We start from the raw sequence: 57,287 nt of genomic DNA, 5'->3' as shown, positions 1-57,287 counted from the left end.
TCGACACCGGGCCGTGGCCCGGCACGAACGTGACGTCGTCGCCGAGCGGCCAGAGCTTCTCCTTGATCGAGCGCACGAGGTCCGCATGGTTGCCGCGCGGGAAATCGGTACGGCCGATCGAGCCGGCGAACAGCACATCGCCGACGATCGCGACGCGATGCGCGCGGCTGAAGAACACGACGTGGCCGGGCGTGTGGCCGGGGCAGTGATAGACCTCGAGCGTCTCGTCGCCGAACTGCACGGTGTCGCCGTCGTTCAGCCAGTGGTCCGGCTCGAACGTCTCGGCGGCCGGGAAGCCGAAGCGCTGGCTCTGCATCGGCAGTTGCTCGATCCAGAAGCGCTCGTCTTCCTGCGGCCCCACGATCGGCACGCCGTAGCGCGTCGCGAGCGCCTTCGCGCCCGCGCAGTGATCGACGTGGCCGTGCGTGAGCAGCACCTTCTCGACCTGCACGTTCTGCCGCGCGATCTCCTGTTCGATCCGTTCGAGATCGCCGCCCGGATCGACGATGGCGGCGCGGCCGGTCTTTTCGCAGACGAGCAGCGAGCAGTTCTGCTGGAACGGCGTGACCGGAATGAGCGTGACTTTCATGGAGGCACCGGCGGCTAAAAGGAGCGATTGTACCGGTCGCGCGCGCTGCCTGCCGGCCCTGCGGAGCAGTGTCGGACACGCTTCCGCGGGCAATCCCCGAGCATCCCGATTGTTACCGCCATAGTGAGAATCAATGGTCCGGACGGGGTGCTTTTCGAGATGGGCTTTTGGTTTATGTATAATGCGCTCCATTGCACGTGAATTTCACGCAATTCGCTGGTGTTTCGACCCCGTTGAATGGGGTGTCGGATTCACCGTCAAGCATCGACCGCCGGGGAGTCCGGCGGTGTATCCAGCACCGAGCATTCGGTGCTCACGTCTTGTCCGGCCGGGTGCTGCGCGCCCGTCTGCGGCCCTGCTGCCGCGCCGCCGGATGAGGCCTGTGCCGCCGTTCCTGTGCGTTGGCTGTACGCGACGCGCGCGAACGTGAAAGCCATGTTCGATGGCGGCATGTGGGGTCTGGTCAGGCTGCCGGGGACAGGTTGCGCCAGACGTGAAAACTAATCAGGACGGTTGCGGCAGAGACGAAAGCCGCGCCCATGCTAGCCGCCTGCTCGCGTATCCGAGCGGGGCGTGCACGCATTTGCCGTCCGGGCCGCGTATCTGCGTTGTTGAGCAGCGTTGCGTTGGTGCGGCCCGAACCAGAAGGCGACACGTCGATGAATTTTCGTTTTCCGACTCGATTCGGGACCATTGCATTATTTTTTGCGCTGACGGGCTGTGCGGTGCCACCCAGCCAGACCACCGGCAGTGCCAACCAGAAGAACGCGGTCGGCAAGACGGCCGCGGCCGCGAAAGCGGATGACGATAAGCAGCAACTGAATTTCGATTCCGCGCTGGCATCGATGCCGGCTGCCGACAGCAAGGACGCGAAGAAGTCGTCGCTGGCCGACGCCGAGCCGATCGACGGCAAGGATGTGTCCGACTTCCGCCAGACGGGCCGGGCATCGTGGTATGGCCGGGATTTCCACGGCCGCCGCACCGCGAACGGCGAGCGCTTCAACATGAATGCGCTGACCGCCGCGCACCGCACGCTGCCGCTGTCGTCGTACATCAAGGTGACGAACTCGTCGACCGGCAAGTGGGTCGTCGTGAAGGTCAACGACCGCGGGCCGTACAAGCGCGGCCGCGTGCTCGACCTGTCGTATGCCGCTGCCAGGATGATCGGCCTCGTGCACGCCGGCACGGGCCGCGTGAAGATCGAAGGGCTGTCGCCGCAGGAAGCGCGCGAGGCACGCGACGAAATGTTGGCGTCGGTCTCGGCGAAGTAACGCGGCGGTTCGTCCGCCCATGCAAAAGGGCTGCCTTCGGGCAGCCCTTTTGCGTTTCCGCGGGCCGGGCGGCGGATGCCGCCCGCGCTCGCGCGTCAGCCTTCCTTCAGCGCGAGCGCGCGCGCATACAGCGCGTTGCGCGACGCACCCGTCAGCGCGGCCGCGAGCTTCGCCGCGCTCTTCACCGGCACTTCTTCCAGCAGCAGTTTGAGCAGCGCGTCGTGCGCGGTGTCGTCGGCCTCGCCGCTGTCGGCTGGCGCGCCTTCGACGACCAGCACGAACTCGCCGCGCTGCCGGTTCGCATCGCCGTCGAGCCAGCTCTGTCCTTCGGCCAGGGTGCCCTGGAACAGTTGCTCGTGTAGCTTGGTGAGCTCGCGTGCGATCAGCAGCCGGCGCGCGGGGCCGAACGCGTCGGCGAGTGCCGCGACGGTCTCGGCGATCCGGTGCGGCGCTTCGTAGAACACCAGCGCGTACGGGTGCCGCACGAGCGCCTGCAGCGCGCTCGCGCGCTGCTTCGCCTTCGGCGGCAGGAAGCCCGCGAACGTGAACGCGCCGGCCCAGTCACCCGCCACGCTCAGCGCGGTCACGGCCGCGCTCGCGCCCGGCAGCGGAATCACCGCGAAGCCGGCCGCGCGCACGGCGTCGACGAGCCGCGCGCCGGGGTCCGAGATGCCGGGTGTGCCGGCGTCCGACACGTACGCGACGCGTTCGCCTGCGCGCAGCAGCTCGATCACGCGCAGCGCCGCTTCGCGTTCGTTGTGCTCGTGCACGGCGACGAGCGGTTTCGAGATGCCGTAGCGGGCTAGCAGCTGGCCCGTATTGCGGGTGTCTTCGGCCGCGATGCGGTCGGCGAGGCCGAGCACGTGCAGTGCGCGCAGCGTGATGTCGGCGGTGTTGCCGATCGGCGTCGCGACCACGTAGAGCGCGGCGTCCGGGTAATGCTGCGTTTTCGCGAGTTCGAGGAGGGCAGTCATGGCAGGCAATGCGCGCAATCGCGGCGCAAGCGGAACAAGGACGGCATTGTGCCACGCGGCGCCGGCCGCGCAGGGCAGCGGGCGCGGTTTGCCGCCCGGCGGCGGCAACTTTTCCCGCGCGGCGCGATCCAGATCGGTGGGTGCGACGTTCGAGCAGCGCGCGCGGCAATTCCTGGAGCGCCGCGGCCTCGTATGCGTCGCGGCGAACGTGACGATGCGCGGCGGCGAGCTCGACCTCGTGATGCGCACGCCCGACGGCACGCTCGTGTTCGTCGAGGTGCGCGCGCGGCGCAGCAGCCGGCACGGCGGCGCGGCCGCGAGCGTCGGCTGGCGCAAGCGGCGGCGTCTGGTCGCGGCCGCGCTCCATTTCTGGGTGCGGCACGGCGCGGGCGCCGCGTGCCGTTTCGACGTCGTCGCGTTCGAGGCCGGCCGGCTCGAGTGGCTGCGTGACGCATTTCGTGCCGACGATGCGTAGCCGCGAGCTGTGACGAGATGTAAAGAGTTCTTGCCATACCGCCGGAGAGGATGCCGGAGTGCGGTAAACTCGCCGCACCCATGACGTTGCGCGCGGCGTGCCACGCGCCCAGTTCACCAGGAATCGATGTCAGTCGAACGTATTCAGCAACATTTCCGCGACAGCGCCGCGCTTCACGCCGAAGCGGCCGATGCGCTGTCGCTGCCGATCGCGGCCGCGGTCGACGCGATGTTCGCCGCGCTGGCGAACGGCAACAAGATCGTCGCGTGCGGCGACGGCCCGTCGGCTGCCGCCGCGCACTACCTCGCCGTGTCGCTCGTCGGCGGCTTCGAGCGCGAGCGTCCGGGCCTGCCCGCGATCGCGCTGGCCACCGATGCGTCGCAGGGCGGCCTCATGGGGGCGTTGGCCGCCGACCAGCTGTTCGCGCAGCAGGTGCGCGTGCTCGGGCAGACCGGCGACATCCTGCTGGTGCTCGACGCGAGCGGCGCGTCGCCGCGCGTGCTGGCCGCGATCGACGAGGCGCACGAGCGCGAGATGACCGTCGTCGCGCTGACGGGCGGCAGCGACCACGCCATCGCGGCCGCGCTGTCCGACACCGATATTCCGATCAGCGTGCCCGCCTCGCGTGCGGCGCGCGTCCACGAAGTCCATCTGCTGACCATCCACTGCCTGTGCGACGGCATCGACGCGATGCTGCTGGGTGAGGATTGAACGAAGGAGAGCCGTCGATGAATCAAAGCCGCGTCAAACAGACGCTCGTCAGAACCACCTTGCTCGCCGCGCTGACGGCGGGCCTCGCGCTGTCGCTGCAGGGCTGCGTGCTCGGCGTGCTGGGTGCGGCGGCCGGCGGCGGCGCGCTGATCGCGACCGATCGCCGCACGCTCGGCGCGCAGACCGAGGATCGCGAGATCCAGGTCAAGTCGCTCACGCAGATCAACAACGGGCTGCCGGACCAGTCGCACGTGAACGTCACGGTGTTCAACCGCCGTGTGCTGCTGACGGGCGAAGTGCCGAACAACGCGTCGAAGCAGCGCGCCGAGGAAATCGTGCGCGGCATCAACAACGTGAACGCGATCGTCAACGAGCTGTCGGTCGAGCCGGCATCGTCGCTGTCGTCGCGCGCGAACGACTCGTACCTCGAAGGGCGCGTGAAGTCCGAGCTGATCGCGACGAAGGGGCTGTCGGCGAACTACTACAAGGTCGTCAGCGAGCGCGGCAACATCTACCTGATGGGGCTCGTGACGGTCGACGAAGGCAATCGCGGCGCCGATGCGGCGAGCCAGGTGCCGGGCGTCGAGAAGGTCGTGAAGGTGTTCCAGTACGTCAAGCCGCAGGACGCGCAGGCATTGCAGGCCGCGTCGCCGAGCGATGCGTCCGGTGCGCAGGCCGCGGCCGCCCCCGCGGATGCCGCGACAGTCGGTGCGGTGCCCGATGCGTCGGTCCAGTCCACGCCGCTGCAGCCGCCCGCGCCGATCTCGAATTCGTCGAGCGTGCACCCGGGCAACCCGAAGGCAACGCCGCAATGAAGTCGATGCAGATGAAGATCCGGCAATGGATGGTGCAGGGCGCCGCGGCCGCGGGGCTCGCGGCAGCGGCGCTCGGCACGGCGCATGCGGACGTCGGCGACGGCCTGAAGGTCGCGCGCAGCAACGCCTGCATGGGCTGCCACGCGGTGGACCGCAAGCTCGTCGGCCCGTCGTTCAAGGATATCGCCGCCCGCTACAAGTCCGATCCGCAGGCCGCCGCGAAGCTGTCGAAGAAGGTGAAGGACGGCGGCTCCGGCGTCTGGGGCGCGATTCCGATGCCGGCGCACCCGCGCATGAGCGACGCGGATCTGCGTTCCGTGGTCGAATGGGTGCTGGCCGGCGCGCCGTCGAAGTGACGCATTCGGCGGTGACGGAACCCCTATTGCCAAGCGCGGAAATGCATGTGTATGATGGTGGACTGTTGGGGCGGTAGCTCAGCTGGGAGAGCGTCGCGTTCGCAATGCGAAGGTCGGGAGTTCGATCCTCCTCCGCTCCACCAACAAGATTCCTCGTTGCACCAAAGTTTGACCAGAAAACCCCGCCGGGCTTGGCTCCGCGGGGTTTTTTGTTTTTATCGTCTACAATGTTCTACACGTAGTTACCACCGTTTGGATGGGGTTGCTTTGGTGGTTACTGTCAGATGCCGGAAATATGTTACCCCTGCCATGACAGAAGGAGCCCGGAAATCCTTGTCGGATGAGGCCGTGGACGCGGCCCCCCCGCTCCAAGGCTTAGCGCATGTACGACAGCAAGGGGGGTATCTCGAAATCCATCCGAATGGGGGTAAATAGTGGCGCCTGAAGTTCAGGTTTGAAGGGTGCGAAAAGCGGCTGTCGCTGGGCGTGTTTTCCGAGGTGAAGGTTAGCGAGGCTCGCGAGCGTCGCGACCAGGCGCGCGAACTGCTTGTCGCGGGCGTCGATCCCGGCGAGCTTCGGAAGCAGGAACGCGCAGCCCAGCTTGAACACCGAGTGCGGCGTCCTGCTGCGCTTCACGATCGATAACGATGGAGCACTGTCATTGCGCCTTGGCACTCGCCAGCTTAGTTTGACCGCCGCTGAAACCGCAGAGCTTTGCGCGTTTCTGAACGCGACTCGCACCGTTACACCGAGGGCTTGAACATGGCATTGACGGATTTGACGGTTCGCAACGCAAAACCTATCCCGGAGAAGCAGCAGAAGCTGTTCGACGAGCGCGGCCTATATTTGCTTGTTACCCCCGCTGGGGGGAAGTGGTGGCGGCTGAAGTACCGGTTCGGCGGTAAGGAGAAGAGCCTGTCGATGGGCGTCTATCCAGACATTAGTCTGAAGGAAGCGCGTGAGCGTCGGGATGCTGCCCGTAAGTTGCTCGCGAACGGCGTAGATCCGGGCGTACAGCGCAAGGTTCAAAAAGCTACAGCCAACGAGCGCGCCGCCAATACTTTTGAGGCCGTAGCCCGCGAGTGGTACGCGAAACATGCACCCAGTTGGGCGCCAAGCCACGGCGAGAAGATCATCCGTAGGCTAGAGCGAGATGTTTTTCCATGGATTGGCGCTCGCCCGATTGCCGACGTGAAAGCGCCCGAATTGCTCGGTGTCCTGCGTCGCATTGAGGGGCGCGGCGTACTGGAAACGGCGCACCGTGCGTTGCAGAACAGCGGGCAAGTGTTCCGCTACGCAGTTGCGACAGGGCGGGCTGAGCGCGATCCGTCTGGCGATCTGCGGGGCGCGTTGCCGCCTTGGCAGCCTAAACACTATGCGTCGATCACGGAACCAACCAAGGTGGCAGAAATGCTGCGGGCGTTTGAAGCTTTTAGCGGGACATTCGTCGTGCAATGTGCGCTGCGACTCGCGCCTCTTTTGTTCGTGCGGCCCGGCGAGTTACGCATGGCGAAGTGGGCGGAATTCGATCTGGACCGGGCGGAATGGCGCTACACCGTGACGAAGACAAAGACCGAACACTTGGTGCCGCTCGCGGCTCAGGCCGTTGCGACTTTGCGCGAACTGCACGCCCTCACCGGCAACCGGGAGTATGTGTTCCCCGGTCGCGACCCGAAGAAACCTATGAGCGAGGCGGCAATCAATGCAGGCCTGCGACGCATGGGCTTCGACACGAAAACGGAAATTACCGGCCACGGCTTCCGGGCGATGGCGCGCACGATACTGCATGAGCAATTGCATTTTCCCGCGGAGGTGATCGAACACCAACTGGCACACAAGGTGCCGGATGCGCTTGGGACGGCCTATAACCGGACCAAGTTCATCACCGACCGGACTCGGATGATGCAGGCGTGGGCGGACTATCTCGATTCGCTCAAGGCCGGCGCCACGGTCGTTCCCAGAGAGGAGTTGCATGGTGAGTAGCCAGCGAATCCAACACTCGTGCAAATTTCGCTTTTTTCAAACACGGGAACGGAATGAGGAAGCTGTACAAAGTAAAGCGCACCTATTCTCTTGACGAAGCTGCCGAGCGTTTGTCGCTTACGCTCGATGAGCCTGTCACCCAAGCAGACATTATCCGATTGATGGCCGATGGCGAGCTTGGCATTTTTTGGTGTCTCGAAGATGTGCCGTTGCGGCCGATCACCCCGTACACATTGCTTGGTGACACTCGTGCGGTATGTCTTGACACGGTAGACGGCGCGACAATCAAGTACCTGTCCGGCGTGTTCCGTGTCGACATGCAGGTGAATTCAACAGCCCGCGAATGGGTACGGAAACTCGCAAGCGAGCTGGAATGGAGCGCCAACTGGTCGAAAAGCGCGACGGTGTTGGTTGGTCCGGACGGCTCGATATGGGAGCTAATGAAGCACGATCCTCAGCAAGGACTTTCTGGGCAGGACAATTTTCATTGGGATCCGCGTTTTCCCGAGCTTGCTGAGATTGTGGTTATCGGTGACGAACTGGAGCGGTTCGAGTCACGGTTCTCAAGTCCGGAGCGGCAATTGGCCGGCGGTGAAACTGTCGAACTGTCCAGCAAAGAGCGCGCGACGTTCCAGAAAGTGGCGGGTGTTCTGGCGCTCACGCTGGCGAAACAGGCCAATCGCTATAGGAATGGCGATGCGCCGAACGCCAATCAGATCGCCGCCGCAGTCGGCGAAATTCTTGACGCACTTCCGGACGCTAACCGACACGGGCTGAGTTCATCCAATATTCGAGCCACTATCAAGGCTGGGTTGGAGCTCTTGATCGGTTAGCTGATTTGCCAGTTGGCAGCGGGTTTTGCCAACTGGCGATTTCGCCGCCCCCGCTCATGTGTAATGGCGCCGTGTTCAACGACCTTTTGCGAGGTTTCAAGCATGGCGACCAAAGTAGTCGGCACGCCCTCGAACAGCGGCGCGCATCTTCCCGAATCTGCATCCCTGCCGCTCGACGGTTTTTCGCGTTGGAGCGATATACGCGCCTTTGTTCCGTTCAGCCGCGAGACACTTCGCAAACGTGAACTGGAGGGCCGCTTCCCACGCCGTCAGCATTTCTCACAACGTTGCGCCGCATGGCCCAACCGCGAGCTGCACCGCTGGTTTTCCGATCCTGTGAACTATCGCGCGGAGGAAGTGTAATGGGCTCCCTACATGTGCATGTCGAAGTGCTCTTCGACAATCCGGGCCTCGCCGTAGTGCGGACAAGCACGGTGTCGCAGAAATCTCCGGTATCTATGCTCGTGCGGCTGGATCAGGTGCTTGTCGTGCTGAGCATGCTGGGTGTGCTCCCTGTACCCGAAGATACAGCCCACCGTTCCACGGGGAAGTGCAGCAAGAAGAGGGGGGCGCAATGAAATGTGCTTCTTTTCGCCCCGATTGGTTGCCGCCCGTGACTGCAGTATTGGCACAAATGGGCGCCGAGATTTCCAAGTCGAACGGTTCGGGCTATGCGCAAATTCGTTGCCCCATCCACGGCGAGTGCAACCCGAGCTTGTCGATCCATCTTGAGCGTGGAAACTGGCGCTGCTTCGCCTGTGGCGCGGCCGGCGGCGACGTGCTCGAACTGTTCCGCCGCGCGCGTGGCCTGACCTTCGCGCAGGCGGCTCGCGAACTTGGTGCATGGGAGGGGAGATGAGCACGGCCGAACTGGAGTTGAGCGAGTCCGACTACAAGGGCGCTGCGGGTCGCCTGTTCGAGTTCAAAAAGCGCGAGGGCTTCGAGCCGGTAGCGTTACATTTGTACCGCGCTGCCAATGGGTCAATCCTGTTTGGGCGCGTGCGGATGCACAAGCCGAACGCGAGCGGCGGCCATGAAAAATTCGTCCGCCCGTTCTGGAACGATGGTGCGGACTGGAAATTTGGTGAACCGAGGCAGGACGGTGGAAAGGTGCTGTACGGACTGGCCGATCTATCGTTGGTTCCGAAATCATTAGTGGTACTGACGGAAGGAGAGCAGAAGGCAGATGCACTCACGAAAATGGGCGAAAGCCGATTTATCGGCATCACCTCCGGCGGCGCGTCAAGCGCTGGCGCTGCTGATTGGGGGCCGTTGGCGGGACGTCACGTATTGATTTGGCCGGATCACGATGACCCCGGCGCGAAGTACGCCGAGGAGGCGACCGAGAAGCTGCGCACACTCGGCTGCACCATCGAACGGATTGATGTGGCAGCTATGGGCCTGCCGCACAAGGGCGACGTGATGGATTGGACTGACGCCTTCAAAACGGCGTGCTACCGGATGCCGACGGCTGATGATGTACTTGCATTGCCCCGCATCAAAACGCCCGATGCTGCGCCGCCTGATGAGCCCAGCGATGCGACCGAATGGCCGGAACCTCAACCTCTGACGGCGAGCATTGAGCCAATCGAATACCCAGTCGAGAGCTTGCCGCCATGCATCCGTGCCGCCGTGGACGAAGTATGCGAGTTTGTGCAGGCTCCTTTGCCGCTGGTCGCGTCGTCTGCAATCGCCGCGCTGTCGCTGGCGATTCAACCGCACGCCGACGTGAAGCGCGCCGAACGCCTGACCGGGCCGGTAGGGCTGTTCATGCTTACCATTGCGGACAGTGGCGAGCGAAAGTCGACATGCGACGGATTCTTTATGCGGGCGATTCGCGAATACGAAACGGAGCAGGTTGAGGCGTGCAAGCCGGCACAGAAAGACCATCAAGCCGACATCGCCGCATGGGACGCGAAGTACAACGGCATGAAGGAGAGGATCAAGGGCATTGCGAAGGCTCAGAAGCCTACAGCCGGACTGGAGGCCGAATTGCGCGATCTGGAGCATGAAAAACCGGAACCGCCAAAGATTCCGCGCCTCATCTATGCGGACGTGACACCGGAAGCTCTCGCCTTCTCCCTTGGCAAGCAATGGCCGTCCGGCGGCGTAGTTTCGGCCGAGGCCGGGATCGTGTTCGGGTCGCACGGCATGGGTTCGGATAGCGTGATGCGCAACCTTGCGATGCTCAATCAGCTATGGGATGGCAACACGCTACAGATTGACCGGCGCACGTCGGAATCATTCGCGGTTCGTGGCGCGCGCCTAACGGTTGCTTTGCAGGTGCAGGAGGCAACGATTCGGAACTTCTTCGAGAAGTCCGGAACTCTTGCGCGCGGTATGGGTTTTTGGGCTCGATTCTTGCTCGCATGGCCGAAGTCTACGCAAGGCACACGGCTGTTCAAAGAAGCACCGGAGTCGTGGCCGTACTTGGCGATGTTCAATCAACGGATCGAGGCGATTCTCCGAACGCCGACGCCGATGGATGGTGTTGGACGCCTGCAACCGCAACTTCTGATGCTGTCGCCCGACGCGAAGGCCGAATGGGTCGCTTTTCATGATGCTGTCGAAGTGCAATTGCGCGACGGCGGCGAACTTTTCGACGTGAGGGACGTGGCGAGCAAGGCCGCTGACAACACGGCACGACTGGCCGCGCTGTTTCACGTGTTCTCTGGCACGACGGGACCGATTGACGCCGATTCGTTAAAGCAGGCATCTAGCATCGTCGCTTGGCACTTGTCCGAGGCGAAGCGATTCTTTGCGGAACTTGTGTTGTCCGACGAGGAGATAAACGCGGCACGATTGGATAGCTGGCTGATCGAGCAATGCCGCACTCAGCGCACGAAGACAGTTAATAAGCGCACCGCGCAACAGTTCGGACCGCTACGCGATGGCAATGTCCTGAACGCCGCGTTGAAGGCGCTGGAAGATCTGGATCGTATGCGCGTCAAGAAAATCGGAAAGCAACTCGTAATTCACGCCAATCCGGTACTGATAGATGGGGGCAAAAAATGAGTCTGCGTGACTTGATCTACCCGAACCGGAAACAGCCGCTTGCCACTGCTACACCTGCTACACATGGGGCGGGAAATGGGCGAACTGTAGCAAGAGTAGCAGTAGCAAAGTCTCCGGGAGTCGAGGCCGAGAACGTCTCTCAAGTTGTTCCAGCCGATTGTGTCGGTGCCCTGCAATCCGCAGACGGCGGCTTATATTTGCCTTGGGGACCACGCCTCTCGCCGGAAAACGTGCGGCGGATGCGTACCGAATTGGTGGAGTTGATTGAGGGGTTGGCCGATTGTGAAGGATGGTCTCACGCACGACGTGATGAAGTGTTGGGGCGTGCGATTCGCGGACCGCTGTCCGACCTCCTGTCAAATCTCGCGCATTTCCGAGACCGCGTGATCGTAGTGGCGGCGGAATATCAGGCGAGTGAAGCATTGGTTGATGACGCGCGGCGAGCCGGCGCGAACCTGGTGAATCGAAAGCTCTGATTTGTCGGCGCGGAGAACTCCCCTTGAGAGGGCAGCGTCCCTTAAATTGCCGGAGCTTCAGGGTACGTGCTGTGCAGGGGTAGGGGGAGGGGATCTCTGGGCGGGGGCTCGCGTGACCGTGGGCGGGCCTCGATTTTTATGCCCGCGAATTTAAGGGGGGAGGTATGAAAAAGGCTGCTGATCTGGAAATTCAATATCGACAGGCTGATATCCTGATTCCTTATGCGCGCAATGCACGCACGCATAGCGATGAGCAAATATCGCAAGTCGCTGCAAGCCTTCGGGAGTTCGGATGGACTAATCCCGTGCTGGTCGATGGCGAGAATGGAATTATCGCGGGCCATTGTCGGGTGCTTGCGGCGCGTAAGCTCGGAATGAGTGAAATCCCCGTTATTGAACTGGGGCACCTTAGCGATGCGCAACGGCGCGCATATATTCTTGCAGATAACCGTCTCGCGCTTGATGCGGGATGGGACAACGACTTCCTAGCGCTCGAGATCGCCGACCTTGATTCGATGGATTTCAACCTCGGGCTTACTGGTTTTTCGGATATCGAATTGGCGAAGCTATCGAACAAAGTGACCGCGGGTAAAACGGGTCCCGACGAAGCGCCGGAAGCGCCGGCTGTGGCCGCCTCAATGCTGGGGGACGTTTGGTTGCTCGGACCACACCGTTTGATTTGCGGCGATAGCACGGGCCGTGAGGCAATTCAGGCTGTCGTAGGTGCCGAAGCCGCCGACATGATCTTCACTGATCCGCCCTACGGAATGAGCTACGAGGGCGGCCGTGGAAAGAAGCAATTCGGGACGATTATGAACGACACTGCACAAGGCGAAGCGCTCATATCGCTTGTTCGCGAAGCCTTGTCGTGCGCGAAGGCTCATAGCAAGACCGGGGCCGCGGCGTACGTGTGCTTCCCGTGGCGCACCTATGCCGAATTCGAGCGCGCCGTAGTCTCGGCGGGCTTCCATGTCGCAGCGTGCATCGTATGGGACAAGCAATCCTTCGGACTTGGGCATCAGGACTATCGCCCACAACATGAGTTCATTTTTTACAGCACGGGCGGCGCGTGGTACGGTGACCGCGCGCAGTCCGACGTGTGGGCTTGCAAGCGCGACAGTCATGCGAACTATGTTCACCCAACGCAAAAGCCGGTTGAACTTATTACACGCGCGCTCTGGAACAGCAGCAAACCAGGCGACAAAGTAATTGATTGCTTCGGCGGCTCGGGGTCGACGTTGATAGCGTGTGAGCAGACGGGACGCTCCGCGCGCGTCATCGAACTGGATCCTAAGTATTGCGACGTGATCGTGAATCGATGGCAAGCCTTTACGGGACTCGATGCGACGCACGAAGGCGCTGGACGCACGTTCGATGAAATTGCCGCCGAGCGGCTTGGGGGCAAAAAATGAGAGGACGTAAACCGACGCCGACGGCATTAAAAATTGCACGCGGCAATCCGGGCAAACGCCCGCTACCTGAAAACGAGCCTATGCACACGGGCGAGGCCACCGCACCGGAATGGCTTTCGGCACAAGCGGCGGCGCATTGGCCCATCGTCGCGAAGCAACTTGGCGACGCGGGCGTTTTAACATCGGTCGATACTGCTGCCCTTGCGCTGTACTGTGAAGCGTTCGCCCGTTGGAAGCACGCCAACGATCAGGTCGTTAAGTATGGTCCGGTTATCAAAGCGCCCAGCGGCTTTCCCGTGCAATCGCCATACCTCGCCATCGCGAACAGGGCGCACGAGCAGATGACAAAACTGTTAATCGAATTTGGCATGACGCCATCGAGTCGCTCGCGCGTAACCAAGGTGCCTAGCGACGACATCGGTCTGTATGCAGCTTTTGTAAAGAGGCCGCGCGGGGGCGAGAGCTAACGCATACGTGATCGCTAGTTGTCGTGCATAAGGTAATCGTGTGCGGACGAGGGAGTCCGGATCCCATTCGCGTTATGGTATCGAGAAAAATTTGGTTCGCAAACGTCCTTGAATAGCTGATCGACGTTGAGGCGCTCCCAGCACGATCGAACGTGATCTCGGCCGTAGATCAGACATTCCGCTTCGGGGCGACAGGCCCGATGTGCTTAAATCGTTGCTCGCCCGAGCCCATGCTGCGTTGCAACGTCTGTTACGCGCACATCTGGATCCTGCAACAAGGCTCGGATTTCGTGGATCTGCTTGGCATCCAGCTTGGGCCTTCGCCCGCCTTTCCGGCCGCGCGCGCGGGCTGTCGCCAACCCCGCGCAAGTGCGCTCACGATCAGGTCGCGTTCAAATTTGGCAAGTGCTGCGAATACGGGCAAGATCTGTTTCCCTGCCGCCGTGCTCGTCTCGATCTCGTCATTGATGGACTCGAATGCGACGCCGCGGCCGTTCAGCATCGATACCACGCGAATCAAATCTGACAACGATCGACCGAGGCAATCTAGGCGCCACACGGTCAGCGTGTCACCCTCACAAAGCGTGTTAAGGCAGTGCTCAAATTTCGGACGCGCGGCTCTATGTCCGCCGCCTTGCTCTTCGTAAATCACCGTGCAACCGGCGCGTGCGAGTGCCTCCCGCTGCAAATCAAAATTATGGTCGCTCGTAGACGCGCGTGCATAGTCGATCTTCATTTGACCAATAGATGCAAAGGAGACGTACAAAATGAGACGATTTTTAAGGCAAATTGACCCGAATAGCACGGCAAGTCAAGGCGTAGCCTTCACGTGGTGCGAAAAAGACCGTTAACCAAACGGCTCGCTTGCCGATTGGATGCTTGGCTGAGAAGGTTTCGAATATGGATTCGGCTGGAAAGTCGCGTCGTACAAAGTCAGCGAGGCATAAGTAAAAAATGTTCGATGCTGGTCATCGCGGGTAGAATCACCTGACCACATGCCGCGTGACGGAACATGATAAAGAACGACTTTCTTGACAAACTCCTGACGTTGCAACAGGACGGACAGCAGGCTATCAGCGGACCAGCAAATTGGTTGATGAAGCCAGTGCTTCATGTCCAAACCAGTTTGCACGCAGTTGTTGAAGAACTAGTGTCTGCGGTAGTCCCTGGACCGTCGTCGGGGGGGCGCGGGCGGTGGCACTTCTTTGTCGGCTCACCGGGCAATGGCAAGTCGGCAGGAGCGGGACATCTGGCCCGCTTGTTGCATGAAAAGGGACACTTGATACGTGTGTCAGACACGCAGCAGCCGCTCGATGATTTAGGGCCATCAGACGTGCCTTACCTGCTTGAGGTATGTGAGCCCGGCAACGTCTATCCGTACTTGTTCATCGCACAAGATGCGTCGGTCTTGCCTAATCCATACGACCCTGCCGCCGATCCAGCTACAGCACTCGAGGACTTGTTGATTGATGCCGAGACCAGGGGAGTCTCTGTAGTTGTATGTACGAACAGAGGGGTCGTTGAGCGCATCTTCGCGAAACACTACCGTGAGCCTGATCAGGCGAAATCGAGCTGGTTCAGGGCAATTAAAGTCGCTGTCGGAGCTGATATCTCGGCAGAGGTCGCGGTAGCGACATCGTCAAAGAAGCACGTCTTCGATAGTGTTCAAGTTACGGCTACGTCTCTGGACCGACGTAGCTTGATGCTCGCCGACGATACTCTTGATCGACTGTTACAAGAAGCGACGAAAAGCGAAAATTGGGCAGCCTGTGAAGGTTGCGCTTCAAGCCGTCTTTGCCCATTCAAGGCCAACCGCGACTGGATCGCAGAGCCGGCGCTGCGCAAAAACGTCTTGAATTTGCTTTTGCACGCAGAGCTATACGATGGACAGGTTGTCGTATTGCGAGAAGCGCTCGCTATCGTGTCGTTACTTCTGGCAGGCTGTCCGCACGATTATCAGGCGGGTGGGGCTTGTGATTGGGTACATACTAGAATAGCAAGCGGCGACTTGTTCGCGCTGGCAAGTCGGCGCCTATACATGCTCCTGTTCTCTTCATATTCTCCGTTCGGGATCGAACCAGACGATCGGGATAGGCGCACGCAACTAAAGGCGCTGAAGTCGGTTTATACATCTGCTCGTGCGTCCCACAGTGCGTTGAGCTCGAAGGCAATTCCGACGGTCCTTGAACCTAAGAGATGGCCATCGACGGATGTGGGCGCGCAACGATTGCTCGGAAGGGCACGAACACTCGCAATGTTAGATCCGTTTTCCGATACCCTCCCGGCTGATTTTCTGGAGCGATGGAACGAAACGTGGACCGCGCTGCAGGGTAATGGCCCTTGGATAAGCCAGATCGAACGAGACTGCTATGAATGCTGGCAGGAGATGCAGAAAGCTGCTGCTTCTAGTCCAGAGACGATACCGTCAAGTTATCGCTGGCTGACACGTTGGATAACGGCCTTTACCATCCGTGCGGGCGCACTGGTCGAAGGTGTCACCACGTTTAATGATGACCTGAGCGCTTTAGTGAGCATTCTCGGTATTACCAAGGTACCGACGAAGCAGCAGCTTGAAGTTTTAAAGAAGATAGAGAAGACACTTGCGCAGAGCCTCGATCAAGATGGTCGTGGTATTGCGATTTCGTCGGCGGCGAGCCTTCGAGGCGATTGGAAAGACCACGAGTTAAAGCCTCATCTTGAAAGCGGTCATGCGACAGATGGTACGAACTCGGCGCACTTTCGGTTCGGCAAAACAGCACGCAACCTCATAGCTCTCGAAACGAAGGCGTTTGTATGGCTGAAACGACGAGCAGAACGGGGGATGGCGTCGGCAACTTTTCCGAGCGTATATCTCGAGACGGCTCAAGATGCCATGCTTGGTGTCGCGGTGACCTCAGGATACGACATGAGTGACGATCTGGAGATCTACATCGATACCCCAAATGGTCCCAAGATCAAAATCACAAGATCACATGGAGTTTTGGATGTCGAGTCCTGTTGAAAATAAATTTCCTTCCCTTCTCGACGTAATTACCGTGGAGGATAAGTCTGTTTTCGAGCCGCATGTTCCATCGTTTATAAAGGGATCTCACCTTTTTGTTAGGACCGTCGGCATGCGCGAGGCGCCGGAGCGATTGGTCGTCGAGCTGTTTCGGGAGCTGTGTTTTGAAAGAGTAACGCCTTCAAATGAGAAGGCCTCCCGCGAACTTGAGCCCAGGAATGATCTTATTCCAGAGGAGAGGGCTCTTTTATATGTCGCGCGAGGTCGAGCGAAGCAGAAGAGCAGGAAGTTGCCTGAAAAATCGTATTACGGGCCGCTCTATCCGCTGGTGGCGAGAAATAGCTGGCCGCGGAAACAGGCGGAAAATGTTATAGCGTTTCAGTTCGTTGATGGTCCGCTGGCCGAGCACTTTTGCGGCTCGCGAGAGCGTGCACAATCTTATGCCCGAGAAGTCGTGGACGCCATTTACGGCAAGAAGCGGGGTAACGGTAATGAGCTTGACATATTTCGAGCGTTAGCCGAGAAAATTCAGTTCAATGCCGAAGAGTGCGGTCTGCGCACGAGTGACGAAGCGCTAACTCAACTTGTGGGGCGACTTAGCGTCACCAACGCCGATGGTGCAATCGGATCTGACGACGCACTCGTGAAACGGATAAGTGAGGACTTCCTGAACCTATGTCGTCTCGAGGGAAAGGTACCTCGGCTTTTCTGGTTTGACCTTTTGAAATGCTTCCTTCGCCTCAGCCTGCCCGCCTGGCTACTGGCGCACATGCGAATCACGGTCCATCTGCGAGATTGGACGCTTGCGGCACTGGCCGGTGTTTCGACTCCGGGTGATCAGGTTTCCAAAGCTATCGCGTCCAGAGGGGGCGGGCTCTTTCACCCGACACAGACGGGTTCAAACGAGATCAGCCTACATGTTGAGCGCTACATTAAAGCGCGTGTCGAGCTTAGCCTTGCTGCATATCTAGTTCGATATGTATGCAAGTTCGACCTCAGCAAAGGGATCCTTACGATCCATCCGGGTGGAAAAAATGCGATATCGATTGGTGACTGGCTAGGCCACTGCCTCAAATGCGGTGTCGACGCTAATTTGCCGCGTAATGCCGACGGGGTTAGGGAGATGCTTGTGCCGTGGGCACAAACATTCGGCGCTTGGTTGACCCCGGACAAAAGAGGGCAGGGTAAGAACATCATTGAGTTCCTGCGCATCTTTCTCAGATTATCCGAGTCAATCAATGACGATGGGTATCTCGTCACGGGCCCCGGGAATTTTGAAAGAGGCAAAGTGTTTCCCGGGCCTGCGATGCTACGCACCATGCTTTATCTTACCGCCGCTCGCCGCGAAAACGGGGGGCGCAATCGGGGGAAACTTATATTGTCGGACCTTGAGCAGCATTTCGCTGAATACGGTGTCGATTTCGCTTCTAGCGTAGGTGCGAGACCGAAACTGATCGCGGAGCTTGCTCGTCTTGGGTTGCTGAAAGGAAGCCCCGATGCGGGCGACAGCGCCGAACTGGTGGTACCGGAAGCCTTCTCCGCAACAACAGGTACAAAAGCATAGTCAAATGGAAAACGGACTCGTTCTTACCTTGGCGGCGCTCGCAGAGAAATATTTTAAGGAACTCAAGAGTGGTGGAGTTGAGTGCCGCCTTGTCATCCCGGCGTTGACCGCATCGATCGCAATTGACCTGCAAAGCGCCCTTCTGGACAAAGATTTGCCCTCTTATCTTGTTATCCCAGAGACAGAGTCGCCCGATGCAGCGAAGCGTTGGATACGGGCCGAAGCTGTAACTAGTGTGCGGCAGGGAGACATGGTAGTCGCTGTGTGGCCGGGGGAAATGTCGCGCATTCAGGATTCCGTGATCGGCGTTGGCGGCGCTATGCGGAATTTCGCCTTCGGCGACGAATGGCCTTGGATAGACGGGGGAAATGAGTATTTCCGATTTGATGGCCCGGTTTTAAGTGATCTATTAACGCACTGGTCGATCGACGTTGACGATGAGCTGGGGTTTAAGCACGTCATCGAGATGGCGCGGGCGGAGTGCCGAGATTCGATGATGCGTGGTCAGGTGTTTTTGGATCAGATGCTTGGGGGATATGATCCTCAGCGACCGGCGGAGCTAAAGCCGATTCAACGGCTACTGTTTCATTTTGGTGTTCCTCGATCCACCTCGTTTGATTTTTGCGATAAAGCAGCAGCTAATACATTTTTCAAAAGCGTCCGGAGCACCATAGGTGAGCTCGATCGGCGATTGAAGGAGGTCGGCGGGAAGCCAGAGCTCCTCAACCGCATAGACGAGATCGAGCCGCAACAAGAGCACGCGATGCTGCTAAAGTCGTCGCTGACATCGATCATTGATTTGTTCACTAGACGGGGTGACGACAAGCAGCAGGGAGTTCTTGCTCTCAGAGGCTGCTGGAAGGATCTCGACACTTGGAGGACATGGGACTTGGAGGCGCTTCAACGCCTCTTGGATGTCTCACCTAGCGTGGAGAAAGTCGACGTTAAAGTGGATGTGAGTACCGATGCAGGAGCGATAACAGAGGACGCTAAGACCGTTGTGCTCTTGGACGGCGGGTGTATTAATCTTCGCATTACCTACAAGGGACTCGCCGCTGGGTCGGCTGGGGCAAAGGTCATCGCGCGTGGTCGTGGGCGGGCGGCGCTTTTTGAGCAAGAATGCTCGGCATCAGACGGTGTATGTGAGACGTCAATTTCGTTCGATCAATTGTTTGATTCAGCGGGATCGCCTAAGAAGAGAAGCCTGCGAATTACGGTCGAGCGTGCGGATCGCATCTTGGCTTCAGGACGGGTAAATGTCGTTCCTTGCGGCCCGAATCAGCCTCTTGTCGCGATTGTCGAGCCAGTTGGAAAGATCATTGTGGGGAGAGACTCTCGGCAACCGTCAGACCCGGGCGATGTTGGGGAGACCGTGGAGGTTAATGAACCGGCCACGTTGACCGCAATCTCCTGGGATTCCTTCGCCGACGGCGAATTGGAAATTGACGGTGAAGTCAGTCAGCTTCAATGCGTTGACGACAATCCTAAGGTACTTCGGTCTACAAAGACTTTTGATCCAGCGGCTAACGGTGCTGTGCACACTAGTGTTGCTCTGCGTGCGTCTGGGCTCGCCATCGATTTTGATGTCGAAGCAAAGGAAATTGTTCGCGGCGAATTTACGCTTGAACGCGAGCTAGTCATGCAGTTGGCACGTTTTCAGCGTGACGGTAAGAGCTCGTCCCTACGACGTATTTTAGACGTGTTCAGCGGGAAGGCGACGCAGGGGTATTCAGGTCTTGGAGGTATCGACGAGAGCTCAAAGTCTCGTCGCCGCTTCGCTCAGGTGTTCGAGCGGTCCGGTTCGCAAGGGCGCCCTATCATCGCAAATCTGCTGTCAGAGAATGAGCCCATTCAAATTATCGAGGAAACTCAAATATGTTTTTTCGAGATAGGCGAGCTACCGTATATTCTTAAGGGTGCGACAATTAGTTCGCGCGTTCAAGAGCGAGTAAATGCTTATGTGGAGGAGCGCAATCGGATTTTGAGTGCGATCCGGGCTCACGTCGAAAATGACTCGCAGTGGCCCGATTATGCCTATATCCCAGTCTTTTCTCTACCTAGTCGATTCGAGCTCGAAACGCTTCTTGCGTCGTATCTTGGTGCTTACATTTCCGCCTTGGATTTCGTGAGTCAAAACATCGATGAGCTTTCGTGGCCCGAGTTATTTCGCGTTATCTACAGCGACTGTGTGGTTCATTGGGATGGAGCGAAAGATCCACGGAAGGTCATCCTGCTTGGCCCTTGGCATCCGATCACAATCGCTAAACGTTTCATGGTGCAATCGGCGGTGGTGGCGAGCGCCCGACGGCATGCCAGCGGTACGACCAACGGCAAGTCGCAAATGTTAGCGCTACTTTTAGACCAGGTGAATTCTCTTCGCTGGTTCAGTGGTCTTGCTGACGATGGGAAGACGTTTGAAAATTTCTATGTGTCTGCAACGTCTGACCCAGGCTGGCTAGGAGCGCTATCGCATGGCGTAATTGGCGAAAATCGTTATCTATCCGTCGCCGAATCACTTCGGCATGTTCACGGGTTGGAAATGGGCGTCGTTCCCACATCGCGTGAGCTTGTGGCAAAGGGGTACCTGCAAGACTTCTATAATGCGTTCCCAACACGCCGCGCAATTTCGGTAGTAGCAGATGCTTCTTACGAGCCCTCCAGACTGGTCGAATCCGCGCAAGGCATTCTTTACGACGGAGACGAGCCAAGCGAAATTGGTCGGCAGATTCCGGGCGGAATTCACATCTTAGTCCCTGACGCCAGCACGCTCGAGACGCAAGAATGGAGAGACCCTCCCATATGTGTTTACGAAGGCGCCGAAGAGCTTGTCTCGGAAGGGCGATTCAATGACGTCCACCTTATCTCTCCCGGTAAAGCTACAACTGCTCGCGACACTGGAGGCGATGCCACGATGCCGCGAGGCAGCGGCCTCCTTGCGGCGTTCTGCGCGCCGGTCAAAGAGGTTGGCGTCTCTGCCAGTGGAAGCCTTCAATCGCGGGCTTTCGAGAGAGACCGGTCTATAGCGAGCGGAGCTACTCTGGGTGAACGCTTTGCCCAAGCTTGTCGGATTTTGGGCGATCTCCCGCGCGAGGAGCGCGTGGTAAGTTGGGAAGCAGATCTCCCCGGGTCCTTAGATCACCTTTGGACCGTCATTCCGGGCAACCACGTTGACCCGGCGGTCTTCGTAAAATATGTCACGACCGCGGCACGTAATGGCAGTAATGCCGCTCTGTGGGACTACAGAATGAGTCTCACGGGAGCGCTCAACAGCTATTTCGTGCTATCGCACATTCCTAATAGTGTGTCGCATGAACTGAATAAAAGCCCGGTGCTGCAAGGTAACCCTTTGGCGCCCGATGTTCTCGCCGAGCTGGGGCGTGTGGGCATGGCGTTAGGTGGTGAGAGTCTGCGATCGGGAAGTCGGGCACTGGGCGTTATTGGCGTCGTTGCCGCCGTTCGTCTCTTTTTCCCTTCGGGAGGGGCGCTTTCGCCGCTCAAAAACGACGGCCCACTTAGAGGTTTCCTCTTGCCCGTAGACTCGTTCCAGGAAATTCTTGATGGGTCATTTGATGGCGCCGATTTCGGTCCTCGACAGCGTGCCGATTTAGTGGCAGTTCAATTGGCGGTGCTAGAAGGCGACATGCTAGGCCTGTCTTTTAGTGCCATTGAATGTAAGTACACGAGCAACGGCTTTACCAAGGATCAGTTCGAGGTTGCACGGCAACAAGCCGACGCCACACTGCGGCGATTGAATATTTTGATCGATGCGGCACTAACCCCAGATGGGATTCCAGAAAGACTCGCATTTTTGGCATTGTTAACGTTCGGATTGCGTCTCTCGAAGGAACTTGTGGATGGCAGCAAAGCGGAACAGGCAACTCTCGAGGCTAAGATTCTACAACTCGTCCTCAATGGCCGAATTAAGTTAGTACCACCCGTGGCGGGTAGTATTGTTGTCGTTACTGACTGTATGGCGAGTGAAGCTTCCTATGCCCTCGGTCAAGGTCTCTCAATCAGTCTCGCGCCGGGGCACTGGCCGGGCATCTCTGAAAGCTCGGCTCTGCTGGAAGTCCGGGATAAACTATCAAAAAACTTTTCCGCGCTTTTCCGTGCAGCAAATTCCGTCAGTCCGTTTGCTAGCGAGGACGCGGGCCAGTACGGCGCGACTGACGACGGGGCTGGCGACCGTACGGAACCACCTCATTCTCAGGAATGCTCTGGGGGGCAAGGTTCAATGGTGGAAGCAGCTTCTGCCACGCAAATCGACTCGGCCGTTTCAACCGGGAGCGGCTCCGCGGATAATGCGAACATAGGTCGATTGAGTACGTCAGTTGGTGCATTGAAACCAATTCTTCTTGGGACTGCTGGTGCGAGCGGCTATTTTTATGCTCCCCAGAATTCAGAGCGGCCGTTAGACAACTACAATGTAATGGTTACGGGCTCGTCTGGGAAAGGGAAAACTCAACTAATTAAGACGCTTGTTTGTCGCTTGCGAGAACAAGGCAGAAATGTGCTCTTGTTGGATTTTAAGAACGATTTCGCAAGTGACCAGCATTTTCTGGAAACAGCGAAGTTGCACGCCCAATACGTGTCTTTTGATGGGCTTCCGTTTAATCCACTGATCCCGGTGCCGCTCAAGCGCCCGAATTCGGAATCTGAGTATTTGCCGGTGTCTGAGCACATAAATGGGCTGGTGGATATACTCCGGGGCACTTTCAATCTCGGCGATCAGCAAGAGGTTGCAGTTAAAAACGCGATACGAGAGTCCTTTGAGGGCCGAGGCATTCCCTCGCGAGGGGCGGTGAGCGTAACTCCTGGATTGGATTTTCCGGATTTCAACGAGGTTGGCGATAAATTGGAGTCTCTGAATCAAAATGCATATAATCGCCTGGACCCGCTCTTCGATCTGGGTATTTTTCCGGTGGAATCGAGACTCAGACGATTCGATGCAATGCTTGACGATTCCTATGTGGTAGATTTAAGTAAAATTCAGAGTGATCGCATTAAAAACGCGGTGGCGAAGATTCTTGTTATGTCAGCACACCGATTCTATAATGCGCGCGAACACTCTGGCACACTCCGTCAATTTTTTGTTTTTGACGAGGCGCACCGTGTCTTGGATTCTGAATTTGTACTGCAATTTGTCCGTGAATGCCGCGCGTATGGCGTAGGAGTGGTTCTGTCTTCACAATATCCGACAGATTTTCCTGCAGATATATCGGCGTCACTCAATACGAAGTTTTTGCACGGAAACGGTGCAGATAAAGGGCGTGTTCGAGACATCGAAAAGCTTGTGGGTGGCTCGTTGCCTGAAGAGCAAGTTGAGCGCTTATCAATGTTTCAGGCAATTCTGACAAATTCGCAGTATGAGCCGGTGATAATAAGGACGATCGGGTATCCGATGATGTTGGTTCTTGATGCTATTACTAAGGCAGGTGTGATAAAGCGTCAAGATTTGGCGGTGCCAGGCGTAAATGCGGATCGGTTAAATCTGGAATACCTCGTTTCAGCCCTGATGGAAATGGGGGTAGTGGAGGAAACAGGCGCAGGATTGCGCGCATTGGAAGGATGATTTAAAGGGAGTGGGCAAGGCTGTCGCCGGTCCGCGGATCCGTCATCGCGCCGCCCAAATTCCTTGGGTGGCGCGACTGCGGAAATCTACATTTATTAGAACTCGCTTGTCGCTGTGACTTAACATGCCGGCGCGACGGCAGTGCGACGCTGCACCCGCTTCACTCGGGCCTTGGACCGCCGTTTGCCGAGTAGCCTATTCCGCTCTTTCAGAACTCGCCCAAGTGCCTCGGCGAGTAAAGGGGGGACTGCATTTCCTACCTGGGAATAGCGAGGCGTCTCTAACTTGCGCCTGTGGCCTCCGGTTGTATATTTCCCCTGGAACTCAAACCAATCAGGGAACGACTGAAGGCGGGCGCTTTCGCGGACTGTCAGAATTCTCGGTTCGACGTAGTGCAATATGTCGTCGGGAAGGGTTGTGACTGTCGGAGACGGAAGCGAGGGGTGCAGCATTGTCCGGCTATGCTTGGTCATTCCAAGAGCTTCGCGTTCCGTGTCCGAAACCTTCTTTCCGGGTCGGCATGTGCGCTGAAAGAGCTGGAAGGCGGCGATCGTATCGGGCTTGTGGTTCGGTAGGCGCCTGCTGTTTGGTGCGAGGTTGCCCATGCCTTTGCGCATGAGTGCCTGATAGGGAGACGGCTTCGCAGGCGGTTCATACACAGCTTCAAAGAAGCCGGGCTTACTAGTATCGGTATGCGGCACTAATTCTTTGCCCTCAACCGCCAAATCCGAGATCGCTTCCGCGGTTCCTACAAATCGGTCGACAGGCAGTCGTTTAAGTTCCCGAAACGTGGAGGAATATTTTGTTAGCGATTCAACGAGGTCGACCGGGCGGCGTGCAAGCGTCGATAACTCGCAAATCATTAAGAAACGAAATCGGTTTTGCGGAACTCCAAATGTCGCACAGTTCACAAGCCCTTTTGAGACGCGATAGCCGAGCTGTTCCAGTCGCCTCGCAACATATGCCGCATACGACTCGTCGTTAGGTTTTCGCTTTTTTTTGGTGGAATCAACGAAGCTTATATCGAATCCAGACACATTTTCGATAACGAGGAATTTTGGCTTAACTAGCCCGACCAAAGCTAAATATTGCTCGGTGAGTTTGTTGCGCGGATCCTTCGGGTTCCTCCTCCCAGCGGTCGAGAAGCCCTGACATGGGGGGCCGCCGACAATGAGGTCGACGCTGCCTTGCAAGCGATGAACTTGCTCGGCGTAGGTTGACAACAGCTCCTCAATTGCCATCGCTTGCTTTGGCAGCCATCGCGGCCAGTCGAAATGTGACTTTTTCCCGCCGACAAGGTTGTGCTCGAGGGTGGAGAAGGCCTGTGGGTTTTTTTCGACAGCAAAGATTCCGCGCCAGCCAGCGTTAGCGAGCCCGAGTGAGAGCCCGCCGCACCCGGCGAATACATCGAGAAAGCGAAAGGGTTTGTTTCTTTTCACGGCAGATGTGAGGTCCGTTTGACCGACGAGATTCTGCCATGCTTCGCCGTTGATGGCCAGGCCGCCGTGACGCTCGTTAGTGGCCAGAGTCAACGGGTGCGGGAGGGCCCCAGAAAGGCGACGATGTTCTCACGAACAGTGGACAAATTTGCAAGCTGGCATTCCCAAATGATCAGGACGTCCCAGCCGATCGCATGAAGTTCCTCAACGACGGATAGATCGCGCGTCACATTGCGTACGAGCTTTGTTTTCCAGTATTCACCGGCGGGCTCGCGGGCGAGGTGACATTCCTTGACCGACCAGAAGTGTCCGTGCCAGAAGCATCCGTGGACGAATATTACCTTTTTTCTCCCAGGGAAGATGAGGTCAGGTCGTCCCGGAAGTTTAGGGCGCGTAAGCCGGTACCTATACCCAAGCGAAAAGACGAGGCTGCGTACAAGTAGCTCCGGTCTCGTGCCGGAGCTCTTAATAGAGCGCATTATCTTTGATCGGAGTATCTGCGAGATTTTGTCTGTCATTCTGTGAAAGACAAACAGTAACTATTATTTCTCGTTAAACGACGGTGGGTCATTGCCGAATAGGGTGTTGCGTTTTCCAAAGTATTCGGCCATTTTGAATTAGGGGGCATATCGCGCCTATTCCGACGGCCGTTGATGATCCGGCCCGATAAGTCACCTCGCGATGAGATGTCGACGATAGACGGTAGCATGGCCGGGAGATGTATGTCGAATCGCCAAATGCCATCCGTCGAGAACGCATTTCAGGGGAGGGCCTTCGCCCTATCGGGCAACTACAATCTCAGTAAGTGGGCTGCTCAAGCTAGTGATCCGGCCTTTATCAGCGATAGTTTGATTGGGGTAACGATGGGGGTAACAGCCGTAGATATGGCCTAATATACCTATAAATTACAGGTGGTTAAGTCATCAGCTTGATGGACCTCCGCCCAACGGAATCCGAAGGGCTCGGTCGCAAGACCGGGCCCTTTTTGTTTTCCAGCATGCCGCGCACAACGCAGGCGCCTCATACCTTGCTTTCGACGCGACCCGTTCCTATTCGGCCGCGTCGCGATCGTGTGCCGGCCCGGCCGCCCCGTGCCTTGTCGCGTGGTAATGCCGTCGTGCCTTCGCGACGTTTCCGCAGGTTGCCATGTCGCACCACTTGCGGCGCCCCGTCTTCGAGCTGTCGATGAACAGCCACGCGCAATTCGGCCCCGCGCACATCCGGAGCCGACCATCCGGTATCGCTTGGAGCAGCTTCACCGCGTCGAGCGCAATCCGATCGGTGGGCAGGTGCAGGTCCGTGCCGCCGCGCGTATCCGGCGCGTCGTGGAATTCCACTCGTCCGGCCGCCGTCGCGACGAGGCGCTGCCCGCTCACCGCGCGCCGCCACACGTGCTCCAGCGTGGTGAGATCCGCCGTGCCCGGCGATGCGCGGTGCGCCAGCGCATCGAAAATGCCGAACAACGCTTCACGCAAGCGCCTGGCATCGCGCAGCGCACGGTCGGCCGCCGCGGGCGCTTCGGCCGCGCGGGCCGCGAGCGGCTTCAGGTCGAGCGCCGGCAGCAAGCCCGACGACGCCAGCCACGCGAGATACGCGGAATAATCGGGCAGCCAGTCGCGCGGCGTCTCGTCACGGCCGGTCATCGTGTTGACGAAGTCGAGAACGAAGTGACCGCCGATGAAATCGCGAGCCTCGAACGTGTGCGCTTCCATAACCGGTGAAATCGTTGACATGGGTTAAATCGATGCTAACCTTTGATGACCTTTTGACAGGTTATCACGCATGATGACCACAATTGCGCGAGGAGAAGTCATGACGGTGCCGACCGCTTCGTCCGACCTGCAGGCTGAACGTTCGTCAACCGGTGTCGCTCGACCGATCGAACTCATCGCCGCGCCGAGCAGCCTCGGCCTCAAGCCGAACGGCGCCGGACGAGAGCCCGACACGTGGCGCGGCCCGGACGCGCTGCTCGCTACCGGGCTCGCCGCACGTCTGAGCGCGCGCGTTTCGTGGCTCCAGCATCCCGCCTATGCGTTCGAGCCGCAACCCGGCACCCGCATCCGTAACGGCGAGTCGATCCGCGCGTTCTCGCTCGAACTTGCCGCGCACGTCGCCGGCGCGCTCGACCGGCACGCCTTTCCGATCGTGCTCGGCGGCGACTGCAGCATCCTGCTCGGATGCCTGCTGGGAAACCGGCACGCAGGCGGCAGCGGGCTTGTCCATGTAGCGACTTCTTCCATCCGGGCAACTACGACACGTCGACGCGGCTCGGCTCCGCGGCGGGGATGGACCTCGCGCTGGCGACCGGCCGAGGAGAGCCGCTGCTGACGTGCTGGCCGGATCTGGACGGCCCGCTGGTCGACGATCGCGACGCATGCCAGGTCGGCGAGCGCGACGCCGAATCCGCCGCGTTCGAGGCCGCCTACGGCGATATCGTCCGGACCGCGATCACGCGCACGACGATCCAGCAGTTGCTGGCGCGCGGGCCTGCCGCCGTTGCTCGCGAACTCGTCGACTGGCTGCGCATGCGCGCGCTTCGGCGGGTGTGGTTGCACGTCGATCTCGACGTGCTCGATCAGTCGCAGCTTCCGGCCGTGGATTCGCCCGGCTCGCCGGGGCTGGACTTCGACGGGCTCGATGCGTTGCTCGGGCCGCTCGTCGCATCCGGCCGCGTTGCGGGGATCGACTTCACGATCTACGACCCGGGGCTCGATCCGGCGCTCGCGCATGCGGACCGGATCGCGTGCAGCGTCGCACGGAGCGCGGCCGCGCTGCCGGGGGCGCGTAGCCGATAGCGCGGCCCGTCGTACGGGCGACGGCCGCCGCGACGCGAAGGCGAGCCTATTGGCGACGCCCGAAACTCGGCCGCTTCGGATCGTACGTCCAGCCGGGCACCAGATAACGCATCGCCATCGCATCGTCGCGCGCCGTGCCGCCGACTTCCCGATACAGCGCATGCGCGGCCTCGACCTGCGCCATGTCGAGCTCGATCCCGAGCCCCGGCCGCTCGGGCACGGCCACCCGGCCGCCGACGATCTCGAGCGGTTCGCGCGTGAGCCGCGCGTCGCCTTCCTGCCAGATCCAGTGCGTGTCGATCGCGGTGATCGTGCCGGGCGCCGCGGCGGCCGCGTGCGTGAACATCGCGAGCGACACGTCGAAGTGGTTGTTCGAGTGCGAACCCCACGTGAGTCCCCAGTCGCGGCACAGCTGCGCGAGCCGCACCGAGCCCTGCATCGTCCAGAAGTGCGGATCGGCGAGCGGGATGTCGACCGCCTGCAGCCGCACCGCGTGATCCATCTGACGCCAGTCGGTCGCGATCATGTTGGTCGCGGTCGGGATGCCGGTCGCCCGCCGGAACTCGGCCATCACCTCGCGGCCGGAGTAGCCGGCCTCCGGCCCGCACGGGTCCTCCGCATACGCGAGCAGATGGCCTTGCCCGCGGCACAGCGCGACCGCTTCGTCGAGCGACCACGCGCCGTTCGGGTCGAGCGTCGCGCGCGCGTCGGGAAAGCGCGCCTTGATCGCCGCGATCGCTTCCATCTCGTCCGCGCCGGCCATCACGCCGCCCTTCAGCTTGAAATCGACGAAGCCGTAGCGCTCGACCGCGGCCTCGGCCTGCTGCGCGATCGCGGCCGGCGTGAGCGCGGCTTCGTTGCGCAGACGGAACCACGGGTCCCGCGCCTGCGCTTCGTCGCGATACGGCAGGTCGGTGCGGCGCCGGTCGCCGATATAGAAGAGATAAGCGAGCATCGGCACCGCGTCGCGCTGCTGGCCTTCGCCGAGCAGGGCCGCCACCGGCACGTCGAGATGCTGGCCGAGCAGGTCGAGCAGCGCGGCCTCGATCGCGGTGATCACGTTGTCGAGCCGCAGGTTGATCTCGTGCGGCTGGCGCAGCACGGCCGCCTCGCCGGCCGACGTCACCTCGTGCCGGATCGTGCGCCCGGCACCCGCATCGCTGCCGGACAGCGCCGCGCGCACCGTGTTGAGCGTCGCCTGGTAACGGCCGATCGACTGGCCGGTCACGAGATCGGTCATCCGCTCGAGCGCATGGCGGATGCCTTCGCCGCCGGGCACTTCGCCGACGCCCGTGTGGCCGCTGCTGTCCTTGAGGATCACGAGGTTGCGCGTGAAATACGGCGCGTGCGCGCCGCACAGGTTCAGCAGCATGCTGTCGCGGCCGGCGACGGGGATCACCTGCATGCGCGTGACGCGCGGGGTGCCGGCACGGCGGGATTCGGACATCGGTTCGCTCCTGGTTCCGTTGATGCACGGGCTGCCGGACGCGCCGGCGCGGCCCGCGCCGTTCAGTTCAGCTCGACGCGGCGAATTTCGCCGACGACGAACAGGTAGCAGATCACGGCAACGAGCGCGTGCGCGACGACGTAGACGAGCGCGCCGTTGAACGAGCCGCTGCGGTCGACGATATAGCCGATCGCGATCGGCGTCGTGATGCTGGAAAGGTTGCCGCAGGTGTTGAGCAGCGCGCCGCTCAGGCCGGCGATCTGGCGCGGCGCGGTGTCGGCGTTGACGGCCCAGCCGAGCGCGCCGAGCCCCTTGCCGAAGAACGACAGCGCCATGAACAGCACGACCAGCACGTGCGAATCGGTGTAGTTGCAGACGATCATCGACATCGACAGCAGCATGCCGATCACGATCGGCACCTTGCGCGCGACCGACAGCGATTGGCCCTGCTTGAGCAGCGCGTCGGACACGATGCCGCCGAGAATCCCGCCGAGGAACCCGCACACGGCGGGGATCGACGCGACGAGCCCCGCGTTGAGGATCGACATCCCGCGCGCCTGCACGAGATAGACGGGAAACCACGTGATGAAGAAGTAGGTGAGCGCGTTGATGCAGTACTGCGCGACGTACACGCCGACGAGCATCCGGTTCCTCAGCAGCGCCTTCACGTGACGCAGCGACGGGCCGCCGTCGCGCGCGCCGGTCGCCTGGTCGATGTTGACGAGCGCACCGCCTTCGGCGAGGTAGTCGAGCTCCGCGCGGTTGATGCGCGGGTGCGCCTTCGGGTCGTACATCGTGCGGTTCCACACCAGCACGAACGCGAAGCCGAGCACGCCCATCACCGCGAACACCGACTGCCAGCCGAACGCGTGCACGAGCCAGCCCATCAGCGGTGCGAACACGACGGTCGCCGCGTACTGCGCGGCATTGAAGATCGCCGACGCGGTGCCGCGCTCCGAGGCCGGGAACCAGGTGGACACGATCCGGCTGTTGGCCGGGAACGACGGCGCCTCGGCCGCGCCGACGAGGAAGCGCAGCGCGAACAGCAGCGCGAATGCGGCCGCCCCGCCGAAGAAGCCGATGCCGCCCTGCAGCAGCGTGAACAGCGACCAGAAGAAGATGCTGAACGCATAGACGATGCGCGACCCGAAGCGGTCGAGCAGCCAGCCGCCCGGCAGTTGCGCGATGACGTACGACCAGCCGAATGCCGAGAAGATGAAGCCCATCTGCACGTGGCTCAGGTGCATCGCGCGGGCGAGTGCCGGGCCCGCGATCGCGATCGCCGCGCGATCCGCGTAGTTGATCGTCGTGACCGCGAACAGCACGGTCAGCACGAGCCAGCGCACGCGGGTGCGCCGGGCCGTTGCCGACGCGGACGCCGGCAATGCGTGAAGCGGATTCATGACTGTCTCCTCCGAAGAGCGGAAGGTGCCGTCGTGCGGCTGCGCGTCGGGTGCGCGCGTTTTTTCGTGGTGAGGTTGCCGGCCGGAGGCCGGACGCCGATGCCCCGGGACGGGGCGTCCGGATCATTCTGTCATGGCGAAAATTGCACTTTCATGCCAATTACTGACTTGATCGATTCAGGATTTGAATCGATCGGTCGCGTCGAGATATCAAATTTTTACCCGGGTGATATTGACATTCAATTTATACCCGGATAAAAATAGCGCCATTCTGATTGCTGCCCACGGGCGACCACGATGACACTTTCCGCGCTTTTCCCTTCCTACTCGGCGTTCGACGGCCACCGCCGCATCGCGTCCGGCCCCCTCGCGGCTGTGGCGGTCGCGGTCCGGCAGGCGTCCGGCGACACGATGTCCGGCACGATCGTGATCTTCGACGACGCGACCGGCCGCGCGATCGACCTCGACCTGCGCGGCACGGCGGACGATATCCGCGGGCGTTACACGGCGGCACCAGCCGATGCGCCGGCGCCAGCCGGCGAGCCGGCTGGCGCCGGCGAACAACGCGGCCGCGGCCGCCCGAAGCTCGGTGTCGTGTCGCGCGAGGTCACGTTGCTGCCGCGTCACTGGGACTGGCTCGCCGCGCAGCCGGGCGGCGCGTCGGTCGCGCTGCGCAAGCTCGTCGAGGACGCGCGGCGCACGCATGCGGCGGCCGACCGGCGTCGCGGCGCGCAGGCGCGTGCGTACCACTTCATGTCGGCGATCGCGGGCGACCTGCCCGGTTTCGAGGAGGCCGCGCGTGCGCTGTATGCGAACGACCTTGCGCGGATGGCCGAGCTGATCGCCGGCTGGCCGGACGACGTGCGCGACCACGCGCTCGCGCTGGCGCGCGGCGATCTGCCGCCGTCGTCCGAAGACTGCTGACGGAGCGCCGAGGCGATGACCGTATTCGACCTGAATCACGGTGCTATCGCGCCGGTCGCCGACGAGGTCGATCTGGTCGACCTGCGCGTGACCGGCACGATCCCGCCCGAACTCGACGGCACGCTGCTGCGCAACGGCCCGAATCCGCCGGGCGGCCGTTTCGACGGGAACGACGTGCTGTCGTGGTGGCCGGAAGCGGCGATGCTGCACGCGATCGCGTTCGAAAACGGCCGCGCGGCCGGCTACCGGAACCGCTGGGCGCGCACGCGGCGCTGGGCCGCCGTGCATGCCCCCGCGCAGGCGCCGCACCTGTCCGACACGAATCCGAACGTGAACGTGCTGCTGCATGCGGGCGAATTGCTCGCGCTGGCCGAAGGCGGCGCGCCGCTTGCGATCACCGCCGCGCTCGACACGCTCGGTGCGCCCGCGCGGCACGCGGCGTTCGGCGGCGCGATGAGCGCGCATCCGAAGGTCGATCCGGTGACGGGCGAACTGATCCTGTTTCGCGCGGACTGGCGCGAACCGTGGCTACGCTACGGCGTCGCGGACGCGCAGGGCGTGCAGCGCGTCGACCTTGCCGTCGAGGTGCGCGCACCGTCGATGATGCACGACCTCGCGATCACCGAAACCCGCAGCCTGCTGCTCGACCTGAACGTCGGCTACGACTTCGCGATGCTGAAGCAGGGGCACCGGATGCCGCTGCGCTGGCACGACGACCGCGACGCGCGGATCGGCGTGATCCCGCGCCACGGCGGCGACGTGCGCTGGTTCGGCATCGAGCCGTGCTTCATCCAGCACGTCGTGAACGCGTACGACTGCGACGCGTCGTGCATCGTGCTCGATGTGGTCCGCTATCCGTGGTTCCTGCGGCTCGACGCGCGCACCGGCCGCTTTGCCGACAACCCGGTCGGCGAGCTGTGGCGCTACGTGATCGACACCGCGAACGGGCTGGTCGACGAAGGGCCGCTCGCCGACGGCGGCATCGAGCTGCCGCGCATCAACGAAAGCCGGACGGGGCGCGGCTACCGCTACCTGTATGCGGCCGAGCAGCCGAACAATGCGGAAATGCGCGGCGTGATGCGCTTCGACCACGTGCGCGGCACGACGACGCGCTACGCGGTGCCGGCCGGCGACCAGAACGGCGAGCCGGTGTTCGTGCCGCGCCCGGGCGGCAGCGACGAGGACGACGGCTGGCTGCTGGTGGTGGTCTACCGCGCGGTGACGGATACGAGCGACGTCGTGATCCTCGATGCGCGCGCGATCGATGCGGCGCCGGTCGCGACGGTGCACCTGCCGCGTCGCGTGCCGGCCGGGTTCCACGGCGCGTGGGTGCCGCGCGCACGTTGAGCGGCCGCGCGCGTCACCGCGCGCGCAGCGCGTCGACGATGTTCAGCCGCGCGGCGCGCATCGCCGGCAGGAACCCGCCGACGAGCCCCATCAACAGCGAGAACAGCAGCGTCTTCACGACGATCGCGGGCGTCAGCACGAAGCGGAACGACAGGTCGGAGAAGGTCTGGAAGTTGGTCGTCGAGAACGACGCGAACTCCATCAGCGACGCGCACGCGAGCCCCGCGACGCCGCCGGCGAAGCCCAGCAGCAGCGCCTCCAGCAGGAACGCAGCGAGCACGTTCATGCGCTTGAAGCCGAGCGCGCGCAGCGTGCCGATCTCGGCGGTGCGGTTCGAGACCGACGCATACATCGTGATCATCGCGCCGATCATCGCGGCGATCGAGAAGATCGTCGACAGCGTGATGCCGAGGATGTTGATGAAGGTCGACAGCGCCTTCGACTGGTCGCCGTAAAACGTCTGCTCGCGTTTCGCTTCGTCGGTCAGGCGCGGGTCGACGTCGATGTCGGCCTTGAAGCGTGCGAAGCCGTCGGCGCTCGGGATGCGCAGCACCATCGACGAGTAGCTGGAGCGCCGGAACGACTGCATCAGCTGGTCGACGTCGCCCCAGATCTCCGAATCGAAGCCGCTGCCGCCGGCGTCGAACACGCCGACGACGGTCCAGTCGCGCTGCGCGAAACGCAGGCGGTCGCCGAGCTGCGTGCCGCTGAAGCCTTTCGCGATCGCGCTGCCGACGACGATTTCCGACGAGCCCGGCGCGAACGTGCGGCCGGCCACGCGCTTCACGCGCGGCCGCAGCGCGAGGCCGGCCGGCGACACGCCGCGAATCACGACGTTCGACGGCTTGCCGGTCGACGTCTTCACGAGCGAGATCAGCACGACGGCTTCCTTCGACACCCGCGGCCGGCCGTCGGGGCCGAGCGCGACGGCCGGATGCATCTCGAGCGCGTTGGCCTGCTGGTGGTCGATCGAACTCTGGATCTCGGTTTCGGCGCCCTTGCGGATCACCACGACGTTGTCCGGTTCGCCGGTCGACACGAGCGTCTTCGTGAGCCCCGCATCGAGCATCTGCACCGTCGCGAACACGAAGATCACGAGCGCCATGCCGCCCGCGGTGAGCGCGGTGGTGAGCCGCCGGGTCCACAGGTTGCGCGCGATGTAGGTCAGCGGAATCGCCATGCGCCTACCCGATCGCCCGCAGGCCTTCGACCACGCGCACGCGCGCGGCCTGCCACGCCGGCACGAGCGCGGCCGCGAGGCCGACCGCGCCCGAGCACGCGGCCTGCAGCGCCATCGTCCCGGCCGACACCTTGAACACCGGGAAGATCCCGCCGGCGGCCTGCTTGAACAGGACCGCGGCCGGCGGCGTCGCGAGTATCCCGAGCGCGCCGCCGACCACCGCGATCACGACCGATTCGCCGAACACGATCAGCGCGAGAAAGCCCGGGCCGAAGCCGAGCGCCTTCAGCGTCGCGTATTCGGCGGTGCGTTCGCGCGCGCTCATCGCCATCGCGTTCGCCATCACGGCCATGATGATCAGGATCACCACGTACGACACGACGCGGATCGCCGCGATGATCTGGTTCGACATCGCGACGAAGCCGAGCTGGAACGCCTGCTCGGTCTCGGTCAGCGTTTCGGCGAGCGAGTTCCTGAACACCGCGTCGACGTTGCGCGCGATTGCGGCGCCGTCGTCCGGATTCGCGACGCCGAGCACGAACACGCCGACCTGGTCGGCCTGTTTCGGCGTGCGCTTGCGCACCGTCTCGTTCAGGTAGTCCCAGTGGAACACCAGCTGGCGCGTGATCGTCGAGTCGTCCCGGCCGTCGAGAATGCCGCGCACGACGAAATCCCACGTGCCCGGATAGATCGTGCCCTTCAGCGGAATCACGTCGCCGATCCGGAAGCCGAACTGGGTCGCGAGCTGCCGCCCGACGAGGCAGCCGCGGCGGTCGCGGTCGTAGTCGGCGCGCTGCTGCGCCGGGAGGATGAATTCGGGATACAGGTCGAGGTAGTTCTCCGACACCGCGAAGCTCGCGAAGAAGTTCTTCGGGTCGCGGTACACGCCGCCGAACCAGTTCGAGCGGACCACGGCCGTCACGCCGTCGACGCCGCGGATCCGGTTCTCGTAGCTGACCGGCAGCGGGAACACGAGCGAGATCGCGTTGCGGGTGACGAGCCGGCCGCTGGACGCGGCGGCCGCGCCCGCGTACCACGCGTCGACGACGGTGTGCAGCAGCCCGAACGCCAGCACCGCGATGGTCAGCCCGAGCACGGTCAGCAGCGTGCGCAGCCGGTGCCGCAGCGCATTGCGCGCGATCAGCTTCAGCACGATCATCTTGCGCGCTCCCGTCCGTCAGACGGCGTGCCCATCGATCAGCTCCCCTTTTTCCAGATGCACGAGCGCGCGCGCGGCGGCGGCCGCGTGCGCATCGTGGGTCACCATGATGATCGTCTTGCCGAGCTCGGCGTTCATTCGCTGCAGCATCGCCAGCACGTCGCTGGCCGACGCGCGGTCGAGGTCGCCGGTCGGCTCGTCGGCGACGATCAGCACCGGATCGGTGATCAACGCGCGCGCGATCGCGACGCGCTGCTGCTGGCCGCCCGACAGCTCGGACGGGTAATGGCTGGTCCGGTCGCCGAGGTTCACCATGTCGAGCACCAGTTCGACGCGCTCGCGCCGTTCGCGGCGCGACAGGGGCGTGAGCATCAGCGGCAGCTCGACGTTCTCGAACGCGGTGAGCACGGGCATCAGGTTGTAGAACTGGAAGATGAAGCCGACGTTCGCCGCGCGCCATTCGGCCAGTTGCGCTTCCTCGAGCCGCGTGATGTCGAGGCCGCCCACGCGCAGTTCGCCGCTGTCGGGCCGGTCGATGCCGGCGACGAGATTGAGCAGCGTGCTCTTGCCGGAACCCGACGGCCCCATCAGCGCGATGAAGTCGCCTTGGCCGATGTCGAGCGTGATGTCGGTCAGCACCGGCACGACCTGGTTGCCGCGCCGGTACGACTTCGCGACGTGGCTGATCTCGACGAGGGGCGGCGAGGCGTCGTTCACGCGCGCCACGCTATTTCTTCGCGACGGTCACTTTCGCGCCGTCCTTCAGCTTCGCGCCCGGCGCGAGCACGACCATGTCGCCGGGCTTCACGCCGCGGATCGCGACGAGTTCGCCGATCCGCGTGCCGGTCGTCACCGCCGCCGCATGCACGGTGTCGTCCTTCACGACGAACACGACCGGCCGGCCGTCGCGCTCGACCACCGCGCTCGCCTGCACGGCCGTCACCGGCTGCCGGTCCTGCGGCGACGCGGGCTTCGACAGGAACGCGATCTTCGCGCTCATGTCGGGCAGCACGCGCTCGTCGCGGTCGACGAAGCGCACCTTCACGAGCACCGTCGCCTTCGAGCGGTCGACGGTCGGCACGATGCGCGACACGCGGCCCGCGAAGCGCATGTCGGGCAGCGCGTCGAGCTGGATCTCGCACGGCTGCTCCGCCCGGATCTTCGCGATGTTCGATTCGGCGACATCGGCCTCGACCTCGAGCGTGTCCATGTCGGCGATCGTCACGACCGCGCCCTTGCTGTCCGACGCGGACGAGAACGGCGTGATGTTGTCGCCGACGTTCGCATGCTTCGCGAGCACGATCCCGTCGAACGGCGCACGGATCACCGTCTGGTCGACCGCGACCCGCGCGGCCTGCGCGTTCGCTTCGGCGGATGCGATCGCGGCCTGGTCGCTGTTGACCGACGCGCGCGCCTTGTTCACGCGCGCCGTATCGGTGTCGAGCAGCGCGGCCGGCACCGCGCCCTTCGGCGCGAGCACCGTGGTGCGGCGCAGCGCGATCTCGGCGTCCTTCAGTTCCGCCTGCGCGACGCCGAGGTTTGCGCGGGAGACCTTCACCTGGGCGAGCGCCTGCGCCAGCGACGCCTCGACGTCGCGGCTTTCGAGCCGCGCGATGATCTCGTCCTTCTTCACGCGCGTGCCTTCGAGCACGCCGAGCCATTCGACGCGCCCCTGGCCCTTCGACGCGACCGCGGCCTTGCGCTGCGGCACGACGTAGCCGGTTGCATTGAGCAGGGTGTCGTTCTGGTACGGGTAGGCCGACGTGACGGAAGCCGTGTCGACCGTCGGCCGGCCGGTGAGCGCGAGCGCGGCGACGATCGCGACGATGACGAGCGCGGCGGCCACCGCATAGCGGACCCACCGGCGCCGGCGTGGTACCGGCGCGATCGGACGCCGCTCGATTTTCAGTTTGTCCAGATTGTGTTCGGGCAATTTGAGTGCCTCGAGACGGCGGCGGTCTGGCGACCGCCCGCGCTCCGGTTTCCGGGGAAAGGGACGGATGGATGACCAGTATAGCGTCGCGGGGCAGCGCGCGAGAGCCGGTTTGCCGCGCCGCCGCGGCCGCCGGCGGCGGGCCGTGCGATGGCGGATACGCGTGGCGGGGCGGCCGGAAGCCGGCATCGTCAGGGAAAACCCGAGAGGCGCAAGCCGCGTGTCAACTCGCCGCGAAGGTGGCGCGTTGTGGAGCCAGTACGTCAGTCTTTGTCGCGGCGAAACGGCGCAAGCCGGCCGCCCGGCGGCGACCGGAAACCCCGGCGCGACTGGTGTTCCGATGCGAATGCCTCGCATCTCTTACCGGTACGTTTGACTTTTTCTCCGCTAAAGGAAGAACAATGAAGAAGACGCTCGCTTCGATCATGACTGCAGCATTCGCACTCGCATCGGTTTCGGCATTCGCACAGGAGGCGGCTTCGGCGCCGGCAGGCGACGCGATGGCGCCCGCTTCGGCACCGATGAAGAAGGATCACAGCAAGCCGAAACACCAGCTGAAGACCCACGGTTCGGCGAAGGGCAAGGCGAAGGCCGCTGCTGCTTCGGCTGCCGGCACGAACGACAAGGGCGCGGCAAACTAAGCGCTTCGCTCGGGGCCGGCATTGCCGGCCGTCAGTCGAAAAACCCCGCATGCTTCGGCGTGCGGGGTTTTGTTTTTTCAGGCGTCGCCAGGGCGGGACGGAGGCGCCGGCGCGCGCATCGCGTCGACCACCGAACGCATGCGCCGCCAGTGCGAGCCTTCCCAGAACACGCGCCGGCACACGTCGCACGCGGCGAAGCGCCGGTGCCGCTGCCGGACGCCGTCCGGCACGCGCGGCGCGGCGGCGGCCGCGTCGAGCGGATGCAGCGGCGCATTGCAGCGCAGGCACAGCCGGAACGGCCGCATGTGCGGCACGAGGTCGAGCCGTGCGAACAGCTCGCGCAGCTGCGCGTCCGGCTGCTGCGCGTGCAGGTAGCAGCCGCGCGCGACCGCGCGCCGCTTCAGCAGCTCGCGGTCGCGGGTCAGCACGATCCTGCCTTCGCGCGCGGCGAGCGCGACGAGTTCGTCGTCGCGGTAGTGGTTGTCGTAGCAGGTGTCGAAGCCGGCGAGGCGCAGCAGTTGCGCGAGGCCGCCGAGATGCGCGTCGGCGACGAAGCGCCATGGCTCCGGTTGCGGTGCGGTTGCACCGTTCGATGCCTGCCGCGCGCGTTCCGGAAACGCTTCGACACGGTCGCCGTCGTCGAGTGGCCGGTCGAGCGTGGCCGGCGCCTCGTTCACGCGAAGCCGGCCGATTTCGGTATGCGGGACGCCGAGCGCCTCGATCGCATGCTTCACCGTCGCATCGCGTGCGCACGCGTGTCCGAACGCGCGGTCGCGCTGCGCGCGCGGGAGAAAGGCGTTCAGTTCGTCGTGGAAGCGGAAGGTCGCGGTCGCCATCCGTGCAGTATCGCACCGCGCACGGCCGAAGGCAGGCGCTGCAGACGGCCGGCAACTGTGTTTAACTCCCCGCTTCACTGGGCGAAGGAGCAGGCAATGGATCTCGGATTTATCGGGCTGGGCGAAATGGGGCAGGCGATCGCGACGAACCTGCTGAAGGCGGGACATGCGGTGCGGGTCTGGAACCGGTCGCGCGAGCGTGCCGAGCCGCTCGCCGCGCTCGGCGCGCGGATCGTCGCGTCGCCGGCCGACGCGTTTCGCGGCGATGCCGTGTTCTCGATGCTCGCCGACGATGCGGCCGCGCGCGAGGTATTCGACGATGCGCTGCTCGCGCAGGCGCCGCGCGGCCTGATCCACGTGAACATGGCGACGGTGTCGGTCGCGCTCGCCGAATCGCTCGCGCATGCACACGCGTCGCGCGGCCTCCAGTATGTCGCCGCACCCGTGATGGGGCGCCCGGACGTCGCGGCCGCCGCGCGCCTGACGATCATGGCCGGCGGCCCGGCCGAGGCGATCGACCGCGTGCAGCCGCTGTTCGACGCGATCGGCCAGAAGACCTGGCGGTTCGGCTCGCTGCCGCAGCATGCGAACGTCGCGAAGATCGCGGCGAACTTCACGCTCGCGTCGGCGATCGAGACGCTCGGCGAGGCGTCCGCGCTGCTCGGCGCGCACGGCGTCGCGATGCGCGATTTCCTCGACGTGATCACGAACAGCGTGTTCCCCGGGCCGGTCTACGAAGGCTACGGCGGAATGATCGCCGAGCGCAGCTACGAACCCGCGCGATTCAAGGCGCGCCTCGGGCTGAAGGACGTGCGGCTCGCGCTGCAGGCCGGCGACGCGGCGTCGGTGCCGCTGCCGGTGGCGAGCGTCGTGCGCGACAGCCTGCTCGACGCGCTCGCGCACGGCGGCGGCGAACAGGATTTCGCGGTGCTCGGCGAAGTCGCGCTGCGCCGCGCGGGCCGTTGAGCCGGAGCGGGACAGAAACGCCACGCACGCGGCATAATCGGCAGTTCGTTTCTCTTTCGGCCGGGGTGGTCATGAACCTGCATACGTGGTGGCTTTTCGTGGCGACGGTGTTCGTCGTGTCGGCGATTCCGGGACCGAACATGCTGCTCGTGATGACGCACGGCGCGCGGCACGGGCTGCGCCGCTCGTCGTCGACGATGGCCGGCTGCCTGAGCGCGCTGGTGCTGATGCTGGCGGTGTCCGCGGCGGGGCTCGGCGCGGTCCTCGAGGCCTGGCCGGCGATGTTCGATGCATTGCGCTTTGCGGGCGCGGCCTACCTGATCTATCTCGGCGTGAAGGCATGGCGCGCACGCGTCGACGATGCGCCGGCCGCCGACGTCGATGCCGTCTTGCAGGGCGCATCGGCATCGCGCTGGGCGCTGTTCCGCAATGGTTTCCTGGTCGCGGGCAGCAACCCGAAGGCGATCCTGTTCGCGGCCGCGTTGCTGCCGCAGTTCATCAATGCATCCGAGCCGACGCTGCCGCAGTTCGGCATCCTCGTCGTCACGTTCGCGGTGATCGAGGTCAGCTGGTATCTCGTCTACGCGTCGTTTGGCACGCGCATCGGCGCGACGCTGAAGAGCCAGAGCGTCGCGAAGGTCTTCAACCGGCTGACGGGCGGCATCTTCGTCGGCTTCGGCGCGATGATGGCGCTGGTTCGCCACTGAGTTCGGCCCGCGCGGCCTGCCGGACGCCCCGCACCTCGTCAGAGGGCGGGGCGTTCTCATATGCGGGCCCGCGTCACGCGCGCGGCCACGCGGTGGCGCCCCTCCGGCGCCCGGCTGACACGCCGAACGCGGCGGCCGCACCCGCAAACGCGAAGCCGACGCCGCACACGGCGCGCCACCCGTCCCACGCCCACGCGCTGCCCGCGAGGGCCGCGCCGAGTGCGCCGCCGACGAAGAACAGCCCGACGAACAGCCCGTTCAGACGCCCGCGTGCGGCCGGGTTCAGCAGGTTGATTTCCCGGCGGCCGATCGTCTGGTCGACGATCACGCCCGCGTCGAGCAACGCCGCGCCGCCGGCCAGCAGCGCCAGCGCGACGCCGCGATGCGCGTGCGCATCGAAGCCGAACCAGCCGGCGCCGGCGATGCCGAGCACGGTGAGTGCCGCGAGCATCGTCACGTGCGCGATGCGCCGCGCGGCCGGGCCATGACCGCGATCGCCGGCGCGGCCGGCCAGCGGTGTGACGATCGCGCCGCTCGCGCCGGCGAACGCGAACAGCGCGATGCCGTGCAGGTCGAGGCCGAACGGCGGCTGGGCGAGCCGCAGCCCGACGGCGGTCCAGAACGCGCTGAACGCGGCCATCGCGAGCGCGGCCGACAGCGCATGCCGGCGCAGCACCGGTTCGTCGGCCAGCAGGCGGCCCATCGACGCCAGCAGCGCGCGATAGCCGTCGGTCGCCGACGGCACGCGCGGCGGCAAGCGCAGCGCGAGCACCGCCGCGCTGGCCGCGTTCGCGAGCGCGGCCAGCGCGTAGAACGCGCGCCAGCCGGCCGTGCCGGCTATCAGGCTGGCGAGCGGTCGCGACAGCAGGATGCCGAGCATCAGTCCGCTCATCACGTTGCCGACCGCGCGCCCGCGCTGCGCTTCGGGCGCCATCGACGCGGCCATCGGCACCAGCATCTGGATCACGCTCGACGCGGCGCCGGCGGCCAGCGTCGCCAGCAGGAAGACGGTGCCGGAACGCGTGAATGCCGGCAGCGCGAGCGCGGCCGCGCACGCGACGAGCGTCATGACGATCAGGCGGCGGTTCTCGAGCAGGTCGACGAGCGGCACCAGCAGCACGAGGCCGGCCGCGTAGCCGAGCTGCGGCAGCATCGCGACGAGGCCCGTGAGGCCGGGCGGCAGCCGCAGGTCGGCGCTGATCGGGCCGGTCAGCGGCTGCGCGGCAAACAGGCCTATCACGATCACGCCGACCGTCGCGGCGAAGAAGAGTGTCATGCCCGCGCTCAGTGCGGGCGGTGTGCCGAGCGCGGGGTGGCCGGCGGCGGGGCAGGAGTCGGCAGGGCAGTTCATCGGAAGCCAGGGAGTCGAGCGAAGGAATCTCCATCGTAGGCGGCGGGTGTTTATGCCACAATTGAAATATGTCTAACATGATTATGCGAGTTTGCTTTGAATACGCGTGATCTCCAGGCGTTCGTCGCGGTAGTCGACAGCGGGTCGATGGTCGCCGCCGCCGCGAAGCTTCATCTGACGCAGCCGGGCCTCACCCGGCGCGTGCAGCACCTCGAAACGCTGCTGGGCATGCCGCTGCTCGAGCGTCAGAGCAAGCCGCTGAAGCCGACCGCCGCCGGTCGTGACGTCTATGCGCTCGCGCGCAATGTGCTGGGCGCGGTCGACGAATTGATGGCGGCGGGCGCACCGGACAGCGAGCCGTCGGGCGAACTGCGCATCGGCGTGCCGCCGTTCCTGTCCGAGCTGGCGCTCGAGCGGCCGATCGACCGGCTGCGCGACGCGTTTCCGCGGCTGACGCTGCGCGTGACGGCCGGCTGGTCGCCGGCGCTCGTGCAGGGCATCGAGCGCGGCACGCTCGATGTCGCGACGGTGATGGTGCCGGCCAGCGCGGCGCTGCCCGACACGCTGACGGCCACGCTGCTCGGCATGCAGCCGACGGTGCTCGTCGCCGCGCGCGATTTCCCGCTGCCGGACGGCCCGCTGTCGCTCGACGTGCTGTCCGGTTTCCCGTGGGTGCTGAGCCAGGACGGCTGCGGGATGCGTTCGGCGCTGAGCCGTGCGCTTGGCGCGGCCGGGCTGCCGTTCGACGTCGCGGTCGAGGCGTTCGGCTCGGAGTTGCAGCTGTCGCTCGTCGCGCGCGGCGCCGGCATCGGCATCGCGTCGCCGAACGCGCTGGCGCGCAGCGCGCATCGCGATGCGCTGCGGGTGGTGGAAACGGCGGGGCTGGAGACGCGGATCAACGTCTGGATCGTGCACGGCGCGCTGCCGGGCCGCCTGACGCGGCCGGTCGCGCTGCTGCGCGATGCGCTGGGAGCGGTGCTCGACCGGGAGAATGGCAAGGGGTCGGAATCGAACTAGCGATCTAGAGTGCGCATTCGAGGGAAAATCCTGATTTTCTCTATGGAAATGTTGCAATGCGGAAATCGATTCGCTATAGTTACACCTGTCTCCTCCATGTCTCCTCTGATATGGATTCAGCCCGCCTCTTAGGCGGGCTTTTTTTGCCCGCGATTTTGCCGCGGGCCATCCATTCGTCCTTCGTCCGTTCCCGTTGCCGGCGTCAGAACTTGTAGGTCATCCCGACGTAGCTGATGATCGGGTCGGCCTTCAGGTCCGATTTCGACTCGGAGAGCACCGTGCCGTCGGCCGCCTTGATCGTCACCGTCGACGTCGTCTTCAGCGGGATGTAGGTCACCGACGCGATCAGCCCGAAATGCTCGGTCATGTTGTACTGCAGGCCCGCGTTGAACACCGGCTGCCATGACGACGACGCCTTCGCCTCCACCGATGTCGTACCCGGCTTGCCCGCGCCCGCCGCGAGAATCGCGCCGAGGTTGTCCTGCGTCTGCTTGATGAAGTTCGTGTTGAGCTGCAGGTCGCTGAACCAGTTGTACGACACGCCGAGGCCGAGGAACGGCCGGAACTTCGCGGTCGCCTGCCCGAAGTAGTACTGCAGCAGGACCGCCGGGCTCCACTGCCGCACGCTCTTCACGATCGGGTTCACCGACGCGAGCCCGATGTTCTGCGTGCCGAGCGCGCCGGCAGGTCCTGGCGGCTTGATCGTGCCCTGGCCCGACACCTTGAACACCGGCGGCACGCCGGCCACCGACGTGACCGCGATGTGGTCGGTCAGGAAGTGGCTGACCGTCAGGCCGACGGTATCGGCGCCGCTCGTACGCAGCCCGGTGCCCGGCGACGTGAACGACGGCGGCAGCCGCAGCGGCGTATTGATCGGCGTCGGCGCGACGTTGGTCGTCATCGGCGTGCTGCTTTGCTGCGGCATCACGTGGAACCAGCCCAGCGTGACGACGTTGCTGCCGGCGCTCTGCGCGTGCGCCGCGAGCGGCGCCAGGGCGGCGGCGCCGGCCGCCGCGCAGAGAAGGGTTTTCTTCATCACGGCTTCCCCCTCCGCTTACTGGACGAATGCGCCGATCGTGAAATACGGCGTCGATCCGGCGTTGTCGAGGAACCCGAACACGCCGCCCGTGAAGATGAACTTGCCGGTCGGCGACGTGCTGCCCGAACCCGTGTGGATCGTCGTGACCGTGCCCGGCACCTTCTGCGTGTAGTCGAGATCGAGGACTCTCGTGAGCGACGCCTGCGACGGCTGGAACGGATCGAGCAGCGTCGCCTGGTTGTTGATCAGCGCGGTGGTCCGGTAATTGAACTCGCTGTCGACGCCGATGTACTCGCCGTTCTGCGAACCGACCGTGACCGCCGTCTGCGGCGAAAGGATCGAGATGCTCGACTCGTCGTCGGCGGTCAGGCCCGGCACGCCGTTGCTGTCTGGCGTCGGGTTCGGGTTCGCGACACCGGTGCGCACGAGGATCGGCACCAGCTGGTTGCGCAGCTTGCCGACGATCATGAAGCCCTTGCCCTGTGGCGTCGCCGACAGCGTCGGCTTCAGCTGGCTCGCGTAGTTGTTCGACTGGAACGCACCGCTGCCGTCGGCCGACTGCACGAAGTTCGTGCCCTGCTGCGCGCACGCGCCGCCGGCGAACTGACCGGTCGAGTCGCACTTGATCCACGTGCCGTCCGCGTTGATCGTCACCTTGGCATCGATCGATGCCGGCGCGAATTTTTGCGACGGCACTTCGCCGAAGCCGACGTGGCTGTACGTGCCCGCGACCTTCGTGATGTCGGTTTCGATCGACGAGAAGCCGATGAACGGGTAGTACGGGAATTTCGTGTCGGGCACCGCGGCCTGGCCGAGCACGCCGTCGAACTGGATCTCCTTGCCGGGAATCGTGCCGCCCGCGACGCCGAAGCCGACGAAGATGCGCGCCGGACGCGACGCATCCAGGCTCGCGCCGTTCAGCCGGAACGCGCACTGGTTGAGCTTGTTGGTCGGCAGCAGCGTTTCCTGCGTGAGCGTGCCGCTGTCGACGGTGCCCGCGCGGGTCGGCGTGACGGTGCCCGTCTTTTGCGGAACCGGCGATTCGACATAGGTGACCTGCCAGGTCATCTTGGTCGTGTCCAGCTGGACCTTGGCCAGTTCGCCGCTGCCGGCGCCGCCCGTGTATACGGTGCTGTAGTCGAGCGACGCCGGGCACAGCCGGTCTTCGACGAGCGGGGGCGGATTGTCGCTGCCGCCGCCGCATGCGGAAAGAAGGGGGGCGGCAAGGGCCGCCGCCAGAATGAGGTTGCGCTTCATGTTGCTCCTCCAGATTTGTCTTGTCGGGCGGCCGGCTCCCTGTCGGCCGCTTCTGTTGCTTGTGCTCGTGCTGCCCGCGTCGTGCCGGACGCCGTCGTTTCGTGCCTTCCCTGCATCCCGCGGCGGCGCACCGCCCGCCGCCGCGTCCCCGATCGTTACTTGCTGATCTGCGCGCCCACGCCGAAGTACGGCGTCGACGACGTGCTCGAGTTCGCCGACGTCGACGTGACGCCGCCGTTCACCGTGCCCTGGATCAGCGCCGCGTACAGGCCGCCCGTCGCGATCACCACGCCCGATGCGGACGGGTAGGTCGCACCGCTCGCCGGCGTCGTCGTCGTGTTCAGCAGGCCCGGCGTGCCCTGGCCGTAGTCGAGCGTGAAGCCGTCTTCTTCAGCCTGCGTGGTCGGGTTGATGAACGACGCGTTGCTGCCGCGGATCAGTGCGGCCGTGTACTTGAAGTTCGAGTCCGCGCCCGCGTAGCCGCCGTCGATCGCGCCCGACTGGATCGCGCTCGCCGCGCCGAGCACCGCGATGCCCGACTCGTCGTCGACCTTCGCGTCGGTATGCAGCGCCAGGTCCGTGCCCAGATACACGTAGCCCGTGCGGACCACCACCGGCACGGTCGCGCCGTTGAGCTGGCCGATCACCATGTGCGCGGTCGCCGACTTGCCGGTCGCGCCGATCAGCGGCAGTTGCGTCTGCGGCAGGATCTGCGGTGCCTTCGTGCTGTCGAGGTAGCCGCCGTTCGCGGTGTTGACGGTCCACGGATCGCCGGTCGTCAGGCAGCCGCCCGACGCCGTCGACGTGCACGCGCCGTTCGCATCGAACGTCTCGCTCGAATTCGTGCCCTTCGTCGCGTAGTTGCCTGACGGCACGAGGTGATAGAGCAGCGCGTTGTAGGTGCCCGGCAGCTTCGTGAGGTCGGTCGTCGTGTTCGCGAAGCCGAGGAACGGATAGAAGTCGAAGTGGCGGTTCGGCACCTGGCCGACGTTCTTGTAGAGCGGGACGCCGGCGACGGTGATCGTCAGCCCGTCGTACTGCACCGTCGCACCGGGGATGCCGCCGCCCGCGACACCCATGCCGACCAGCAGCATCGGCGGGTTCGCATGGTTGAAGTCGGCGGCCGTCGAATAGGTCGAGCCGTTCGGTGCGGCGCCCGAACCCGGCGTGAGGACGAAGGCGCAGCGCGTCTGTTCCGCGGTCGGCAGCGTGCCGGTCGGCGGATGAATGACCTTGCCGGTGATCGTGGTGCCGGCGCGGGTCGGCGTGACCGTGCCGGTCGCGAGCGGAATCGGCGATTCGAGCCACTTGAGCGTGTACGTCATCGCTACCGCGTCGATGTTGACGCTGACGATCTCGCCGCTACCGGCGCCGCCGAGGTACGTGCTCTTCACGATGTCGGCATCGGCCGGGCACAGCGCGCCGTTGACGGGCTGCGACGGCGGCGGCCCTTGCGTGCCGCAGCTCGATCCGGAACATTGGGGGGCGTCGATCGGCGCGGGCGTGCCGCCGTCCCCTCCACCACAGGCAATCAGGAAAGGTGCGATGGCAAAGGCCGTTGCCACCCCCTTCGATAAGGCGTGCGACATGCCGCTGTCTCCAGTCGTTTAATTGTGCGAGCTAATGTCGCTGCCCGGATTTTTGCTGTCAATTGATGAACTCGTCTAAAAAAGGCGATTGAAACAAAAGGGGCGTCACGAATCCTTGCAGACTGGGGATTTCAGTAAGAATTAAAACGCGCGGAGGGCGGTGGAGTGCTGCCGAAGTGGGGCGGATGCCACGCACGGACGGCTCCCGGAGCCTTCCCGCGTATAACGGCAGTGTTTAAAGCGAGGGTATCCGGTTTATCCCTATTCGGGATTGACTGGAGAAAGCCGGTACGAAATTAATTCCCCGGTAATCGCGCAATGGAAAGCTTGTAAATATTTGTAAATGCGCTGTCCGGATTTTATATATTGCCTGATACGGATAAATAAAAAGCCGGCCAGCGGCCGGCTTTGCATCGCGTGCAAGCGGGATCAGCGCTTGAGGCCCGTATCCTCGGCGGCACCGATGTTGAGGTTCATGCACTGGATCGCGGCGCCCGATGCACCCTTGCCCAGGTTGTCGAGGCGCGCGACCGTGACGAAGCGTTCTTCGTTGCCGAACACGAACAGGTCGACACGGTTCGTGTCGTTGTTCGCCTGCACGTCGAAGAAGCCGCTGTCGAGATTCGCATCCGCGTTGAACGGCGCGACGCGCACGAACGGTTCGTCCGCGTAGTACTCGGCGAACACGCGCTGCACGTCCTGCGGCGTCGCGCGCTTCGCGAGCTGTTCCGGCGAGAAGTAGGTCGTCACGGCCAGGCCTTTCAGGAACGGCCCGACGATCGGCGTGAAGATCGGTGCGTGCGCGAGGCCCGTGTGAGCGGCCATTTCGGGCAGGTGCTTGTGCGCCAGCGCGAGCGCATACGGACGCGGGCTCGCGAGCTTGCCGCCGGGCGCCGCGCTTTCGTATTCGGCGATCATCGACTTGCCGCCGCCGCTGTAGCCGGTGATCGAGTAGCTGTGCGCGGCGAAGGTCGGCGCGACGATGCCGGCATCGACCAGCGGACGCATCGCGAGCACGAAGGCCGATGCGTGGCAGCCCGGCACGGCGATGCGCTTCGACGTCCGAATCTTCTCGCGCTGCGCGCGGGTCAGTTCCGGCAGGCCATATGCCCAGTCAGCGCTCGTGCGGAACGCGGTGCTCGCGTCGATCAGCGTCGTGTTCGGGTTCTCGACCAGCGATGCCGATTCGCGCGACGCGACGTCCGGCAGGCAAAGGAACGTGACGTCCGACGCGTTGATCAGGCGGCGGCGCTCGTCGACGTCCTTGCGCTTCGCTTCATCGATGCGCAGGATCTCGATGTCGTTGCGCGCCGACAGGTATTCGAAGATCTTGAGGCCGGTCGTACCTTCCTGGCCGTCGACAAAAACTTTGGTGCTCATTTCGCTCTCACTGAATGAAACGGGAGCCGCGGCGCCCTGAAACCGCCATTCTAAGACGTCATCCGGCGGGCCTGCACCGCACGGGGCGAAAAAAAGACGGCCCGCGGACCGTCTTGCGTCCCTTTCACGCGCCGGCACCGCGTCGCCGCGCCACCGGCGATGCGAGCGGGCGGGCGCCCCCGGGCGCGTTCAGCGGCTGCCGGCCACCCAGCGGGCCGTCGCTTCGGCGACGCGCCGGCCGAACGCCTTCGCGGTGTCGAGGTCGCCCGGCAGCGGGCCCTCGTCGGGCGTCGCGTCCGCCGGCGACTGCGCGAGCAGGCCCGTGAAGCCGCCGACGTAGTTGATGTCGTTGCGCGTGGCCGCCTTCGAGTTGGCCGGCATCATGCCGGTGCCGACCCACACCATCCCATGTTGCATCGCCAGCGTGACGAAATACTGAATCGTCGAGAACTTGTCGCCGTTCATCGTCGCGGAGTTCGTGAAGCCCGCGGCGATCTTGTCCTTCCACTTCTGCGTGAACCACGGTTTCGACGTGGCATCGGCGAACTGCTTGAACTGTGCGGACGGGCCGCCCATGTAGGTCGGCGCGCCGAAGACGATCGCGTCCGCCGCGTCGAGCGCGGCCCAGCCCGCGTCGTCGAGTTCGCCGACGGCGATCAGGCGTGCGGTGGCGCCGGCGTCCTGCGCGCCCGCGTGGACGGCGTCGGCCAGTTTCTGCGTGTGACCGTAGCCGCTGTGATAGACGATGACGATGTTCGACATGAAGCGTTCTCCGGAAGAGGGCGAAACGGCGGGCGCCGCGGCCTGCCGCGTCACGCGCCGCACTCGGGCGGCGCGACGGATGCGCGACGGGATGCCGCGATCGGTGCAGCCGAGTCTAGCAAGCCGAAATGACGGGAAAAAAGCGCGCGTCGCGCGCCTGGAAGTTCGCAGGCGCGGGCAATCGCGACCCCGAACATGCGGCGGCGCGCGACTGCTTACTGCCCGTAATTGACCGTGAGCCGCGCGGTGCCGATCGTCAGCGTGCCGATCTCGTGCTCGAACATCGGTGCGGGGCGCCCTTGCGCGACGCGCAGGTCCGTGCCCTTCAGCGCATGGACGGTGATCACGTAGCGGTGCGGCTTGCCGGGCGGCGGGCACGGGCCGCCGTAGCCGTCGATCCCGAAGTCGTTGCGCGCCTCGCTCGCGCCGATGCGCCGCAGGAACCCCGACGCGCTCGCATCGGCCGGCAGGCTCGTGACGCTCGCCGGGATGCCGGCGACGGCCCAGTGCCACCAGCCATGCCCCGGCGCATCGGGATCGAAGATCGTGATCGCGTAGCTGCGCGTGCCGGGCGGCGGATTGCGCCAGCTCAGCTGCGGCGAACGGTTCTCGCCCTTGCAATCGCCGCGGTCGAACACGTTCGCGGCGCCGACGCGCCCGCCGGGCGTCAGTTGGCTGCTCGACACGGTGAACGGGCCTTCCGCCCGCGCGGGCGGAACGGCGATCGCGACGCACGCGGCGGCGCAGAGAAGGGCGGCGATGAACGGAGACGGACGACCCGGAGACGCAGGCGAAGTGATCCGGCGATCCACACGCATATGGCGCTTCTCCCGTCACGTGGGCCGGGCCGATGCTCCCGGCGTTGTTGGCGTTGTGCGTTGCCCGCGCAGCTGATGGCGGCGATGGATCAAGTCTAGCATTAGGGTTCGATGAACGATGCATGCCGCGGCCCGCGATTCGGCACGACGCTGATCCGGATCGACGGACGAAAAAAAACCGCTCGCGATGAAGCGAGCGGTTTTTCCAGCCAGGGTGCCGGCCTGCGTGCCGGCACGGCGTCATTCCTTCGGGGCCGTTGCGCCGCCGTGCGCGGCCGACCACTCGGCCGGCGCGTGCAGGAACTTCTCGACTTCGTCGAGCGTCTTGGTCTCGAAGTAGCCCGATGCCTTCGCGACGCGCAGCACGTCCCACCAGGTCGCCAGCGCGTGCAGGTCGACGTCGATGTCCTTCAGGACCGACACGCTTTCCTTGAAGATGTTGTAGTGGAACAGCACGAAGCAGTGGTTCACCGTCGCGCCCGCGGTGCGCAGCGCGTTGACGAAATTGATCTTGCTGCGGCTGTCGGTCGTCAGGTCTTCCACCAGCAGCACGCGCGAGCCTTCTTCCAGATGACCCTCGATCTGCGCGTTGCGGCCGAAACCCTTCGGCTTCTTGCGCACGTACTGCATCGGCACCATCATACGGTCCGCGAGCCATGCCGCGAACGGGATGCCGGCCGTCTCGCCGCCCGCCACCGAGTCGATCTGCTCGAAGCCGACGTCGCGCATGATCGTCGTTTCCGCCATTTCCATCAGCGCACGACGCACGCGCGGATACGAGATCAGCTTGCGACAGTCGATGTAGACGGGGCTTGCCCAGCCGGACGTGAAGATGAACGGTTTTTCGGCGTTGAAGTGCACCGCCTGCACTTCGAGCAGGATTTTGGCGGTCGTATCCGAGATCGACTGACGATCGTAGCCTGTCATGGGCATTCCTTGGGTGATGAGCGAAGAGCGGGCGCGGGCCCGGTGGCGCAGCAAGGGGAACCTGCCCGAGGGGCCGGGGTGCGATCGGCGGGCCAATCGCATCGCTGCGCGCGTAGCCGGCTATTTTACCCGATTCAGGCCGGTTTTCGGCGGAATTCGCGCAGGTTCGGCGCGCGGCTCACCACCGGCGAAACAAACGGGGCGCGACCGGCCCGATGCTGATGCCGGGGATGCGGCGCCGCACCAACGGACGTCATTTAGGGGGTGTACACTAGGCGACCCTTGGAAATCGTTCAGTACTTTGTACTTTCTTCTTGCCACTACCCGCCAAGGTTCGATGGCGTGCCGACCCGGCGCGTCGCGTGCCGTCTCGCAGTCGACCATCCCCTCGATTCAGGCAGACACGGCTCAAGGTGCTGTGTACTGAACCGTCAAAATTTCGCATGTCTCTCGCAGGTCAATCATGGACGAACAACTGAAGCAGGCCGCTCTCGCGTATCACCAGAACCCGAAACCCGGCAAGATTTCGGTCACCCCGACCAAGCCGCTGTCGAACCAGCTCGATCTGTCGCTCGCGTATTCGCCGGGCGTCGCCGCCGCGTGCGAGGCGATCCACGCCGATCCGCTCGACGCGCAGAAGTACACGTCGCGCGGCAACCTCGTCGGCGTCGTGACGAACGGCACGGCCGTGCTCGGTCTCGGCAACATCGGCCCGCTGGCCGCGAAGCCGGTGATGGAAGGCAAGGGCTGCCTGTTCAAGAAGTTCGCCGGCATCGACGTGTTCGACATCGAGCTGTCGGAGTCTGACCCCGACAAGCTTGTCGAGGCGATCGCGATGCTCGAGCCGACGCTCGGCGGCATCAACCTCGAGGACATCAAGGCGCCGGAATGCTTCTACATCGAGCAGAAGCTGCGCGAGCGCATGAAGATCCCCGTCTTCCACGACGACCAGCACGGCACCGCGATCATCGCGTCGGCCGCGATCCTGAACGGCCTGAAGGTCGTCGGCAAGAAGCTGTCGGAAGTGAAGCTCGTGTGCTCGGGCGCGGGCGCCGCGGCGATCGCGTGCCTGGACCTGCTCGTGAACCTCGGCCTGACGAAGGCGAACATCCTCGTCGCCGACTCGAAGGGCGTGATCTACGAAGGGCGCGGCAACCTCGATCCGTCGAAGCAGCGCTACGCGGCGACCACCGACGCGCGCACGCTCGCCGACGCGATCGTCGGCGCGGATGTGTTCCTCGGCTGCTCGAGCGCGGGCGTGCTGAAGCAGGACATGGTCAAGACGATGGGCGACCGCCCGCTGATCCTGGCGCTTGCGAACCCGGAACCGGAAATCCGCCCGGAAGACGCGAAGGCCGTGCGCCCGGACGCGATCGTCGCGACCGGCCGTTCGGACTACCCGAACCAGGTCAACAACGTGCTGTGCTTCCCGTTCATCTTCCGCGGCGCGCTCGACGTCGGCGCGACGACGATCACGGAAGAAATGAAGCTCGCGTGCGTGCGCGCGATCGCCGAGCTGGCCGAGGAAACCGACCAGAGCGAGGAAGTCGCGAAGGCGTATGAAGGCCACTCGCTCGAGTTCGGGCCGGACTACCTGATTCCGAAGCCGTTCGACCCGCGCCTGATCATCAAGATCGCGCCGGCCGTCGCGCAAGCCGCGATGGATTCGGGCGTCGCCACGCGTCCGATCCAGGACATGGACGCGTACCGCGAGCAGCTCGGCGCGACCGTCTACCGCACCGGCATGGTGATGCGTCCGGTGTTCGCGACCGCGAAGCAGAAGCAGGCGCGCATCGTGTTCGCCGAGGGCGAGGACGAGCGCGTGCTGCGCGCCGCGCAGTTCGTGCTGCAGGAAAAGATCGCGAAGCCGATCATCGTCGGCCGTCCGTCGGTCGTCGAGATGCGCCTCGTGAAGATCGGCTCGAAGCTGAAGGCCGGCACCGATTTCGAAATCGTCGACCCGGAAGACGATTCGCGCTACCACCGCTACTGGCAGGCGTATCAGGAGATTGGCGCGCGCGACGGCGTGACGCCGGAAGTCGCGAAGGCCGCGATGCGCAAGTTCAACACGCTGATCGGCGCGATGCTCGTGCACCTGGGCGACGCGGACGGGATGATCTGCGGGATGATCGACACGTTCCACAGCCACCTGAAGTTCATCGAGCAGGTGCTGGGCCGCGCGAAGGGCGCCGAGCACTTTGCCGCGATGAACCTGCTGATGCTGCCGGGACGCAACCTGTTCGTGTGCGACACGTACGTGAACGAGCTGCCGAGCGCCGAACAGCTTGCCGACATGACGATCCAGGCCGCGGCCGAGATCGAGCGCTTCGGCATTGCACCGAAAGCCGCGCTGCTGTCGAACTCGAACTTCGGCAGCGCGCCGTCGGCGTCGTCGCGCCGGATGGGTGAGGCCCGCAAGCTGATCGTCGAACGTGCGCCGAACCTGGAAGTCGATGGCGAAATGCACGGCGACGCGGCGCTGTCGGAAGTGATCCGCAAGCAGGCATTCCCCGGCACGACGCTGTCGGGCGAAGCGAACCTGCTGATCATGCCGAACGTCGAAGCGGCGAACATCGCGTACAACCTGCTGAAGATGGTCGGCGGCGAAGGCGTGACGGTCGGCCCGTTCCTGCTCGGCGCAGCAAAGCCGGTCCACATCCTGACGCCGGCCGCGACCGTGCGCCGGATCATCAACATGACGGCCGTTGCCGCCGCGAACGTGAACACGAAGTAAGTCCACGCCCGCATGTGCCGCGCTTCAGGCGCGGCGCAATGAAAAACGCCACGGCACCTGCGTTCCGTGGCGTTTTTTTATCGTGAGGTGAGTCGTTGGCAACGCGTGGCGGGCATCCGAACCGCGAATGCCCGCCACGCACCGTTACGCGACCTGCTGGTGCGACTGGCCGCCCGTCGGCGAACGCCACTTTGCGAGCAGCGTGTCCCACTTCTGGCGCACCGCGCGCAGGTTGTTCTCCTTCACGTGGCCGTAGCCGCGAATGCCGTCCGGCAGCGCCGCGAGCTCGAGCGCGAGCGGGCGGTTGGCCGCGTTCAGCTTGGCCGACACTTCGCCGATCAGCGCTTCGTACTCGTCGATCAGTGCGCGCTCGGCGCGGCGCTCCGCGGTGCGGCCGAACGGGTCGAGCCCCGTGCCGCGGAGGAACTTTGCCTTCGCGAGCAGCCGGAACGCCGACATCATCCACGGGCCGTACGCCTTCTTCACGAGATGGCCGTGTGCGTCCTTCTTCGCGAACAGCGGCGGCGCGAGGTGGAATTTCAGCTTCCAGTCGCCTTCGAACTGCGACGACAGACGCGCGAGGAACGCGGGATCGGACTGCAGCCGTGCGACCTCGTACTCGTCCTTGTACGCCATCAGCTTGAACAGGTTGCGCGCGACCGCTTCGGTCAGCGGTTCCTGCACGGTGTCGCCGTCCGCCAGTGCGCGTTCCGCCGCCCGCACCTTGTCGACTAAGGCCGCATAGCGCGATGCGTACGCCGCCTTCTGGTACGCGGTGAGGAAGTCCACGCGCTTCGCGATCAGGGCATCCACCGCCTTCTTCGTGTGCAGCGCGATCACCGTCGCGCCCTGCGCGGGGCGTGCGTCGCCGGCCGCGGCCTGCTTCACGCTTGCGAGGTCGTGCGCGGCGCGCCGGCCCCAGTCGAATGCCGCACGGTTCTTCTCGACCGACACCGCGTTCAGCTCGATCGCGCGTTCGAGCGACGCGAGCGTGAGCGGCAGCCAGCCCTTCTGCCACGCGTAGCCGAGCACGAACGGGTTCGTGTAGATCGCGTCGCCGAGCAGCGCGACCGCGAAGCGGTTCGCGTCGATGAAGTCGACGGCAACGCCTGCCGCCGCGCGGATGTCGTTTTCGGCGGACAGGCCGGGGAACGCCCAGTTCGGGTTCTTGATGAATTCGGCCGTCGGCGTCTGCGCGCTGTTGACGACCACGCGCGTCGTGTCGTGCCGCATGCGCGACGTGCATTCGTCGCCGGCCGTGACGATCGCGTCGCAGCCGATCACGAGGTCGGCTTCGCCCATCGCGATCCGCGTCGCGTGGATGTCGGTCGGCGCGTGCGAGATCTGCACGTGGCTCATCACGGCGCCGCCCTTCTGCGCGAGGCCCGTGACGTCGAGCACGGTCACGCCCTTGTTCTCCAGGTGCGCGGCCATCCCGAGCAGCGCGCCGATCGTGACGACGCCCGTGCCGCCGACACCCGTGACGAGCACGCCGTATGCACGATCGATCGCCGGCAGCGTCGGCTCCGGAATCGGCGGCAGCGCGCCGCCGTCGACCGACACGGCCTTCGGCTTCCTCAGCTGGCCGCCTTCTACCGTCACGAAGCTCGGGCAGAAGCCCTTCACGCACGAGAAGTCCTTGTTGCAGCTCGACTGGTTGATCTGGCGCTTCGTGCCGAATTCGGTTTCGAGCGGCTCGACCGACAGGCAGTTCGACTGCACCGAGCAGTCGCCGCAGCCTTCGCACACCGCATCGTTGATCACGACGCGCTTCGCCGGATCCGGATACGTGCCGCGCTTGCGGCGGCGGCGCTTCTCGGTCGCGCAGGTCTGGTCGTAGATCAGGATCGTCGTGCCGGCGATCTCGCGCAGCTCGCGCTGCACGTCGTCGAGCCGGTCGCGGTGATGGATCGTCACGTCCGGCGCGAGCAGCGCCTTCTGGCCGTCGTACTTCTCCGGCTCGTCGGTGACGATCACGATCTTCTTCGCGCCTTCGGACGCGAGCTGGTGCGTGATCTGCGGCACCGTCAGCACGCCGTCGACCGGCTGGCCGCCCGTCATCGCCACGGCGTCGTTGTAGAGGATCTTGTAGGTGATGTTCGCCTTCGACGAAATCGCCGCGCGCACCGCCAGCAGGCCCGAGTGGAAATACGTGCCGTCGCCGAGGTTCGCGAACACGTGCTTTTCGTCCGTGAACGGCGCCTGGCCGATCCACGGCACGCCTTCTCCGCCCATCTGGCTGAAGGTGCTCGTGTTGCGGTCCATCCACACCGTCATGTAATGGCAGCCGATGCCCGCGATCGCGCGCGAGCCTTCCGGCACATTGGTCGACGTGTTGTGCGGGCAGCCCGAGCAGAACCACGGCTTGCGCTCGGTCTGCACGTGCGGCTTCGCGAGCGCCATTTCCTTGGCGTTGATCACCGCGAGCCGCGCGGCGATGCGCGCGCGCACCTCGGACGGCAGCTCGAACTTCTCGAGGCGCGTCGCGATCGCCTTCGCGATGATCGCGGGCGACAGTTCATAGTGTGCGGGCAGCAGCCAGTTGCCCATCGGCACCGACCATTCGCCGCCGGCGCCGTCCTTCTCGTCGAACTTGCCGAACACGCGCGGGCGCTGCGCATCGGGCCAGTTGTACAGCTCTTCCTTGATCGCATATTCGAGGATCTGGCGCTTTTCCTCGACGACGAGGATTTCGTCGAGGCCGCGCGCGAACGCCTGCGCGCCCTGCGCTTCGAGCGGCCATACGCAGCCGACCTTGTACAGGCGGATGCCGATCCGTGCGCAGGTTTCGTCGTCGAGGCCGAGGTCGATCAGCGCCTGGCGCACGTCGAGGTACGCCTTGCCGCCCGTCATGATCCCGAAGCGGGCATTCGGCGAGTCGATCTCGATCCGGTCGAGCTTGTTGGCGCGCACGTAGGCGAGCGCCGCGTACCACTTGTAGTCGAGCAGCCGCGCTTCCTGCACGAGCGGCGGGTCGGGCCAGCGGATGTTCAGGCCGCCGTCCGGCAGGATGAAGTCGGTCGGCAGCACGATCTCGGTGCGATGCGGGTCGATGTCGACCGACGCTGACGATTCGACCACGTCCGTCACGCACTTGAGCGCGACCCACAGGCCCGAGTAGCGGCTCATCGCCCAGCCGTGCAGGCCGAAGTCGAGATATTCCTGCACGTTGGACGGGAACAGCACCGGCAGCCCGCAGGCCTTGAAGATGTGTTCGGACTGGTGCGCGAGCGTCGACGATTTCGCCGCGTGGTCGTCGCCGGCGAGCACGAGCACGCCGCCGTGCGGCGACGAGCCGGCCGAGTTCGCGTGCTTGAAGACGTCGCCGGTGCGGTCGACGCCCGGGCCCTTGCCGTACCACATGCCGAATACGCCGTCGTACTTCGCGCCGGGGTACAGGTTCACCTGCTGCGAGCCCCACACGGCGGTGGCGGCGAGATCTTCGTTGAGACCGGGCTGGAAGACGATCTGGTGGGCCGCGAGGTGCTGCTTGGCTTTCCACAGCGAGAGGTCGAGGCCGCCGAGCGGCGAGCCGCGGTAACCGGAGATGAAGCCGGCCGTGTTGAGGCCGGCGGCGCGGTCGCGTTCCTGCTGGAGCATCGGCAGGCGCACGAGGGCCTGGATGCCGCTCATGTACGCGCGGCCGCGTTCGAGCGTGTATTTGTCGTCAAGCGTGACGGACTTCAGCGCGGCTTCAAGCGACGCGCGTTGGCCTGCGTCTAGCGGGGCATTCATTAACTGTCTCCTCCACCCAGTTTGGGATCACCAAAGCTTCAGTTGCTTCGACGTCTTGTGAACGTGTCGGCAGTGGCCGGCATATTGGCCGGTTTTGAGAGATGGTAGCACTGGGATAAACCCGTCGCCCACCGGCCGGCGCGCCGCCACGCATCGACGAAGCGGCGCGCGGGACGGCGTTACAGCATGTAAAAGCATGTAAAGCCGGCCCCATCTTCGTACAAATGCCGTTAATCTTGTCGGCCTGCCGGAGGTGCCCGGCCGCGTCGGTCCGTTTCGATGCAACCGGGGAGGCGCCGGCAGTCTTAAAGGAGAATTGAAATGAACGCGTCCCACCCGTGAACGTGAGAGCAGAAGCAGGAGGTGGATCCTCGCGGGCCAACGGCA

50 protein-coding genes and 1 tRNA gene (1 of these 51 running past the window's edge) are annotated in these 57,287 nt (G+C 63.8%); 27 read left to right on the top strand and 24 right to left on the bottom strand.

The window, feature by feature from the left end; genetic code table 11:
* A protein-coding gene (locus tag DIE22_RS26380; RefSeq protein WP_124500336.1) for an MBL fold metallo-hydrolase crosses the window boundary here: on the bottom strand, nt 1-589 show its 5' portion. The gene continues 56 nt to the left of window position 1, outside the view; only the first 589 of its 645 coding nucleotides appear in the window; it begins with the start codon at nt 587-589; its stop codon lies off the left edge, out of view.
* Between the two features lie 659 nt (nt 590-1,248).
* On the opposite strand from DIE22_RS26380, the gene DIE22_RS26370 reads away from it, so the two are divergent.
* Nucleotides 1,249-1,860 carry a septal ring lytic transglycosylase RlpA family protein gene (locus DIE22_RS26370; protein ID WP_124500338.1) on the top strand — a complete coding sequence of 204 codons (612 nt, stop codon included), beginning with the start codon at nt 1,249-1,251 and terminating at the stop codon, nt 1,858-1,860.
* 95 nt (nt 1,861-1,955) lie between these two features.
* On the opposite strand, the gene rsmI is transcribed toward DIE22_RS26370, so the two are convergent.
* Nucleotides 1,956-2,834 carry a 16S rRNA (cytidine(1402)-2'-O)-methyltransferase gene (rsmI, locus tag DIE22_RS26365; RefSeq protein WP_124500339.1) on the bottom strand — a complete coding sequence of 293 codons (879 nt, stop codon included), beginning with the start codon at nt 2,832-2,834 and terminating at the stop codon, nt 1,956-1,958.
* Nucleotides 2,835-2,880: 46 nt separating this feature from the next.
* Between rsmI and DIE22_RS26360 the strand changes: the two genes are divergently transcribed.
* The 14 genes from DIE22_RS26360 (at nt 2,881) to DIE22_RS26295 (ending at nt 13,377) form a co-directional block, all read left to right on the top strand.
* Complete coding sequence (locus DIE22_RS26360; RefSeq protein ID WP_124500376.1) at nt 2,881-3,309, top strand: YraN family protein; 429 nt, start codon at nt 2,881-2,883, stop codon at nt 3,307-3,309.
* Nucleotides 3,310-3,435: 126 nt separating this feature from the next.
* Nucleotides 3,436-4,020, top strand: coding sequence for an SIS domain-containing protein (locus DIE22_RS26355; protein WP_124500340.1), 585 nt, complete (start codon nt 3,436-3,438; stop codon nt 4,018-4,020).
* Nucleotides 4,021-4,037: 17 nt separating this feature from the next.
* Complete coding sequence (locus DIE22_RS26350; RefSeq protein WP_124500341.1) at nt 4,038-4,835, top strand: BON domain-containing protein; 798 nt, start codon at nt 4,038-4,040, stop codon at nt 4,833-4,835.
* A complete protein-coding gene (locus DIE22_RS26345; RefSeq protein ID WP_124500342.1) occupies nt 4,832-5,191 on the top strand; it encodes a c-type cytochrome in 360 nt (119 codons plus the stop codon). The genes DIE22_RS26350 and DIE22_RS26345 overlap by 4 nt, the downstream gene beginning before the upstream one ends.
* Nucleotides 5,192-5,258: 67 nt before the next feature.
* Nucleotides 5,259-5,334, top strand: a tRNA-Ala gene (locus DIE22_RS26340).
* A 343-nt stretch (nt 5,335-5,677) separates the two neighbouring features.
* Nucleotides 5,678-5,836 carry a hypothetical protein gene (locus DIE22_RS39245; RefSeq protein WP_311767755.1) on the top strand — a complete coding sequence of 53 codons (159 nt, stop codon included), beginning with the start codon at nt 5,678-5,680 and terminating at the stop codon, nt 5,834-5,836.
* A 117-nt stretch (nt 5,837-5,953) separates the two neighbouring features.
* A complete protein-coding gene (locus DIE22_RS26330; protein WP_124606451.1) occupies nt 5,954-7,174 on the top strand; it encodes a tyrosine-type recombinase/integrase in 1,221 nt (406 codons plus the stop codon).
* A 53-nt stretch (nt 7,175-7,227) separates the two neighbouring features.
* Nucleotides 7,228-8,007, top strand: a complete 780-nt coding sequence (locus DIE22_RS26325; RefSeq protein WP_124606450.1) for a hypothetical protein — start codon at nt 7,228-7,230, stop codon at nt 8,005-8,007.
* Between the two features lie 102 nt (nt 8,008-8,109).
* Entirely contained in the window at nt 8,110-8,370 is a 261-nt protein-coding gene (locus DIE22_RS26320; RefSeq protein WP_124606449.1) for an AlpA family transcriptional regulator, read from the top strand.
* A gap of 211 nt (nt 8,371-8,581) precedes the next feature.
* Nucleotides 8,582-8,866, top strand: coding sequence for a CHC2 zinc finger domain-containing protein (locus tag DIE22_RS26315; RefSeq protein WP_124606448.1), 285 nt, complete (start codon nt 8,582-8,584; stop codon nt 8,864-8,866).
* Nucleotides 8,863-11,022 carry a DUF3987 domain-containing protein gene (locus tag DIE22_RS26310; RefSeq protein ID WP_185640695.1) on the top strand — a complete coding sequence of 720 codons (2,160 nt, stop codon included), beginning with the start codon at nt 8,863-8,865 and terminating at the stop codon, nt 11,020-11,022. Before DIE22_RS26315 ends, DIE22_RS26310 begins: the two co-directional genes overlap by 4 nt.
* 239 nt (nt 11,023-11,261) lie before the next feature.
* Complete coding sequence (locus DIE22_RS26305; protein ID WP_124606446.1) at nt 11,262-11,498, top strand: hypothetical protein; 237 nt, start codon at nt 11,262-11,264, stop codon at nt 11,496-11,498.
* Between the two features lie 164 nt (nt 11,499-11,662).
* Nucleotides 11,663-12,910 (top strand): site-specific DNA-methyltransferase, encoded by a 1,248-nt coding sequence (locus tag DIE22_RS26300; protein WP_124606445.1) that lies wholly within the window; start codon nt 11,663-11,665, stop codon nt 12,908-12,910.
* Entirely contained in the window at nt 12,907-13,377 is a 471-nt protein-coding gene (locus tag DIE22_RS26295; protein WP_124606444.1) for a phage terminase small subunit P27 family, read from the top strand. The genes DIE22_RS26300 and DIE22_RS26295 overlap by 4 nt, the downstream gene beginning before the upstream one ends.
* Nucleotides 13,378-13,583: 206 nt before the next feature.
* Here the strand turns inward: DIE22_RS26295 and DIE22_RS38960 are convergent, their stop codons facing one another.
* From DIE22_RS38960 to DIE22_RS26285, 3 genes are all read right to left on the bottom strand, one after another.
* A complete protein-coding gene (locus DIE22_RS38960; RefSeq protein WP_260426776.1) occupies nt 13,584-13,652 on the bottom strand; it encodes a hypothetical protein in 69 nt (22 codons plus the stop codon).
* Entirely contained in the window at nt 13,628-14,113 is a 486-nt protein-coding gene (locus tag DIE22_RS26290; protein WP_260426775.1) for a recombinase family protein, read from the bottom strand. The genes DIE22_RS38960 and DIE22_RS26290 overlap by 25 nt, the downstream gene beginning before the upstream one ends.
* A gap of 111 nt (nt 14,114-14,224) precedes the next feature.
* Entirely contained in the window at nt 14,225-14,491 is a 267-nt protein-coding gene (locus DIE22_RS26285; RefSeq protein WP_124606443.1) for a hypothetical protein, read from the bottom strand.
* 174 nt (nt 14,492-14,665) lie between these two features.
* On the opposite strand from DIE22_RS26285, the gene DIE22_RS26280 reads away from it, so the two are divergent.
* Genes DIE22_RS26280 through DIE22_RS26270 form a run of 3 tightly spaced genes read left to right on the top strand, consistent with a single transcriptional unit; the run spans nt 14,666 to nt 23,514 of the window.
* Entirely contained in the window at nt 14,666-16,378 is a 1,713-nt protein-coding gene (locus DIE22_RS26280) for a hypothetical protein (RefSeq protein WP_124606442.1), read from the top strand.
* Nucleotides 16,362-17,942: a hypothetical protein gene (locus DIE22_RS26275; protein ID WP_124606441.1), complete on the top strand. Its 1,581-nt coding sequence runs from the start codon at nt 16,362-16,364 to the stop codon at nt 17,940-17,942. The genes DIE22_RS26280 and DIE22_RS26275 overlap by 17 nt, the downstream gene beginning before the upstream one ends.
* Nucleotides 17,943-17,946: 4 nt before the next feature.
* Nucleotides 17,947-23,514, top strand: a complete 5,568-nt coding sequence (locus tag DIE22_RS26270; protein WP_124606440.1) for an ATP-binding protein — start codon at nt 17,947-17,949, stop codon at nt 23,512-23,514.
* A gap of 119 nt (nt 23,515-23,633) precedes the next feature.
* Here the strand turns inward: DIE22_RS26270 and DIE22_RS26265 are convergent, their stop codons facing one another.
* From DIE22_RS26265 to DIE22_RS26255, 3 genes are all read right to left on the bottom strand, one after another.
* Nucleotides 23,634-25,046, bottom strand: a complete 1,413-nt coding sequence (locus tag DIE22_RS26265; protein ID WP_260426774.1) for a DNA cytosine methyltransferase — start codon at nt 25,044-25,046, stop codon at nt 23,634-23,636.
* On the bottom strand, nt 25,043-25,471 hold the full coding sequence (locus tag DIE22_RS26260) for a very short patch repair endonuclease (protein WP_124606439.1): 429 nt from the start codon (nt 25,469-25,471) through the stop codon (nt 25,043-25,045). Before DIE22_RS26260 ends, DIE22_RS26265 begins: the two co-directional genes overlap by 4 nt.
* A 531-nt stretch (nt 25,472-26,002) precedes the next feature.
* Nucleotides 26,003-26,686, bottom strand: a complete 684-nt coding sequence (locus DIE22_RS26255; protein ID WP_260426773.1) for a CGNR zinc finger domain-containing protein — start codon at nt 26,684-26,686, stop codon at nt 26,003-26,005.
* A gap of 79 nt (nt 26,687-26,765) precedes the next feature.
* Between DIE22_RS26255 and DIE22_RS38955 the strand changes: the two genes are divergently transcribed.
* Both DIE22_RS38955 and DIE22_RS38950 read left to right on the top strand, forming a co-directional pair.
* Nucleotides 26,766-27,281, top strand: a complete 516-nt coding sequence (locus DIE22_RS38955) for a hypothetical protein (RefSeq protein WP_260426772.1) — start codon at nt 26,766-26,768, stop codon at nt 27,279-27,281.
* Complete coding sequence (locus DIE22_RS38950) at nt 27,239-27,748, top strand: arginase family protein (protein WP_260426771.1); 510 nt, start codon at nt 27,239-27,241, stop codon at nt 27,746-27,748. Before DIE22_RS38955 ends, DIE22_RS38950 begins: the two co-directional genes overlap by 43 nt.
* 46 nt (nt 27,749-27,794) lie before the next feature.
* Here the strand turns inward: DIE22_RS38950 and DIE22_RS26245 are convergent, their stop codons facing one another.
* Together DIE22_RS26245 and DIE22_RS26240 are read right to left on the bottom strand one after the other, a co-directional pair.
* Nucleotides 27,795-29,195, bottom strand: a complete 1,401-nt coding sequence (locus DIE22_RS26245; protein WP_124500344.1) for an enolase C-terminal domain-like protein — start codon at nt 29,193-29,195, stop codon at nt 27,795-27,797.
* 62 nt (nt 29,196-29,257) lie between these two features.
* Complete coding sequence (locus tag DIE22_RS26240) at nt 29,258-30,598, bottom strand: MFS transporter (RefSeq protein ID WP_124500345.1); 1,341 nt, start codon at nt 30,596-30,598, stop codon at nt 29,258-29,260.
* Between the two features lie 297 nt (nt 30,599-30,895).
* On the opposite strand from DIE22_RS26240, the gene DIE22_RS26235 reads away from it, so the two are divergent.
* Nucleotides 30,896-31,522: a DUF2239 family protein gene (locus DIE22_RS26235; protein WP_124606438.1), complete on the top strand. Its 627-nt coding sequence runs from the start codon at nt 30,896-30,898 to the stop codon at nt 31,520-31,522.
* A gap of 15 nt (nt 31,523-31,537) precedes the next feature.
* The gene (locus DIE22_RS26230; RefSeq protein WP_124500347.1) at nt 31,538-32,869 is read left to right on the top strand and encodes a carotenoid oxygenase family protein; all 1,332 of its coding nucleotides are present in this window, start codon (nt 31,538-31,540) and stop codon (nt 32,867-32,869) included.
* A 13-nt stretch (nt 32,870-32,882) separates the two neighbouring features.
* On the opposite strand, the gene DIE22_RS26225 is transcribed toward DIE22_RS26230, so the two are convergent.
* The 4 genes from DIE22_RS26225 to DIE22_RS26210 are packed head-to-tail and all read right to left on the bottom strand — an operon-like array spanning nt 32,883 to nt 37,141.
* On the bottom strand, nt 32,883-34,049 hold the full coding sequence (locus DIE22_RS26225) for an ABC transporter permease (protein ID WP_124500348.1): 1,167 nt from the start codon (nt 34,047-34,049) through the stop codon (nt 32,883-32,885).
* Between the two features lie 4 nt (nt 34,050-34,053).
* Nucleotides 34,054-35,208, bottom strand: a complete 1,155-nt coding sequence (locus DIE22_RS26220; RefSeq protein ID WP_124500349.1) for an ABC transporter permease — start codon at nt 35,206-35,208, stop codon at nt 34,054-34,056.
* Nucleotides 35,209-35,226: 18 nt separating this feature from the next.
* Nucleotides 35,227-35,925, bottom strand: a complete 699-nt coding sequence (locus DIE22_RS26215) for an ABC transporter ATP-binding protein (protein ID WP_124500350.1) — start codon at nt 35,923-35,925, stop codon at nt 35,227-35,229.
* 10 nt (nt 35,926-35,935) lie between these two features.
* Entirely contained in the window at nt 35,936-37,141 is a 1,206-nt protein-coding gene (locus DIE22_RS26210; protein WP_124606437.1) for an efflux RND transporter periplasmic adaptor subunit, read from the bottom strand.
* A gap of 401 nt (nt 37,142-37,542) precedes the next feature.
* On the opposite strand from DIE22_RS26210, the gene DIE22_RS26205 reads away from it, so the two are divergent.
* The gene (locus DIE22_RS26205) at nt 37,543-37,782 is read left to right on the top strand and encodes a hypothetical protein (protein WP_124500352.1); all 240 of its coding nucleotides are present in this window, start codon (nt 37,543-37,545) and stop codon (nt 37,780-37,782) included.
* A 77-nt stretch (nt 37,783-37,859) separates the two neighbouring features.
* Here the strand turns inward: DIE22_RS26205 and DIE22_RS26200 are convergent, their stop codons facing one another.
* Nucleotides 37,860-38,618, bottom strand: coding sequence for a Mut7-C RNAse domain-containing protein (locus DIE22_RS26200; protein ID WP_124606436.1), 759 nt, complete (start codon nt 38,616-38,618; stop codon nt 37,860-37,862).
* Nucleotides 38,619-38,714: 96 nt separating this feature from the next.
* Between DIE22_RS26200 and DIE22_RS26195 the strand changes: the two genes are divergently transcribed.
* The gene (locus tag DIE22_RS26195) at nt 38,715-39,584 is read left to right on the top strand and encodes an NAD(P)-dependent oxidoreductase (protein WP_124606435.1); all 870 of its coding nucleotides are present in this window, start codon (nt 38,715-38,717) and stop codon (nt 39,582-39,584) included.
* A gap of 71 nt (nt 39,585-39,655) precedes the next feature.
* Complete coding sequence (locus DIE22_RS26190) at nt 39,656-40,291, top strand: LysE family translocator (RefSeq protein WP_124500355.1); 636 nt, start codon at nt 39,656-39,658, stop codon at nt 40,289-40,291.
* Between the two features lie 73 nt (nt 40,292-40,364).
* Here the strand turns inward: DIE22_RS26190 and DIE22_RS26185 are convergent, their stop codons facing one another.
* Nucleotides 40,365-41,642 (bottom strand): MFS transporter, encoded by a 1,278-nt coding sequence (locus tag DIE22_RS26185; RefSeq protein ID WP_124606434.1) that lies wholly within the window; start codon nt 41,640-41,642, stop codon nt 40,365-40,367.
* A gap of 96 nt (nt 41,643-41,738) precedes the next feature.
* On the opposite strand from DIE22_RS26185, the gene DIE22_RS26180 reads away from it, so the two are divergent.
* Complete coding sequence (locus tag DIE22_RS26180) at nt 41,739-42,659, top strand: LysR family transcriptional regulator (RefSeq protein ID WP_124500357.1); 921 nt, start codon at nt 41,739-41,741, stop codon at nt 42,657-42,659.
* A gap of 202 nt (nt 42,660-42,861) precedes the next feature.
* Here the strand turns inward: DIE22_RS26180 and DIE22_RS26175 are convergent, their stop codons facing one another.
* From DIE22_RS26175 to DIE22_RS26145, 7 genes are all read right to left on the bottom strand, one after another.
* Nucleotides 42,862-43,695 (bottom strand): OmpW family protein, encoded by an 834-nt coding sequence (locus DIE22_RS26175; protein WP_124606433.1) that lies wholly within the window; start codon nt 43,693-43,695, stop codon nt 42,862-42,864.
* 18 nt (nt 43,696-43,713) lie between these two features.
* Nucleotides 43,714-44,955 carry a DUF2957 domain-containing protein gene (locus DIE22_RS26170; RefSeq protein WP_124606432.1) on the bottom strand — a complete coding sequence of 414 codons (1,242 nt, stop codon included), beginning with the start codon at nt 44,953-44,955 and terminating at the stop codon, nt 43,714-43,716.
* A 155-nt stretch (nt 44,956-45,110) separates the two neighbouring features.
* Complete coding sequence (locus tag DIE22_RS26165) at nt 45,111-46,544, bottom strand: DUF2957 domain-containing protein (RefSeq protein WP_124500359.1); 1,434 nt, start codon at nt 46,542-46,544, stop codon at nt 45,111-45,113.
* A gap of 429 nt (nt 46,545-46,973) precedes the next feature.
* Entirely contained in the window at nt 46,974-47,924 is a 951-nt protein-coding gene (gene argC, locus DIE22_RS26160; protein WP_124500360.1) for an N-acetyl-gamma-glutamyl-phosphate reductase, read from the bottom strand.
* A 189-nt stretch (nt 47,925-48,113) separates the two neighbouring features.
* Nucleotides 48,114-48,686, bottom strand: coding sequence for a flavodoxin family protein (locus DIE22_RS26155; RefSeq protein WP_124500361.1), 573 nt, complete (start codon nt 48,684-48,686; stop codon nt 48,114-48,116).
* Between the two features lie 215 nt (nt 48,687-48,901).
* Nucleotides 48,902-49,504, bottom strand: a complete 603-nt coding sequence (locus DIE22_RS26150; RefSeq protein ID WP_124500362.1) for a YbhB/YbcL family Raf kinase inhibitor-like protein — start codon at nt 49,502-49,504, stop codon at nt 48,902-48,904.
* Nucleotides 49,505-49,744: 240 nt separating this feature from the next.
* A complete protein-coding gene (locus DIE22_RS26145) occupies nt 49,745-50,431 on the bottom strand; it encodes an orotate phosphoribosyltransferase (protein WP_006752465.1) in 687 nt (228 codons plus the stop codon).
* Between the two features lie 463 nt (nt 50,432-50,894).
* Between DIE22_RS26145 and DIE22_RS26140 the strand changes: the two genes are divergently transcribed.
* Nucleotides 50,895-53,165, top strand: a complete 2,271-nt coding sequence (locus tag DIE22_RS26140; RefSeq protein WP_124606431.1) for an NADP-dependent malic enzyme — start codon at nt 50,895-50,897, stop codon at nt 53,163-53,165.
* A gap of 144 nt (nt 53,166-53,309) precedes the next feature.
* Here DIE22_RS26140 and DIE22_RS26135 read toward each other — a convergent pair whose 3' ends face one another.
* On the bottom strand, nt 53,310-56,900 hold the full coding sequence (locus DIE22_RS26135; RefSeq protein WP_124606430.1) for an indolepyruvate ferredoxin oxidoreductase family protein: 3,591 nt from the start codon (nt 56,898-56,900) through the stop codon (nt 53,310-53,312).
* Nucleotides 56,901-57,287: the final 387 nt, after the last annotated feature.

The organism is Burkholderia sp. Bp9142, assembly GCF_003853415.1.
In the GTDB taxonomy this organism is placed as follows: Bacteria; Pseudomonadota; Gammaproteobacteria; order Burkholderiales; family Burkholderiaceae; genus Burkholderia.
The sequence above is the reverse complement of the archived record's forward strand: the minus strand, read 5'-3'. Positions and strand labels throughout refer to the sequence as shown.

Excerpts from the sequence above, each read along its gene's own strand:
- DIE22_RS26370 (WP_124500338.1), top strand. The coding sequence starts at position 1,249 with ATGAATTTTCGTTTTCCGACTCGATTCGGGACCATTGCATTATTTTTT.
- rsmI (WP_124500339.1), bottom strand. The coding sequence starts at position 2,834 with ATGACTGCCCTCCTCGAACTCGCGAAAACGCAGCATTACCCGGACGCC.
- DIE22_RS26355 (WP_124500340.1), top strand. The coding sequence starts at position 3,436 with ATGTCAGTCGAACGTATTCAGCAACATTTCCGCGACAGCGCCGCGCTT.
- DIE22_RS26350 (WP_124500341.1), top strand. The coding sequence starts at position 4,038 with ATGAATCAAAGCCGCGTCAAACAGACGCTCGTCAGAACCACCTTGCTC.
- DIE22_RS26345 (WP_124500342.1), top strand. The coding sequence starts at position 4,832 with ATGAAGTCGATGCAGATGAAGATCCGGCAATGGATGGTGCAGGGCGCC.
- DIE22_RS26330 (WP_124606451.1), top strand. The coding sequence starts at position 5,954 with ATGGCATTGACGGATTTGACGGTTCGCAACGCAAAACCTATCCCGGAG.
- DIE22_RS26325 (WP_124606450.1), top strand. The coding sequence starts at position 7,228 with ATGAGGAAGCTGTACAAAGTAAAGCGCACCTATTCTCTTGACGAAGCT.
- DIE22_RS26320 (WP_124606449.1), top strand. The coding sequence starts at position 8,110 with ATGGCGACCAAAGTAGTCGGCACGCCCTCGAACAGCGGCGCGCATCTT.
- DIE22_RS26315 (WP_124606448.1), top strand. The coding sequence starts at position 8,582 with ATGAAATGTGCTTCTTTTCGCCCCGATTGGTTGCCGCCCGTGACTGCA.
- DIE22_RS26310 (WP_185640695.1), top strand. The coding sequence starts at position 8,863 with ATGAGCACGGCCGAACTGGAGTTGAGCGAGTCCGACTACAAGGGCGCT.
- DIE22_RS26305 (WP_124606446.1), top strand. The coding sequence starts at position 11,262 with ATGCGTACCGAATTGGTGGAGTTGATTGAGGGGTTGGCCGATTGTGAA.
- DIE22_RS26300 (WP_124606445.1), top strand. The coding sequence starts at position 11,663 with ATGAAAAAGGCTGCTGATCTGGAAATTCAATATCGACAGGCTGATATC.
- DIE22_RS26295 (WP_124606444.1), top strand. The coding sequence starts at position 12,907 with ATGAGAGGACGTAAACCGACGCCGACGGCATTAAAAATTGCACGCGGC.
- DIE22_RS26290 (WP_260426775.1), bottom strand. The coding sequence starts at position 14,113 with ATGAAGATCGACTATGCACGCGCGTCTACGAGCGACCATAATTTTGAT.
- DIE22_RS26285 (WP_124606443.1), bottom strand. The coding sequence starts at position 14,491 with ATGAAGCACTGGCTTCATCAACCAATTTGCTGGTCCGCTGATAGCCTG.
- DIE22_RS26275 (WP_124606441.1), top strand. The coding sequence starts at position 16,362 with ATGTCGAGTCCTGTTGAAAATAAATTTCCTTCCCTTCTCGACGTAATT.
- DIE22_RS26270 (WP_124606440.1), top strand. The coding sequence starts at position 17,947 with ATGGAAAACGGACTCGTTCTTACCTTGGCGGCGCTCGCAGAGAAATAT.
- DIE22_RS26260 (WP_124606439.1), bottom strand. The coding sequence starts at position 25,471 with ATGACAGACAAAATCTCGCAGATACTCCGATCAAAGATAATGCGCTCT.
- DIE22_RS26255 (WP_260426773.1), bottom strand. The coding sequence starts at position 26,686 with ATGTCAACGATTTCACCGGTTATGGAAGCGCACACGTTCGAGGCTCGC.
- DIE22_RS38955 (WP_260426772.1), top strand. The coding sequence starts at position 26,766 with ATGACGGTGCCGACCGCTTCGTCCGACCTGCAGGCTGAACGTTCGTCA.
- DIE22_RS38950 (WP_260426771.1), top strand. The coding sequence starts at position 27,239 with ATGGACCTCGCGCTGGCGACCGGCCGAGGAGAGCCGCTGCTGACGTGC.
- DIE22_RS26245 (WP_124500344.1), bottom strand. The coding sequence starts at position 29,195 with ATGTCCGAATCCCGCCGTGCCGGCACCCCGCGCGTCACGCGCATGCAG.
- DIE22_RS26240 (WP_124500345.1), bottom strand. The coding sequence starts at position 30,598 with ATGAATCCGCTTCACGCATTGCCGGCGTCCGCGTCGGCAACGGCCCGG.
- DIE22_RS26235 (WP_124606438.1), top strand. The coding sequence starts at position 30,896 with ATGACACTTTCCGCGCTTTTCCCTTCCTACTCGGCGTTCGACGGCCAC.
- DIE22_RS26230 (WP_124500347.1), top strand. The coding sequence starts at position 31,538 with ATGACCGTATTCGACCTGAATCACGGTGCTATCGCGCCGGTCGCCGAC.
- DIE22_RS26225 (WP_124500348.1), bottom strand. The coding sequence starts at position 34,049 with ATGGCGATTCCGCTGACCTACATCGCGCGCAACCTGTGGACCCGGCGG.
- DIE22_RS26220 (WP_124500349.1), bottom strand. The coding sequence starts at position 35,208 with ATGATCGTGCTGAAGCTGATCGCGCGCAATGCGCTGCGGCACCGGCTG.
- DIE22_RS26205 (WP_124500352.1), top strand. The coding sequence starts at position 37,543 with ATGAAGAAGACGCTCGCTTCGATCATGACTGCAGCATTCGCACTCGCA.
- DIE22_RS26200 (WP_124606436.1), bottom strand. The coding sequence starts at position 38,618 with ATGGCGACCGCGACCTTCCGCTTCCACGACGAACTGAACGCCTTTCTC.
- DIE22_RS26195 (WP_124606435.1), top strand. The coding sequence starts at position 38,715 with ATGGATCTCGGATTTATCGGGCTGGGCGAAATGGGGCAGGCGATCGCG.
- DIE22_RS26190 (WP_124500355.1), top strand. The coding sequence starts at position 39,656 with ATGAACCTGCATACGTGGTGGCTTTTCGTGGCGACGGTGTTCGTCGTG.
- DIE22_RS26185 (WP_124606434.1), bottom strand. The coding sequence starts at position 41,642 with ATGAACTGCCCTGCCGACTCCTGCCCCGCCGCCGGCCACCCCGCGCTC.
- DIE22_RS26175 (WP_124606433.1), bottom strand. The coding sequence starts at position 43,695 with ATGAAGAAAACCCTTCTCTGCGCGGCGGCCGGCGCCGCCGCCCTGGCG.
- DIE22_RS26170 (WP_124606432.1), bottom strand. The coding sequence starts at position 44,955 with ATGAAGCGCAACCTCATTCTGGCGGCGGCCCTTGCCGCCCCCCTTCTT.
- DIE22_RS26165 (WP_124500359.1), bottom strand. The coding sequence starts at position 46,544 with ATGTCGCACGCCTTATCGAAGGGGGTGGCAACGGCCTTTGCCATCGCA.
- argC (WP_124500360.1), bottom strand. The coding sequence starts at position 47,924 with ATGAGCACCAAAGTTTTTGTCGACGGCCAGGAAGGTACGACCGGCCTC.
- DIE22_RS26155 (WP_124500361.1), bottom strand. The coding sequence starts at position 48,686 with ATGTCGAACATCGTCATCGTCTATCACAGCGGCTACGGTCACACGCAG.
- DIE22_RS26150 (WP_124500362.1), bottom strand. The coding sequence starts at position 49,504 with ATGCGTGTGGATCGCCGGATCACTTCGCCTGCGTCTCCGGGTCGTCCG.
- DIE22_RS26145 (WP_006752465.1), bottom strand. The coding sequence starts at position 50,431 with ATGACAGGCTACGATCGTCAGTCGATCTCGGATACGACCGCCAAAATC.
- DIE22_RS26140 (WP_124606431.1), top strand. The coding sequence starts at position 50,895 with ATGGACGAACAACTGAAGCAGGCCGCTCTCGCGTATCACCAGAACCCG.
- DIE22_RS26135 (WP_124606430.1), bottom strand. The coding sequence starts at position 56,900 with ATGAATGCCCCGCTAGACGCAGGCCAACGCGCGTCGCTTGAAGCCGCG.